Raw genomic sequence first — 46,496 nt, forward strand, 5'->3', positions numbered from 1 at the left:
TACTAGTACGGCGTCGCCCAGCGGGTCTCGGGTGTCGCATCGATGCGGCGGTGCCGCGCCTTGATCGTGTCGACCGGCACGGCGCTGACGAAGGCGTAGAAGGGTCCTGTTGCGGATCACATCGACCAGCCGCTCGCCAACCAGCTTTGGGTCGATGCCGGTCCGCGCCAGACGCTCCGCCATGACCGCGTCCGCGGTCGGACGCAGCTGCTGCGCCGCCTTGAGGATGGTCGCTTTCGTCCGCAACGTCGGCCACAAGGGCCCTCTTTCTCGGTCTCGGCGCACTTGGGTGCTCCTTTAGAGAGTGAAGCCATGCCTCAGTCTCTCAGCAGGCCGGCCTCGATCAGGATTGCCCGGCACTCCTCTACGTCCGTCGCGTCAGGATTGCTGAGCGGCGGCCGCACGCCGCCCGTCTTCATGCCGAGCAGTCCGGCAATCGTCTTAAACAGCGCCACATTGTGGAAGCCACGCGAGAAGTAGCGGCTCTGCAAACGCTCAGCGATCGCCACGATCTTGCGATTGTGGCGTGCCGCCTCGGCAAAGTCTCGCCGGAGGGCGGCCTCCAGAAAGGTGCCGCAATACGGCCTGGCCTCGGTCTGACACAGCACCGGCCGCGACGAACCGATCATGAATTTCGAAGCCCGATCGGGGAACGCCATCAGGCCGTAAAGGAAATACTCTTCCAGCGAGGTCGAGACAGCGATGCGGTCGCCGACACGCTCCAGCATCGCCGCAAAGCTCGCGAAGTTGAGCGTCGTGTCCTGCACGCCACAGAGCTGCGGCAGGTGCAACAGCCCCTCGACCTGGTCAGGCGCCAGATGGTAGCCCAACTCAGCGAGCGTCGTGCAGTAGACGACCATGCCGATGTCGACAGCATCGGCGACCTGCTCATAGAAGCCGCGTACACCGGCCGGAGTGCGCGGCCCGTAGTACGGCGGCCACACCATGGCGAGGTCGGCGCCGGCACGTTCGGCGTGGCGCGCGAAGGCGATCACGTTGCGTGCAGACGGATCGGAGCAGCCGACGACCACCGGCACGCGGCCAGCCACCGTCTCGAGCACGATGTCGACCAGTCGGCGGCGCTCGTCGTGCGTGAAGGTCCAGAACTCCTGGTGGATCGAGTTCACCGACAGGCCGCCGACGCCCGGGCGGCGCAGTGTCGCTTCGACATTGTGGCGCAGCCCCGCTTCGTCGATCTCGCCCGCGCTTTCGAATGGCGTGTACAGCACCGTCATGTAGCCACGCAGGTTGGCGCGCACCCACGTCCGGGCCTCTCCCCTTCCGTAACGCATGGCGTCAGCCGGCCGTGACCCGCTCGCCGCGCCGCGCCGCGACATCGACCCGCACGCCGTAGATGCGCTCGGCCTCGCTGGCATCGACCAAGCCGCCGCAGACATCCTCGACGATGTGGCCCACGTCGCGCTCCGCCGGATCGCCGAAGCCGCCGCCCCCCGGCACCGTCAGCACCAGGCAATCGTCGCCGCGCAATTCTATCTGCGTGCCCAGCACGACGCGCTTGCCGTTCACCTCGGCGATCGGCTCGGGTACCTCGGCGCCGCCTTCGAGACCGAAGATCGGCACGCCGAAACGGCCGCCGCGGACGCCGGCGAGCACCGGTCCGTCAAGGGCCGCATCGGTCGGGATGCGGATAGCGATGCGCTGGCCGAAGCCACCGCGATGGCGTCCGGCGCCAGCCGAGTTGGGAGCGAACGACTTGTGCTCAAACACGATCGGCGCCTCGCTTTCGATAACCTCAACCGGGATGCTGGCGACGTTGGCCGGATAGGAGATGCAGGAGATGCCGTCCTGGCCGCCGCGCGCGCCCAGGCCGCCGTTGAAGGTCACAACGGCGTAGAACGTGCGGCCGTCCTTGTAGCGGCCCGTGAAGTTGCCATACCACAACGGCGTCGAGCCGCTGCCCGCGATCAGCCGGTCGGGCACGGCCTGCGCCAGGCAGCGCATGATCAGTTCGGGCAGCATGTGGGCGATCACCGTGCGGCCCCAGGTCGCCGCCGGGAAGGTCGCGTTGAGCACCGAGCCCGCCGGCGCGTCGATCTCGATCGGCCGCAGGCAGCCTTCGTTGTTGGGAACCGACGGATCGAGCAGGCACTTCAACGGATAGACCGAATAGGAACGCGTCATGTTCAGCGTGACGTTGATGGCGCGCGGGATCTGGCCGGAAGTGCCGGTGTAGCTCAGCCGGATGGAGCCGTCGCGGATGGTGGCCTTGAGCTTCAGCGTCACCTCGCCGGTGTAACCGGCCACGCCGTTCAGCGTCATGCCGCTCTCGAACTCGCCCTCCGGCAGGGCACGGATGGCGCGCCGCATGCTGGCTTCGGAGCGCTCGACGATCTCGTCACCGAGCGGCTCGAGCGAGGCCAACCCCCCGGTGTCCATGATCTCGACCAACCGGACCGCCGCGGCGTGGCTCGCCGCGACCTGCGCGCGGATGTCGCCGATCACCTTGTCGGGGTCGCGTACGTTGGCGCGCACGAACTCGAACACAGCCGTCTCCGGCTCGCCGCCGCGCACCAGGCGCAGGATCGGGATCTTCAGCCCCTCCTCGTAGACGTCGCGGCTCTCCAAGGTTGCGAGCCGGCCCCCAACATTGAGATGATGCACGACGACCAGCACGTAGCCCACCAGCTCGTCCTTGCGAAAGACGGGCCGTGCAACCGTGATGTCGATCAGGTGGCCGGAAGCCAGCCAGGGATCATTGGTGACGAACACGTCGCCCGGCCGAGCCGCCTTGAACTCGGGGTGGCCAAGGAAGTTGGGAATGGTGAAGGGCAGGATGCCGAGCAGGCCCGGCGTCGAATGCGTCGACTGCGCCAGCATACGGCCATTGCGGTCGAACACCGCGCAGGCGTAGTCGTGGAAATCGCGGATCACGCTGGAGAACGAGGTGCGCACCAGCGTGGTCGCCGCTTCGTCCACCGCTGTGACCAGACGGCGCCACAGCAGCTCGATTTCCAGGGCATTGAGCGAGCTCGTCATCGCGGACTCCTTGGACTTAGGCGACATCGACTACCAGCATGCCGTACTCGTTGACCGAGAAGCCGCCGGCCGGGCCGATCAGGGTGGTGGTCTCGCGCTCCTCGACGAAGGCCGCGCCCTTGTAGACATGGCCGGCGCCCAGGCGATAGCGGTCGAACACGGGGCAGTCATGCATCCCGTCCTTGCCGAAATACGCCCGGCGGCTGCCCTTGCGCGCCTCCAGGACGTCGCTCTTGGCCGGCGGCACGAGCTGCGGCTCGAAGCGGTGCTCGGGCTGCAGCCTCGCCACGACCCGCACATTCACCAGCTCGATCTCGACGTCGGTGTAGACGCGGCCGTACTGCTGGCGATAGTGCGTCTCGAACTGCTCGACCAGCGACGACCGCTCCGGTTTCGGCGGGGCGCTGCCGGTCGGCAGCGCGATGCGGACATTGTAGCCCTGGCCGCGGTAGCGCATCTCGACCACGGTGGCGAACTCGACATTGCCCGCCGGGGCATTGAGCAGGGTGCGCGCCTCCGTGCCGAGTTCCTCTAGCACGCGCGCCAGCCCGTCCATGTCGAGCGTGGCGACAGCGGCCTTGACTGTGCGCGCCCGCTCGATCGCCAGATCCTCGACCAGCATGCCGAGCGCCGACATCACGCCCGCCGCCGGCGGCACGATGAGGCGCTTGATGCCGAGCTTGCGGGCCAGTCCGTAGGCATGGACAGGTCCCGCGCCGCCGTAAGCGATCATGGTCAGCGCACCGACGTCCTCGCCACGCTCGGCCAGATGCAGGCGTGCCGCCGAGGCCATGTCCTCGTTGGCGATCTCGTGGATGCCATGCGCGGCGTCGACCGTCTTCATGCCGGCCAGGCGGTCGGCGACGCCGCTCTTCACGGCAGCCTCTGCCTTGTCGGTGTGCAGCTTCATGCTGCCGCCGAGGAAATAGTCCGGGTCGAGATAGCCGAGGACCAGGTCTGCGTCGGTGACCGTGGGCTCCGTGCCGCCGCGACCGTAGCTCGCCGGGCCGGGCATGGCGCCGGCGCTGTGCGGCCCCACCTTCACCAGGCCGAGATGGTCGATGCGCGCGATGCTGCCGCCGCCGGTGCCGATCTCCAGCAGGTCGAACACCGGCACGCTGATGGCAAAGCCCGAGCCGCGCTTGAAGCGGTAGACGCGGGCGGCCTCGTATTCGTCGGTCACCAGCGCCTCGCCGCGCGCGATGGTGCAGAGCTTGGCCGTAGTGCCGCCCATGTCGAAGCACAGGAGGTCGCGGATGCCCAGGAGGTCACCCCACCAGCGCGCCGCGGCGACGCCGCCGGCCGGCCCGGATTCCAGGATCTTGATCGGAAACTCCTGGGCCACGCCGGTGGCGACCACGCCACCGCCCGACTGCATGACATAGAAATCGCCGCCGAAGCCACGCTCGGCCAGGCCGTCGGTGATGCGCTGCAGGTACTTGGCCACCACCGGCTTCACATAGGCGTTGGCCGTCGTCGTGCTGGTCCGCTCGTACTCCTTGATCTGCGGCAGCACGTCGCTCGACAGCGACACCGCGAGTTCCGGCGCATGCTCCGCCAGCACCCGCGCGACGGCGCGTTCGTTCGTCGCGTTGGCATAGGCGTGCAGGAAGCACACTGCCACCGAGCGCACGCCGGCGGCGCGCAGCATGGCGGCGATGGCCTGGATCTCCGACGGGTCGGGCGCCGTCTGTACGCGGCCGTCGACCAGCGTGCGTTCGGCCACCTCGAAGCGCAGGGCACGCGGCACCAGCGGCTTGGGATAGTCGATCTGCAGGTCGTAGACGTCGTAGCGCAACTCGTTGCGCATCTCGATGACGTCACGGAAACCCACCGTCGTGAGCAGCGCGGTCTTCACACCCTTCTGCTCGATCAGAGCGTTGATCACGAGCGTCGTGCCGTGCACCAGCTTGGCGGCGTCCGGCAGCAGGGTGCCCGTCTGCTCGGCCAGCAGCGCCAGCCCCTCGAAGATCCCCTCCGACGGATCGTGCGGCGTGGTCAGAGTCTTCTCCAGCCGCAGCGAGCGCGTGCGGTCGTCGATGACGACGAAGTCCGTGAAAGTGCCGCCGATATCGGTGCCGATGCGAAACATGCCTGACTATCTCTCCCCGGCCTTGGCGCGTGAGCCTGCGTGGCGTGGCAAGCTGCGCTCGCCGCGATTGGAATTGGAGGCCGCCGCCACCCCCATCTCCTCGAAGAAGCGGGCCGCGCCGGCGTGCAGCGGCGCCGTCAGCCCGTCGATGGCGAACTGGGCGTCGACGCGCCCGTAGGCTGGCGACGCGGTCTGCATCAGCTCGGCGCGATGATGATAAAGCGATCGCGCGACGGCATAGACCTCGTCGTCCGGCGTGTCGGCGCGGCAGGCAAGCACCGTCGGCACGGCCAGCGTCCTGCCGTCTTCGCCGAGCCAGCGCGGATATCGGGCATGAGGGACGCGGCCGCTGCGGTAGCCTGGATTGCCCTCAGTCAGGCGGTCCATGGTCGCCGGGTCAAGGAAGCCCAGCGCCGTGCCGGGCGTCGCGGCAAGCTCCCGCACCAGGGCGTTCGACGGATTGCTAAGCCAGAAGAGCACGTCGACGTTGCCGGCCATGAACTGCCGCCGCCCTTCGGGATAATCGAAGTGCAGCGTCTCGCCGCCCCGCCGCCGGCTAGCATTCTTCGGCAGGACGCCGAGAAGCTGGTCGAAGAGCTGCGCCGCCGAGAAGCCCCGTTCCCCGGGCGAGACGCGCAGACGCGCCAAGGCCTCCGGAACGTCCCTCGCGGCATCTTCGCGGATGATGATGAAGAGCTGCAGATCGGCCAGGTTCATCACCGCCCGCAGGCCATCGTGCCGGCGCTGGAACGGCGCCCTGCCTTCGCGCGCATCGTACAGGCTGGATGCCGTGGTCAGCGCGTAGGCGCCCAGACCGCGATCCAGATCCTCGAGGTTCTGCCCGCCGCCGCCCGAGGCCGGCGTCACCATCAGCCCCGGCGCGTCGCGGCTCAGGAGCTCGCTGATCAAGGTCACCGCGTCGCGCCAGCTTCCGACGCTCGAGCCGCCAAGGATCTTGGCGCCCAGCCGCTGCGACAGCCGCGAGGCGGCACTGCGGACCTGCTCGCCCAGGATGGCGTCGCGGCCCACGCCCAGCCGGCTGAGCGGGACGACCAAGCCGACGCTGCCCACCGGATGACCAGAGGAATCGCGCACCGCCGCCGCGACGGTCGCCATGCCGGCCTCCGTCGAACGCACCAGCGCAACGCCCGTCCGTTCCGCCTCGCCGAGCGCGCCGTGCAACGTCACAACCCCGCGTTCGCCGGTCGCGGCCAGTGCCGCCATCCGCTCTTCGCCGCGCAGGCTCGCCAGGACGGCGACGCCGAAAGCGCTCTCGCCCAGGGTCTCGCGCGTACCGATGGCGGAGCCCTGCCGGGCCGCCGGGGTCGTCTCCTGCTCGGCGATATAGGCGACACGCCAGCTCTCCGGATCGAAGGTCGCGAGCCGGCAGCCTTCGCCGCTGTAGTCAGCAAGCTGCCGCAGCAACGGCAGCGCCGCGTGACGCAGGCCGTCGCGATGGAGCACCGCGGCTGACAGCCGCACGAACTCCGGCCCGGCGCTGTACTTCTGCCGCGTCCGGTCATAGCGCACGAAACCGTCGGCGCGCAGGCTCGCCAGCACGCGATGCATGGTGCTGGGAGGCTCGCCCAACGCCGCCGCCAGCTCGCGCACGCCCCACTGCTCCTGGCCGTCGACGAACGCCTTCAGCGTCGCCAGCGCCTTGGCGACCGACGCGACGGGGGACTCCGCGTTGCGGCGGCTGCCGGCGGCGCTCAGCGACTTTCTTTTTCGAGCCATAGCCCCCTCGCCTGAAGGTAGCTGAGGCAGCGCTCGACCTGTTCATCGCTAAACTGCTCGGGGCCGCAAATTCCCTTCTCGGCGAACTCGCCATGGGCGACAAGCTGGGCAGCGAAGGCCGTCGGCAGCGCGGTCATGCGGCCCTGCGGTGCGGCGTCCCAACCCGGCTTGTGGCCCATCGTCATCTCCAGGCTGCGCGTGCCGTCGCTGACGCGCACGCGCATGATGTAGAGCGCCTGCAGGCCGGCCGGCTTGGGCTTGCCGTCGCCCATCAGCGCCTGGCGCAGGATCGGCTGGAAGTTCTCCTGGCGCCCGTTCACCGTCACCTCGAGGTCGGGATTGAGCAGGCCGAACTGTGACAGCGCCCGCATCAGCGCCATGATGTCCTTGTGATAGGTGCCGCGCACGACGACACGTCGTGCGTTGGGCACGTAGCGCGGCACCGTCAGCGGCTCGGAGTGCGGCGTGTAGGGCAGTACGATCTCCTCGTCGAGCCCCTTGAAGCGCGTATGGATGACACCGCTGAACGGCGGGTGCAGCGTGACCTCGCCGTTCTCGTAGACCGCGACGCGCACGGGATCCCGGAACTGGCGCAGCGCCGTCTCGAGGAGTCCTTCCGTGGGATTGATCGACCGATGCGTGACGTACTCGCAGTCAATGTCGACCGGTCCGGAGAACTGGCGCGCGCCGTAGCCCGCCAGCATGTTGGTGAGGCCGGGACTGACGCCCTCGCCGATCAGCGCGGCGATGCCGGCCGCCTTGGCCGCGTCGTGCCGCTCCAGCCGCTCGGCCATCAGCAGCGTGCCATGCACGTCGATGTAGGGCACCTTGGCCGCGATCGCCGCGTCCAGGATCTCCAGGCAGCGCGCGCCGAACGTGCAATTGATCACCACAGCAGCACCAGCCAGCAGCGGCACGAGGGTCGCGGGATCGGTCGCCTCGGCTCGCTTGGTGGCGACCCGGCCGCCCTTGGCGTCGAGCGCCGCGGCTGCCTTCAGTGCGCCGTCCTCGGAGTCCACGGCCAGGAAGCGGGACTTGGGGTCGGCGTCCAGCACGTCGCGAATCAGCGCCCGCCCGATGCTGCCGGCACCGATCAACACATAAAGCATCTCGTATCCTCTCTATATCTGGCCGTCAGGCGACGGCGCACACACTGCCCTGGCCCGACTGGCAGAGCCGCACCAGGCTTCCCGGATCGTCCAGCGTCTCGATGGTGCACACCGAATCGATCAGCAGCTCCGCGCCGTTCCAGCCCGGCATGCCGAGCGCGGCGCACAGCCGGAATTTCTCGGCGACGTCGTCGTAGCTCATCGGATTCTTCGGATGGCCCTTCACGAACTCGACAGTGCGCTGGACGGTGCGCCCGGCGCGGTCCTTGACCGTCACCACGCCGGGCATCGGGAACACGCCCCGCCCCTCGCCCTGCGCCGCGAGATCGAGCACGGCCTCCACGCGCGGCAACAGGGCGCGCGCCTTGGCATCGGCAAGGCCCGCCGGCTGGAAGGTGTCGAGCCCGACCCCGCGGTTGGCCGCGGCGTAAGCCACGGTGAAGGGCAGGCTGAACTGCGCATCAGTGAGGCTTTGCGGGTTCCATTTGCGCTCGCGCGACAGGCACACCAGGTCGTGCACCTCGCGATTGGTCACCTGGACCTTGATGCTCTCGATGTCCTCGGGAGCGACATCGAGGGAGCGCACGGCCTCGACTGTGGCCTCGATCGGACCGTGCGTGTACTTGCAGCAGGGATAAGGCGGCTTGATCGACGGCTCGAGCATCAGCCAGCGATCGCGACCCAGCCCTTCGACCAGGGCGCTGCGGTCGTACTTGCCGCGATGGTAGACGGGATAGTAGCCGAACCGCCCCTCCAGGATCTCCGCCGAGCCGGTCAGGCCATGCGCCGCCATCAGCGCCGAGAGCACTCCGCCCTCGGCCGCCACGCCCTGCATCAGGCGCACGGTCATGGCGCCGGCGAGGTAGCCCTGCTGGTTGCCGGCAACGCGGGCGTGGGCGATGCCTAGCGCGTGCCGCGTCTGATCCTTCGACAAGCCAAGCAGCCGCGCCGCCGCCAGCGCCGCACCATAGAAGCCGCACTGATAGCTCATCGAGCTGCCGGTTTCGCTGAAGCTGATGCGCGGCGCGCTCGACAGCCGGCACACCATCTCGGCACCGACCGTCACGGCGGTGATGATCTCCTGGCCGCTGACGCCGCCCTTCGCCTCGGCCACCGCCAGCACGGCGGGCACGATGTTCGCGTTGATGTGGCAGGTATTCTGTTCGTGGACATCATCGAGGTCCCAGGCCCGTGCGGCGACACCGTTCAGCAGCGCGGCATGTCCCATCGGCAGCTTCCGGCCGGCCGAAATCGCGGTCGCCTCCGGAGTGCCGCCCCAGCCGGCATAGAGCTCCGTCAGGCCGGTCATCCCCTCGCCGCGCACGCCCGCCGCCATGGCCGCCAGCGTGTCCAGGATCGCAAGCCGGGTCCGCTCGATCACCGGCTCCGGCAAGGTCTCGAAGGAGGCAGTCAGCCCGAACTCCAGCAGGTCCTCGATCGCGTCCACGCCAGCCCCTTCTGTCCCATTGAATGGAACAGCCGCTGTATGTAGCATTCTGGAGGGGAATGCAAGATGATGCTGAGTGGCCCAAAAATTGCGATGAAATCAGCGTTCGAGCCAGACGGTTTGTTCGTGGTACCTGATCGTTTCAATTTTGCTTCCGATGTAATGTACCAGATCACGGAACGAGCACCGTCGGCGACGGCGCTGATCGCCGTCGACCGGGCGGGCCATGCCGAGCGCTGGAGCTTTTCGCGCGTCGCGGAAGCCGCGCAGGGCCTGGCGGCGACCCTCTCCGCGTCGGGCCTCGTCGCCGGCGACCGTGTGCTGATCCTGATGCCGCGCATCGCGCAATGGCAGGTGGCGATGCTTGCCTGCCTGCATCTCGGCGTCATTCCGGTGCCATGCGTCACACAGGTCAGCGCCGCCGAGGTCGACTACCGCGTCGCGCGCAGCGGCGCGGTCGGCGCCATCACCGACCGCCGCTTCCTCGACAAGCTCGCCGGCCCGCAGGATCGCCTGCGCGTCCGCCTCGCCTGCGGCGGCGGCGACGGCTGGCAGGATCTCGATGCGGCGACGCGCTCGACGGCATCCGCTCCGCCGCCCGCCGCGATGCCGGCCGAGGCGCCGGCGCTGATGTACTTCACCTCCGGCTCGTCGGGCCCGCCGAAGCCGGTCCTGCATGCCGCGCGAGGGCTCTATGTGCGCAGCCGCCAGCCCTGGGCGCAGCTCGGCATCGCCGATGGCGACGTCATCTGGACCACGAGCGACACCGGCTGGACACGCGCTGCGAGCTGCCTGCTGTTCGGCGCCTGGATGAACGGCGCGACGGCGGTGATGCATGACGGCGCGACCGATTCACTGGCCAAGCTCGAGGCGTTGGAGAGATTCGCGGTGAGCTGCTTCGGCGCGGTGGCGACGGAGCTGCGCCTGATCATGGCGCAGACGGCGCCGCGTCCCCTGCCCGCTCTGCGCTTCACGCTGTCGGCGGGCGAGGCCATGACGGCCGAGCTGGCGCACGGCTGGCGCGCCTTCTCAGGTGCGCCCTTGCTTGTCGGCTACGGCCAGACCGAGACCCCGACCGCGACCCTCACCGAGCCCAACGCCGAGCCGTTGAACGGCATGATCGGCCGGCCGATGGAGGGCAACCGCGTGACGGTGCTCGACGAGGCCGGCAACGAGGCCGCGCCCGGCGTCCCGGGCCAGATCGCCTTCGACCGCAGCGATGCCGGGCTGATGCTGGGCTACTGGGACGATGGCGCCTGCAGCCTGCCGGTGCGGCACGGTCATTGGTATCTCACCGGCGACACCGGCTCGCGCGACAGCGTGGGCAACATCTTCTTCGTTGGCCGCGACGACGACATCATCAGCTCCGGCGGCTACCGCATCGGCCCGACCGAGGTCGAGAACGCCCTGATGGCGCATCCCGCCGTCGCCGAATGCGCCGTGGCCGCAAGCCCCGACGCGCTGCGCGGGGAGGTGGTGAAGGGCTTCGTCGTTCTGCGGCCAGGCCATGCGCCGTCCGATACGCTGGCCGCCACCCTGCAGCAGCACGTGAGGCAGGCCATCGCGCCCTACAAATATCCGCGGCGCATCGACTTCGTCGACGCCCTGCCGCGCACCGCCTCCGGAAAGCTTTCGCGGCGCCTGCTGCGCGAGTCGGAGTTCAAGTCCCAGTACGTCACCTCCCCGAAAGGAACTCCTCGATGAGACGATTGTTTCTGATCGCCGCCGCCCTGCTCATGGGCGTCCTCGCCTCGACCGCCCACGCCCAGTCTTATCCGAACAAAATGGTGCGCATCATCGTCCCCTATCCCGCGGGCGGCGCCACGGACATCCTTGCGCGCATCCTGGGCGAAAAGCTGACGCCGATGCTGGGCCAGACCTTCATCGTCGAGAACAGGCCCGGCGCTTCAGGCAATCTCGGCTTCGGCTACGTCGCCAAGGCCGATCCCGACGGCTACACGCTGCTGATGGGCACGGCCAACATGACCATCGCACCGGCCTTCTCCGACAACCTGCCCTACAATCCCCTGAAGGACTTCGCGCCGGTGGCGACCGTTGTCTCCTCGCAGAACCTGCTGGTCGTGCGCCCCGACCTGCCGGCCAAGGACGTGAAGGAGCTGATTGCCTACGCCAAGGCCAACCCGGGCAAGCTGAACTTCGGCTCGTCGGGTATCGGCACGCCGCTCCTGTCGATGGAGCTGCTGAAGAGCCTGGCCGGTATCGACATCGTGCACGTTCCCTACAAGGGCGACACGCCGGCCCTGCAGGACCTGATGGCCGGCCAGATCGACCTGTACTGCTCGACGATCACCGCCGAAGTGCCTTATGTGCGGGCCGGCAAGCTGCGCGCGCTGGGCGTCACCTCCAACAAGCGCGCGGCCTCGCTGCCCGATGTCCCAACCATCGCCGAGGCCGGCGTGCCGGGCTACGAACTGGCTTCGTGGTACGGCATCCTCGCTCCGGCCGGCACGCCCAAGGAGATCGTCGACAAGCTGCACGACGCGATCGCCAAGATCGTCGCCATGCCGGATGTCACCGCCAAGATCATCGAAGGCGGCTCCGACCCGATGGTGCTGACGCCGGCCGCCTTCATGGACCGCCTGCGCGCCGACGTCGCCAAGTTCGGCAACCTCGTAAAGAAGGCCGACATCAAGGTCGATCCCTGAACGCGTGACGGCCTCGGACTACTCCGGCTCGACGGCGGCGATCCTCGCGATCGCCGCATAGCGATCGACCTCCATCTTGATGAAGGTCGCGAACTCGGCCGGCGAATCGCTCCTGGGATCAACGCCAAGCGGCGCGAACCGTGCCTTGACCTCCGACTGCGCCCGGATGAACTGAAGGAGACAATCCTCAGCAGAAACTGGGCTGCGCGGCACACCACAAACCGCTGTGCCTACCGCAAACCATATCCGGCAATAATGATATGAAATCCACCGAGGATCGTCTGAGCAGCGAGCTGACCGAGCCACTGGACGGCCCGATGGCTCCGCGCATCAACTAGCCGATCTCGTTGCTCAGGCCAGCCCGAATAGTAAGGACAGCCGCATGTCGTCGCGTTTTGTGCTGGGCGCGCTTTGCGCCGTCCTCACCATCACCATCTGGGCGGGTTGGCTGGTCGTGATGGGTGTGGGCATGGCGAGCAATCTATCCGTTGTCGACCTGATCGCGCTGCGTTTCGCCGTCGCCGGAATCGTCATGGTGCCGGTGGTGATGCGACGCGGCTGGGCGCTCGACAAGCTCGGCTGGACGGGCTTCGCTGTCATTGCCATTGGCGCCGATGCGGCCTACACGCTCGTCGTCGGCGCAGGCCTCGCCTTCGCGCCGGTGGCGTACGCCAGCGCCTTCACCCAGGCATACGGCGACACGATCGTCCCGCCCGAGCATCCGGGGTAGTAAGCGACTGCCGCCTGATGACTGTCCTCCCAGCCCTGCGTGAGGAAGGTATGGCCGCGCAAGAGAGCCCATATCAGCGAATCGTAGGAGGCCAGCCTGTGTCCTTCTGGGAGAGCGGCTACAAGGGGCTCCCGGTAGATGGGGCTGGTGTTTGCGCATCAAGGAAAGCCTTCGTCATCGCGAACGAATCAGCCGCCGCTTCGGCATTGCCGCCAAACATGTAGCCAAGCGGGGAGGGCCTGGGTACGCCGCCGATGTCGAAGGCGTGCACCGCACCGGGATAGACCTTGATGGTGGGCGGACGGGCTTGGTTGGCTCTCGCCGCAACCGTCTTGATGCAGCGGTCGGCCGTAGTCACGGCGCAGTCCAAGCTACGGGAATACGGTTACGCGACCTTCGCGGTCGACAGCTTCGCCACGTGCCGCCTGAAAGAGGCTTGCTCCTTTGCCTCCCCGAGCTGGGCCCGGTGCAACGCGTGCCCGATGTCTACGGCGCGCTCAAGATCCTCGCCACGCATCCCAAACTCCAGGCAGACCGCATCGCCCTTTGATTGTGTGATGAGTCGAAAAATGGTGGTGGCAAAAACTACACTTTGACATCGACCTCGTCGCGGCGCTCGACGCTGAGGGCGCCGACCGCGCACTGCGCGACATCGACGCGGTGACGGCGGCAATCCTCGCGTAACCCTTTGTCGACCGGACTCGCGTCATCGTCGGAGGTCACTCGCGCGGCGGCATCCTCGCCCTGGCCTGGAGCGGCGCACATCCGAACGTGCCTGTTGCCGTTGTCAACTTTGTCGGTGGGTGGTGCTCGGGAACGGCGGAAGCGCGAAGCCGCCCGGCAATAGACTCGTAGTCCTGGCACTGAAGCTCCGTGTCGAGAAAAAGCTGCGACAGCCCGTGCCAGACCGGCGATCGTCGATCGATATCCGATTGGCTCAGCATCCCACAACAATAGCTCATCCATGAGCGCTTAGCACTCCTGCGCAATCGCACCCCTGAACCACCGTATCCCAATCGTCTGTCGCATAGTCCCATCTGGGACATGCGTTGGCTCCGCCTTTAGACCTACACGTGCTGTCGATGATCTAAGCTTGAGCAAGATCGCAGTGGAGGGCGTCACTATGGTGCCGATGCGGATGTTCAGGACAATCGCCTCGGGGCTCGCGATAGGTTTGACTTCGCCGGCAGTGGCGCAAACGCTTGAAGACGCTGCGGCGCGTATCCGTCCCCTTGCCGAGCAAGGGCAGGCACGTTGGCAAAATATGCTGGGGACTTGCTACGAATCCGGCATTGGCGGCGTCTCGCAAGACTACGCCGAGGCGCTGAAGTGGTTCCGCAAGGCCGCAGAACAGGGATACGGGGATGCGTTCGCGAACATGGCCGACTTGTATGCGGGAGGCCATGGCGTGCCGCAGAATTATGTTTTGGCCTACATGTATGTGGAGTTGGCATCGGCGCAGCACGCCGAGACCCAAATTTTAAAAATGACGCGCGCGGTAGTTCTGAAAAAAGTGACGAATGCGCAAATAGTCGAAGCGAAAAGGCTGGCTGCCCAATGTTTGAGCGCGAACTTCAAGGGCTGTGAGAAAATGTGACTGATACCAAACCGGCCAGCGCCCGCGATGTCCGGTTTGGTCATTTGCGACCAGGTCGAGCGAGCAGCAAGTCCGGCCATGTCCGCTGTGTCGCCGAAGCGGAAGTAACTTCAGAGCGACGTCGAACGACAGACCACGCGAGTCGCACGTCTAATACGGGCGACTCGCGCGGTCCGCCAATTCACATGAGAGGAGGCCCAAGAAACGCTGCCTGCTTGGACAGTTGAGTTCGGGTAAATGGCGCGCCCGAAGAGATTCGAACTCCTAACCTTCTGATCCGTAGCTAGAAGGCCAGAAATCGTTAAATCATTGATATTGGGGCATCTTTGAATGCTCATGTCACACGCTTTAGGTCACTTGCTGCGTCAGAATCGGCCCTTTGTCGCACGTCATTCTCTACTGGAACACAAGGATCCGTCCGCCAGCATGGGTCCGAGGCTGCATTTACTGTTGGCAGAGGAACGCGCGCCCGGGCCGAGTGGCGGACGGCGACTGAAGGTCGGAGCTGAGGCGATCACTCCGGCGGCAGTGGCGCGGGCGGCGACCATGGCGTGTCTGGGTAGGGGCAGACTGCAAACTGCTCGGGACAGGTCCCGTCAGCCCAGCCACGCACGGCCCCCTTCGGCGCACCGCTCTCGAGGAGCGGTTTCATGCCCTTCTCCAGCGCGACCTCGACCTGCACCCAGTCGCCGGAACAGGCAATGATGCGGCGCATCTTCACGTGCTGCGGGTCGGTGAGAGGGATCCCTTGTTTGTCGAGAACGCGCAGATCGATGACGTCCGCTGATTGCTCATTTGGGGCTTGCTTGAGCATGTTGCGCAACAGGCCCGCCGTCAGCATGCTCCCCGCGACCCAGCCGCGGCCGCTGTAGGGCTTTGGCCGGTGCGGCGACAGGTTGGTCTCGTCGTAGACGGGCCCGTCCCCCACTTCGATCAGAAACCAGTCCTTGTGGTAGCCAATCACGTGGATTACCGCCAGGACCCGCTCACCGCCAATGTCCACCGGCGGCAGACGGCCGAGGACACGAGCGTTTCGGTCCGGTGCTTCGCGTACATTGAGACCGGCCGGGTCGGGGTCGTTGCTGAGCGCGTTGAACTTGCAGGCTGTCACGCCAGCTGGCAAGGGCGTGGACGGAGCGCCCTGCGCGGACGCACCAATCGGATGGAACGCACCGAGACCAAGCGCAACCAGCATCCAGCGCAGCGATCGGTTGGGCATCACCACCTCAGCGTGTAATTGGCCAACGGTCCCATGCCGACTGCGATGCGTCAACTTTCAGACGGGCGGGGGTGGTCCCTCGGCGCTGCATGTCTGGACTTAAGCGCTGTAGCGAGACGTCGCTTGCCGGTTCAGATGAGGCATGAAAAGGTCCAAATCAGCAAGGGATGCCAGGACTGGGCATGCAGGACGCCAATCCTTCCGCGCCAGACAATGTCACTACCAGCTTCGCTCTGCCAACGTCGAGCACGGGTGGGCATGGTCATGGCATCGTCGTGGAAAGCTGCGCACTCGCCTGGACCGTCGGTTCGCTTGTGCGCCGGCGGACATTCGATGACATCGCCGCGATGGAACTGGAGCTGGAACGGAGTGCTGAAGAGCCGTTCGTGAGATGCGACATCCTGTTCACCGAGGGCGAGTGCCTCGGGATGCTGATTGAGCTGAACAGAGCGAAGGACATTGCGATCTATCGAGCGTTCGTGACGGAACTCTTCGAGCGGCTCGGCCCTGCGCAACGGCAACGCATCATCTTCCGAGAAGGCGCAAGCCCGGCCAGCCGAGTGCTGTCGATCGTACTCTGTGTCGTCCTCCTGCTTACGCTCCTTGGAGTGCTGCTGTTTGGTGTCGCGTCGGGAGCGTTCTTCGAGGAGGAAAACGCGTGGCTGGGAATCCCTCTAGTCCTGCTGTTTGTCTTCGTGCTCTCTGGAATATTGCGGCGAACCTTGAAGAGCGAGCAAAAGACCTACGACCCTGAGACCCTCTCTCAGCGCTGTCTGCCGTAACCACGCGGACAGCGACGGGATTGAGGTCAGTGGACCGCCAACAAATGGTCGAAGTCCCTCTTGAGCAAGTCCTTCGCTGCGCCAACGGTGTCTTTACGTGTCGTGCGGCTTTCCATGTTGATACCCCCGCCGATGATGACGGGTCGCACCGACCAGATCCCCGGCACCATCTCGACGACCCCGGTGATTTGCTGATCCAGGGAGAAGCTCCCAGTATCCTCCGCTTTGAATGAGACCGTCCACTGCAACTCGCTCCCGAGCGGAATGCCGGCCGCATCGCCCTTGGTCCGCTTCGCGCCATCGGTTTCGAATGCAGCGACAAGCGCATAAGGGATCTTCGCAGCTTCGGCCTGACGAATGAATTCCTGGGTGATCTCGGCGCAAGCGTCGCCGGTCCAGCTCACTTTGGACGTGGACGTGCAATGAAAGTAGATGCCGAGAAACTGGTCGATGACACGCTTTGCGTCGGGCGCAAGCGGCGGCGGATGGAGCACAACTGTCGTCGGCCGGTACTCGGCGGGGCTGCGAGGCGGAGGCTGTTCACATGGAACTCCCGTATCCTTCCATAGCCCCTCGCCTCGAGAGTCGGGAAAGCCGGTGCAGACGATCCACGACCGAGGGATACGTGGAAGGCACATGATCGTTCTTGGCTTCATCTTTGAGCCGATGGAACAGTCAACGTCGCCGAAGTCGGCAGCCTGCCCGTAGATCGTAGAACTCAGGAAGATCATCACAGCTACAGCATATGTGTGCGGCGCCATGCGTGACGCTCCCTTTGGAAGGATGTCGTGATTTTGCGGTCGGGAATTGTGTCCGCTGTCTCAAAATCCGCCCGCCTGGATCATTGCTGATAGCAAATCATCGTAGCGCGCAGGTCTGGGCAGGGATAGGGCTCCGGCGCGACCGGGCGTAGCGTCGATTGCAGCACGATTTTGGAGGCTACCAGTGCGAGATGCGGCACATTGGTTGCAGGGCAGGATTTGAACCTACGACCTTCGAGTGATGAAACCGATTCTGCGGCGGGACTAGCTCGCGAAGACATATTGCCTCCGAACGATGCGTGCGGCGATGACCAACCGAATTCTATCCTGGGGTATCCGGCTCTACCGCCGTCCTCGATTTCCTCTTCCATCCCTTACCTGCCGGCGCCAGTGTTGGAGTCAAGCGAGGATGAGCAACCGATCCCGCGGGCTCTACGGGGTTCCGTCATTCGGTTGATTCAAGGGAGCTGACCGTGACTGCATCTGCTTACATCGATCCGGTGCTCGAGCCATCAGGGCCTCCTACGGCGGCCGACATCGAGATCGTCTCCCGCAAGCCTGCTGACCGGCTCGCTCGTGATCGTGTCGGCATGCGCCTCCACGCTGACGCTGCGAACGTCGGCTGTTGGACCATCTCCCCAGCGTCCACGCCGCGTTCGTGGCTAGAGGTCTCGTATCTCAGGCGGCCCTGACGAGACGCTTGCCGATATTGTTGCCCGCCAGAAGTCCGATCAATGCGGCCGGCAGGTTTTCGAATCCGTCGACGATATCTTCGCGCACCTTGAGTTGACCGCTCTCAACCCACCCCCTGAGCTCGGCGATCGCCCGCTCGCGGGCGCCGCCAGCGTAGAAGTCCGACACGATGAAACCTCGCAGCGTGAGACGGCGGGCGGTAAACCACGCCGGTACGCCGCGAACCGCTTGGGGTGCCTTTGACGGATCGGTGTCGTAGGCCGAGACTGCGCCGCAGGCGACGAGCCGTCCGCCTTGCTTCATGTTGAACAGCACGGCTTCGAAGAAGTCGCCGCCGACATTGTCAAAATAGACGTCGACGCCGCCATTCGAGGCAGCCTGAACGGCAGGAAAGAGCGGTCCCGCCTTGTAATCGACGGCAGCGTCGAAGCCGAGATCAACGGTGAGCATGTCGCACTTGGCCTTGCCGCCGGCAATCCCCACGACACGGCAACCCTTGATCTTCGCGATCTGCCCCACAATCGAGCCCACTGCACCAGCTGCGGCCGACACGATCACAGTATCGCCATTCTCCACCTTGCCGACTTCCAGCAAACCGAAGTACGCGGTCAATCCGGCCGTGCCATAGACGTTGAGAAGATATGTTACAGGGTCTGCTTGCGGGAGTTTGGTGAGCTGCTGTGCCGACAACACGGAATATTCCTGCCACCCGGTTTCGCCGAACACGAGATCGCCGACGACAAGGCCGGCAGCCTTGCTGTGCACGACCTCCGCCAGCGCCGTACCTGCCATCATTTGTCCGGCGGTAAGCGCCGCGCGATAAGTCGGCCCAAGCATCCAGGCACGCATGGCGGCGTCTAGCGCGAAGTAGCGAACACGTACCAACACTTGGCCGTCCGACGGCGAGGGAACGCCACTTTCGATCATCCGGAAATGTTCGGGCCCGAGTTTTCCCTTCGGAAGCTCTGCGATCACGAACTGGCGGTTGGTATCGGCCATTGCGATCCTGTCCATGACGGGCGTCCTCCACAATGCACCGGCTCGGTTGCCGCATTGCACATTCTGCCCAGAGAGAATGCTATATACAGGAGTGTAAATTTACACTATTGTATAAATTATGCAAGCGACCCGCACTGAACGATCTCGCGGGCTGATCCTCGACGCCGCCGAGGCCATCTTTCAGGATCGAGACTTCGCATCTACGTCGGTAGAAGAAATCGCGCAGCGGGCCGGGCTGACGCGCAAGACGGTCTACAACTTGTTCTCCTCCAAGGAGGAAATTGTGGCCCAGCTGCGCGCACGCGCTGAGGCGCACTCCTATCCGCCGATCCGCGCGCGAATGGGCAACGACCATCCCGCGCTGACCATTCTCGAGGACACGCTAGTTGGTCATGGACGCTGGTGCGCAGCAAACCAGAACATTGCCGCGCTGGCCTTGTCCGGATCGGCAAACAAGCCGTCCTCGACGGTCGATTCTGGGGACGGCGCATTTATCGCCTTGGTGAGGGACATACTGGTATTGGGCCAGCAACAAGGAAGCATCCGCAAGGATGAAGATGCCGGCATTATGGCACTATTCCTGCTCGGCGCTCATGCCCAGACCATGCGCCATATGCTGGCGACCGGTTCGTTCCATGATGGCAAACTGAAATACGTGCTGCGGTTGCTCATCGAAGGCATGGGTGCCCGAGCGGCTTCGACCAAACCAACAACTCGGCATCGACCGAAAAGACGATCCAAAGTCACGGCGAAACGACGGACGTAGCGACTCAGCTATCGGTGGATTAAAGTCATGAAGTTGAGCGGTCCGTCAGAGATTGGCTCTACGAGTACAGGCGCTAGTACGACGTCGTCCACCGGTTCTCGAGCACCGCCTCGATGCGGCGGTGCCGCGCCTTCATCACGTCGGCTGGCACGGCGCTGACGAAGCCGTAGAAGATCTTGCTGCGGTCGCATCGATCACCCGCTCGCCGACCAGCCTGGGGTCGATGCCGGTCTGCGCCAGGCGCTCCGCCAGGACAGCCTCGTCGGTCGGACGCGTCTGTGGGCCGGGACCTGTGCAACTGGCTCTGTGCTCTTCGAAGCACCGACCATAGACTCTCCAATGACGACACGGCGCCCAAAGACGTAGGTCTACTTGGGTGACGCAAGGGCTCGTCCCCACTTCGATCGTCTGCGATGATGCATGCTTCAGTCCATCTCGCCAAGAAGACGTCAAGCTTTGAGACGCTCTACTACGTCACCTCGATCTCGGGGACCCGCTGCGGCTGCCAACGAAAAAACTGACAATGCGCACGATGCGGCAGGCACATGAGATGCCGACAGCGGTTCGAGGCGCACCACGCGCCCGACGAACTCGCGGCGTTCAGGAAAGGGCCATCAAGGCCTGCTCAGTCGTTGGTGTGCAACGTCGTGTTCAGCCCGCCCCAGCGGGAGGAGTCCGTCGGCAGGACCTCGACCGAGCCGCTCTGGCTGTTGCGCCGAAACAGCAACCCCGGCCGGCCGGACAGTTCTCGTGCTACCACCACCTTGCCGTCCGGCAACTTCACCTTAGTGCCTGCCGTCACATAGAGCCCTGCTTCGACGATGCATTCATCGCCGAGCGAGATCCCTATGCCCGCGTTCGCCCCGAGCAGGCTGCGCTCGCCGATCGAGTTCTTCATCTTCCCTCCACCCGACAGTGTCCCCATGATCGACGAGCCCGCACCGACATCGGAATTCTTGCCGACAATCACGCCCGGTGTGACTCGGCCTTCGACCATCGCCTCGCCCAGCGTGCCGGCGTTGAAGTTGACGAAGCCCTCGTGCATCACAGTCGTTCCCGAACCGAGGTGTGCGCCAAGCCGCACTCGGTCGGCGTCGCCGACGCGCACGCCCGACGGCACCACGAAGTCTACCATGCGCGGAAACTTGTCGACCGAGTAGACAATCAAGTGATGGTAGTCGGCCGCCACCTTCGTGCGCAGATCGTCGACCTTGCCAGGCAGCACCGGTCCGGCGGACGTCCAGGCGACGTTGGTGAGCAAGTTGAAGGCGCCGTCGAGATTAAGGCTGTTCAGCTTGACGCTCCGCTCGGACAGCAGGTGCAAGCGAAGCCAAACGTCCTCGGTCGAAGCCGGACGATCGTCGAGATGCTGGATCGTGACCTCGACATGGTCGCCCTCGACCAAGGCGTGCTTCTCCGCCAAGCAGTGGCGGATCACCGCCGCATCCCGCTGCGGGAATCAGGTGTCGAGCGTGACACCGGTCTCTGCATCCCTATACCGATGTCCCCGCCTGTGAAGCTCCATGGATTCCCCCAATACAACCAGCGCGACTTGACGCCAGGCGCGCGGGCGCCACACTACCAACCCGTTGGATTGAGTGGCAACTCGGTCTCACCGCTGGCGCAACGACCAGAGCGATCCTCCATCGGCTTCAAGATCAAGCAACTGCTCGATCGGCTGGCGCTTGCGGATTACCGAGAGCGCTCCCGCATCAAGCATGACTTCAGGCGCAAGCGGGCGCGTGTTGTAGTTTGAAGACATGGTCGCGCCATAGACCCCGCGCCTCGCAGGATCGCGATGTCGCCAGCCTCCGGTAGCGGGAGTTCGCGGAACTCGACGAAGCCGCCGTCATGTTGGGTGAAGACGTCTCCTGCGTCGCAGAGCGGCCCGGCAACCACAATGGGACGGGTCAGACCGGCAACCGGCCGGATTGGCTGTTCTTCCATGTCATCTAGGAGATCGTGATTCGTCACGTCACAGGGTTGGCCAAGTACTGAGCAACATAGTCTCCGACCAATGGCCGCTCGTGCATCGCGATGTCCGCGCCCTTGCGCGCGTGAGAGCCGTCATGGACACTCTCGTCCAGCTGTTTCATCGAGAGAGAGGAGCAATCGCTGGGTTACGGGCGTTGCGATGATCGAATCGTCAACCCAAGGCCGCGCAGTAGAGGCGTGGAAAAAGAGAAAGCCGCCGGCAAGCGGCGGCTTTTTCGCACTGGTTGCGGGGCAGGACTTGAACCTACGACCTTCGGGTGATGAAACCGCTTCTGCGGCGCGATTAGCTCGCAAAACACTCGTTCTTTGTGGCCTCCGAACGCACCGTGCGGCGGTGGCCAACCGAATTCTATCCCAGGGTATCCGACTCCACCGCTCTCCTCGATTTCCTCTTCCATCACTTACCTCCCGGCGCAATTCTTGTAATTGAGCGAGCATGAGCGACCGATCCCGTAATTCTTGAGCGTGCTCTACGGAGTGTTGTCATTTGGCCGATCGAGGGAGCTGACCGTGGCTGCATCTGCTTACATCGAGCCGGTGGCCGATCCATTGAGGCCGCCTCATACGGCGGCCGACATCGACACGGTCTTCCGTAAGCGCGCTGACTGGTTCGGCTGTGATCGTGTCTGCAAACGCCTCTACGCTAGGGGCTTCCCGCATCGGTGTGAACGTAGCCTGTGTCTGCCAAGGCCGTGGCCGACTGGCCAGCGAGCGCAGGCAGGGCGGAGCGCATGAGTCGCACGTCTCAACGCGTGCGACCGATTCCCTCTGTTTGTTCTCTTTGTGGATCACAGCAGAGCAGCCCGAAAACGTTGGCCAGCTTGAAACAAACGAGGTTGGGTAGTTGGCGCGCCCGAAGAGATTCGAACTCCTAACCTTCTGATCCGTAGCCAGAAGGACATAAATGGCTAAGATGTTGATATGTCGGTCTTCTTCGATATACAGCGTCGCACGTTACCGGCCGCCTTTTGCGCCAATATCGGCCCTTTATTGCACGTCCTTCTCGACCAGAAAGCGCCGCAGCCCCAGCGCTGATCACTTCGACGGTCATCAAGGTTTGGCCGGGGCCGGACCGGGACAGCGCGCCGTCAACGGCGAAACGGGCTTGCGCCAGCAAGCGTCGACACCGACCGACAGCAGTTCCTCGTCCGAGTAGTTGCTCAGTTGCCCCGCCGACCTCAGTTTGGCCAACTCCTCGCGGTCTGGTGGGGGTGCATTGCACAACGCGATCACCCTGCATCCCGGCATCCGGGATTCGAACAATCGAACCCAGTCGTCGAGCCGCAATCTGTTCAGGTAGGCATTCGACCTGACTTGCTGCCCCAACTCCGGCCGAAGATGAGCCCAGAACGGCAATCCTCCCCGCCGCCCGGAGAATATGCGCGTGTCGTGGCCGCCGCTGTCGCAGGTGAAGAGATGAAGGCGCACGAACATTGTCCCTCCGGGCTTGAGCACTCGGGATATCTCGCGGATCGCACCTTCGGGATCCGACAGATGTTCGAAGACGTCCTTGGAGAAAACGACGTCGAAGTGGTCGTCCGGGAACTGCATTCTCGACGCATCCATGCGCAGCACTGGCAGTTCCGGCAGGGCTCCCAGCCCCAGTTGCGCGGTCACTTCCGCCCTTATCCTGGCATCGATTCCCAACAGCTTCCGCCCGACGGTCTTGCAGGTGCGCAACCAGCCGTTCTGCGCCAGCATGTGGACACACCCCCGGAAACTGAGGACCGGCAGGAGGACGTCGAGGTCGATTCCCATGACCTCGTTGTTGCGCCCGAAATAGGCGAGCTGCAGCTGCTGCTGGCCGGGACCGATCTCAAGCATCTTGAGGCCGGCAACAGGTGCGCCGATCAGCCGGCTGATCTTGCTGTCCATGTCACGTGTCTCGTCGAGCAGCGCATGGATCCTGCCCGGGAGGTCGCGCGTATGGGTGCGGTACAAGTGCCAGAACTCGACTGCCCGCTGAACGGGACCGAGCGGCACGCCAATATAGGACGGCATCGGAACCTGATTGCTTGTACGAACCACCCGCTTCTCGAGGTTGGGTCAAGCCGCCCTTCGAGCCCTGAGATATTGACTGTAGGCGCGGCCATAGACCTCGGAGTCGGCGAACTCGTACTTTGCCAGCTGCTTTATGTCGACTTTGGAGACGACGATGCCGGCGATGCGGGCGCCCGCGTCGCCCAACAGCGACAGCGCATGGGCGGCCACCGTCCATCGCGTCTTCTTCCAGCGGGCGATGAAGATGGAGTAGTCCGTCAAAGGCACGAGGATGCGCGCGTCCGAGATCGGCAGGACGGGCGGCGAGTCCACGACGATGAAGTCGTAGGATGCTTTCCAGCATTCCATGGCCTCGGCCAGCCGTTGCGAGCGCAATACGTTCTGCGGCACCGAGGACAGCGATCCTGCCGTCAGGACCGAGATGCGCGTCCTTTCGTCGACGTGGATCGCCTCATTCAGGTCGCACGACGGGTCGAGGCAATCCGCAAGCCCCGGCTTGGGCGACAGGCCGAAAGCGCGATGCAGGCGTGGCGATCGGAGGTCCGCATCTATCAACAGCACGTGCTTGCCCGCGCTGCTGATCTTTGCGGCCAGAGCGATCGCGGTGGTCGTTTTGCCTTCCAAGGGCAGGGCTGATGTCACGAGCAGCACGAGAGAGGACCGCTCGCGCTGCGCCAGCTCCATGACCGACGTGAAGATCGACCCTATCGATTCCGAGAAGGCCGAAGGCTTCTGGTCCGAGGTGAAGCGCAGCAGCCGCGCCAGCGAATCCGCTCGATGGTGCAGGTCCGGGACGATGCCGAGGGCCTTCAGGCCCCTATCGGTGATGTGCTGAGAGCTCAGGATCTTTCCGTTGTCCTTGTGTTCGCTGACCAGGGCGAACGACAGCGCCGCGCCGGCCGCCACGAACAGTATCGCACCAAGCGCCACGAGGACCCTGGGCGAACTGGGCGTCAGGGGCGCCGCGGCCGGCGCGATCACCCATCCCGCCGCCTCGTTGAAGCCGACCTGTTCGGTGCGCTTCAGCCGGTTCAGAAACGCCTCGTAGACGGTGCGTGAGACACCGGCTCGGCGCTCGAGGGCCCGCAGTTCGACCAGTCCGCCGCTCAGCCGGTCGTAATTGACCCTGAAGCCCTGCAGGGCGGCTTCCAGCAACTCGACCTGCTTGCCGGCGACGGTGACGTCGGAGCGTAGTCTGGCGAGCCGGGCCTTTGCCTCGTATTCGACTTCCCGTTTCGCCGCCCCATACTGCTTCTCGACGCGCAGAGCGTTCGGGTGCGCCGCTCCCTGGGCGATCGACGTCCCGGCGAGCTCGGCATGCAGCGACGCTTCCATCTCCCGCAGCTTGTCGTCGAGCCGCGAACTGCCCGACTCCAGGGCGCCCACGAGCCCGAACTGCTTGACCCTGGCTTCGACCGCTTGCAGCTTCGTCTTTGCCACGCCCTCTGCGATACGCGCGCCCGCCAGCTTCTCGTTCGTGGCATCCATCTCGGCCTGCAGCTGGCCGATGTCGCGGCTGTCGCGCAGGATGTTGGCGGCGCGGAAGTCCTCGACCGCCTTCTCCGCGGCTGCGACCTGCTCCAGAAGGTGTTCGGACTGGCCCTTCAGGTACTTCGCCGCAGCCTTGGCCTGGTCCAGTCGAGCCGCTTGACGGGCCTCGATGTAGTTGTCGGCCACCGCATTGGCCACCTTCGCCGCGACGCCCGGATCGGTCGCGGTGAAGGCAATGTCCACGGTCGTCGACCTGCCGATCGTCCAGATCTTGAGCTTCTTGCCGAGCGATTCGGCGATCAGCTCCACCGGGTCGGCCGCCGGATCGACGGCAGCCGCGGCTATTGTTTCCCATCGCTCCGGCAGCGCCGCGAAGACGCCGGGCCAATCGCCATCCGTCAACGAACGCCAGCGCTGGCGGAGCAGGGCGAGGACGCCGGCTCGCCAGTTGTGCACGCTCGCCTGGAAACGGGGGTCCCGGTCGAGCTGCAGATCCTGCACGATCTTCACCAGCGCCGCCTTCGTCTTCATGAGCTGGATGTCGCTTTCGACATCGGGCTCGCGCGGCGGAGGCGGGTAGGCCGGCGGGGCAACCTGATCGGTCGTGGCGAGATCGGGCTGCCGCGAGGCGACGGCCATGATCGTGTGCGCGGTGTATTCGCGAGGAAGCATCAGGAGGATGGCCACGCCCACCAGCGAGACCAGGACGAAGACCATGAGGCACCGCCGCCAGCGGCGGCGCAGGATGCGCCAGAGATTGTCGACGCCCTTGGGATGCCCGGGCGCCGACAACGTTTGGGTAGCGACGGGGAAGGGTCCTTGGAACAGCGCCGGCTCCTGGGGCATTACCTGACCTCGGCTTGGGACGTCGTCGCGATCGCCCGGCGCGCCGGGCGCTCGCGGATGCCGCGCAGACGATCCGGCGGCTCGTCGCGCCGATGTTAAGACAGCGAGCGGGGGCTGCCTAGGAAGCGCAGCAACCGGCCGTGGCGTGGTGTTTTTGCTTACTCCGTTGATTCTGTTTTCTTTTCTTATCTTTTCGTCCGCTTCGACCAGAGCATGTTACGAAAAGGTCACGCCGCCGGCAGGGCGCGCGAAGGCAAGCTGCCCTCATGGTCGAACCAGGTACATCCAGCCGAGTCGACAGTCAGGAAACTCCGCTCGTCAGCGTGATCATCCCGACTTTCAACCGGAAGGATTCTGTGTTGCGCGCCCTCGAGAGCGTGGCGCGGCAGACCTATCCGGCCGTCGAGGTGATCGTTGCCGACGACTGCTCGACGGACGATACCGTCCACGTGATCGCGAGCCGGCCGTTTCCGATCCCGGTCCGCGTCGTGTCGCTGCCTATGAACCAGGGGCCGGCCAGTGCGCGAAACGCCGCGATCCGGCACGCCGCCGGCAAGTACGTGGCGCTGCTCGACAGCGACGATGTCTGGCTGCCGTCCAAGCTGGAGCGGCAGGTCGAGGCGGCCGAACGAAGCGGCGATCCCGAGATGGTGCTCGTCTACTCGCCGGCCGAGGTGCGACGCCGCCAGGAAACGATCGTGCGCCCGCGCCGTGCGATCGGCGCCGACGAGAACGTGGCCGACTATCTTTTCGCCGACGGTGGTTACATCGCCCAGCCCACGGTGCTGTTCTCCGCCAGGATGGCGCGCGAGATCCTTTATCGCCCGGGCATGCGTCAGCATGAGGATTGGGACCTGTACATGCGCCTGCAGCGCCGGGGCGTGCAGTTCATCATGCTGCCCGAGGTCCTTTGTGTCGTTGAGGACCGCGAGACGACGGGTCGCAGCAGCACGCCGCGTCCGCACGATTCGCTGGCCACGCTCGAGACGTGGAAGCCGACCATCTCGCGCCGGGCGTTTCTCGCCTTCCGGGCCAAGATCGCCCCCGAACTGCGGCGTGACGCCCCGCTGCGTGCCTTTGCCATGATTGTCGATGCTTACCTTGGCGGCGCGATCGGCCCCTTTCATCTGGCCGTGTTCCTGGCCCGTCTGGTTCACCCCCGCACCGATGAGGTCGCCTTTCGGCTGCGCGGGTCCTCCGCAGGCACCCTCCGCCGGGCCTTCTCGGCGCGTGCCTATGACAGGCGGGTGAGGACGGGCCAAACCAGCCACGACGGCTGACCGGAAGACCAGGCCGATGAGGGACATGAAAGGCCTCGCCGGTGATCTGGGACGCTACATGCTCGTGACGATCGGCCCGGTGGGTGCCGCCGTCTCGCAGTTCGCACTGTCCCTCGTTCTTCTGCGCTTCGTCGAACCGGCCACCTTCGGCACGTTCTCATTCCTGCTGACGGCGTCGCAGTTCAGCTTGGGCATCTCGAGCGCGTTGTTCGGCGCGGTGCTGCCGATCGTGCTGGCGGATGAGGATCCTACGTCGCGCCGGAAACTGAGCGGCTGCCTGTTCGCGACGAACCTGGCCGCGGTCTGCGTCGCCGCCCCGCTTTTCTTCGCCCTGGCATGCACCCTCGGCGTGTCGCTGACCGAGGCTGGGCTTTTCGCGGCTTATGCCGCGGTCGCCCTGATCCGGTGGTTTGCGCGAGCCCATGCCTACGCGACTGGCCGGGAACTCAAGACCACGGCGTCCGATATCGTCTATTCGGTCATCGTCCTGGTGGGCATCGCAATGGCGCTCCTGGACCGCCACGTCGGCCTCGACATCGCCTGTGCAACGTTGCTGGGGGGCGCGCTCGCCGGCATTCTCCCGTTCGGTCGCGGCTATCTTGCGCAGCAGTTCATCCATGTCCGGGGGCGCCACCTGGCACTCTATGCACGGATCTGGCGCCGGCACGCTGGCTGGGCCTTTCTCGGCGTGCTGACGACCGAGGCCACGGCCAACGCCCACGTCTACATCGTCACACTCATCTACGGGCCGCTGGGCTTCGCGCCGATCGCAGCCACCGCGCTGTTCATTCGGCCGGTTGGGGTCGCCATGAATACGCTCACCGACTACGAGCGGGCCCGCATGGCACGCCAGATCGCCGACGACCGGGTCGACCTGGTCAAGGACTCGCGCCGGTTCCTCCGTCTCATCCTGATTCTGGCATGGCTGGCAACGGCCCTCGCTGTCGCGCTCCTGTTGCTCTATGCGCCCGACGCGCTGTTCTCGTCCCACTACAGCGGACCGGTCGTGGTCACCGGTGCCGCCTTGTGGCTGGCCGTCGCCGCCATCCGCGTGTTGCGCACGCCGGAAGGAACGCTGTTGCAGGCGGCGGGCGCCTTTCGCCCACTCGCCATCGCAAGCATCCTGTCCTCGGGAGTCTCCATCACCACCGTCTTGGTCCTGGTCATCGTCGGCGGCCCGCTGTGGTCGATCGCCGGCATCCTTGCCGGCGAACTGGTGATCGCCGGCTGGATCTGGCGACAGGCCCGTCGCTGGCCGGTCGCCCGGGACCCTCAGGCGGGAACGTCCCAGCCATGGGACGCCGAGTTAACCATCATCGGCCCGTCGGCCGTCGTGCGCGGCGCCTCGCCGAGACAGTGCCATCAGAGCCGAGGCGCTGCTCCGGCACGCGCGACCGCGAAATGACCGTCTCCGTCTATCCGGAAAGCCGTGCCGCCAGCGTACTGACGCGGGTCCTTTTCTTTTTGTTCATTCTCGCCTCTTTCCTTTTCTATTCGCCGGTCATCGTGGGCGGCTACGAGGCGACAGGCGCGCCGGATGACGGCAGCGATACGATACGCCAAGTCGGCTTCTCGGCGATTTTCCTGTCGATCGTTCTCACCCTGGTGACCACCCGGGGGGCGGGGGAGCTGTTCAACGTGCCGATCGCTCTCGTCGCCCTGCTGCTGTGGTGCTGGTTGAGCGTCGCCTGGGCGATCGACCCGGGCGCTTCGTTTCGGCGGATCGCTTTCACGAGCGTCGTCGTCCTCGGCATCGTCTACTCGGTCAGCATGATGGAGGATGGCAGCGTCATATCCATCATCGGCCTGTGCTTCGCGCTTGTCCTGATGGCGGACTGGGCGGCAATGGCAGCTTTGCCGCAGGCTGTCCATCCGCCGGCCGATCTCGAGTTCGAGGCCGCCGGAGGTGCGTGGCGCGGCATTCACATACACCGGAACGCGGCCGGCGCGTTCGGTGCCCTCGCTGCATTGTATTTCCTGCACCTGTTGTTCGCGGGCCGCCGCCGTGCGGTCGCAGCCGTCTTTCTCGCCCTGTCCGTCGGATTCCTGTTCTTCACGGGATCGAAGACCTCGAACGGCGTCGTCGGCGTCGCGGCCGCCGCCGCGCTCCTGTTCGGCTACGGTTACCGATATCCCGTTGTGCGCAAGGTGCTGTCGATCTGGGCGCTCGGGCTCGTCCTCGTCGCCTTCGTCGAGCTCGAGGACTTCCTTCCCGACGTGCTTGCCTTTCTCGAGGACCCGAGGGCGCTGACCGGGCGCACCCAGATCTGGGAAATGCTGGTTGAGTACGCCGAGGACCACCCGCTGCTGGGCTCCGGTTACGGCTCCTTTTGGGCCATCGGCAATGCCAGCCCGGTGAATGCCCTTGGAAAGGCCTGGTATTCGACCTTGAACGTCGGCCACAACGGCTATCTCGACCTCCTGGTGCAGACCGGCGCCGTCGGCCTGGCGATTGCGATGGCGGCTCTGGTCGCCCACCCGATGTACCTTCTTTTCACGCGCGAGATCCACGCGCACATGCGGTGGTTCCTCGGCGCCGTCTTCACCTTCTTCTGGCTGCATAACCTGACGGAAACGTCTCTGCTGGACCGGGCAAACTTCGTCTGGGTCGCGACGCTGAGCGCGATTTGCATCCTCGTCCGTCAATCGAAGGGAAGCCCATGAACGTTCTGCTGGTCGGAGGAAGCCGAAGCGTCCAGGGTGGGGTGGAGCAATTCTGCGTGCGTGCCGAAGAGGCGCTGACCAGCATCGGCAGGCACAGGGTCGAGCACATCTTCTCCGACGCGGCCTACCTGCGGCCGAAGACGCTGCCCAGGCTCGCGGCATGCATGGGAGCGCTGTTCCGCAGGCGGAACGCGGACTGGGATTGTGTCTGGCTTCAGTATTCCAGCTTTCCCGACTTGGTGGTGCTGGTCGTTTGCCGTCTGCTTGGCTACCGCGTCCTGGTGACCCCGCACGTCGGGCGAAGCCTGGCGTCGATCAGGAATCCGGTCCTGCATTTCGTCGGGCTCAGGCTCCTGTCGACAGCGAATGGAATTGCTCTGCTGTCGGACAGCCAGATGGAGGAACTCGTTCTGCCGGCATCGTCCAGCAAGTGCACGATCCTCACCTTCCTGCCGAAGGCGCTGGCCTCGCCGCGCGGCGAGCCGCCCGCAGGCGGTGCCCCTCCCGTCCGGCTCGTCCATGCGGCCCGGCTGTCGCGGGGGAAGGGCTCGTTCCTTTTCATCGAGGTGTGCGCCATCCTCAAGCGGGCGGGATTGCCGTTCTCGGCGCGGCTGATCGGCCCCAGCGACGAGCATACCCGGCAGGAGCTCGAATCGCTGATTTCGGAGAGGGATCTGCAAGGCGACGTGGCCTTTCTCGGCGCGATGCCGGGGCCGGCCCTGCTCGGCGAGCTGTCCCAGGCGGATGTGCTGGTCCATCTCTCGGAGCTCGACGCCCTTCCGCTGATCGTGCTGGAGAGCATCGGCTGCGACGTCTTCCCGATTTGTCTGGACCTGCCCGGTGCCCGGCACATCACGCGATCGTATTGCGGGCATGTGGTCGGCCATCCGGCCGCTGACCGCAAGGCGGCGGATTTCATCCTCAGCCAGGACCGCTCGTCGTTGAAGAGCAGGGCCAGGCTTGCCGGAGCGCGATTGCGCCGCGACTACGACTGGTCGAACTGCGTGTCGGTCTGCGAGCGCGCATTGACTGACATGACAGGACTCCGCAAGGCCGCTCCGGTCGAGGATCTTCCGCGGTGAGTACCCCCGACGCCCCGCCTCAGGCCATTGCCGACCGTTCCGGGAAAGGCGCAACCCGGGTGAAACGAATCCTTGCGGTCGCGTCGGGCGGCGGCCACTGGGCGGATCTGTGTCGCCTCTATCCGATCTTTGCCGGGCTGGATGTCGCCTTCGTCAGCGTTCACAGAAGCTACGCCAGCCAGGTGAGCGGGCATCGTTTCTATGTCATGCGCGACGTCTCCCGGCACGACCGCTGGGCCATCGTCGTGCTGATCCCTCAGCTCGTGCGGGTCGTCCTGAAAGAGCGGCCCGACGTGGTCATCACGACGGGATCGGCGCCGGCCCTGTTTGCGCTGGCGCTGGCGAAGCTGCTCGTCAGGGCCAAGACCATCTGGATCGATCAGATCGCCAACGTCGAGGAATTGTCGATGTCGGGCTCGCTGGCGCGCTACGTCGCCGATGTTTGGTTGACCCAATGGCCCGACTTGAAGAGCCGACGTGGCCCCGACTACTGGGGGGCCGTGCTGTGATCCTTCTGACCATAGGGACCATGCTTCCCTTCGACCGGTTGGTCCGGGTCGTCGACCGGTGGGCCGGCGTCCATCGCGAGGAGGAAGTAATCGCCCAGATCGGCGACAGGGGAGTCTACGAGCCCAAGCACATGCAGTGGATGCGTTTCGTGCCCCCCGACGAATTCGCCGCGATGGTCGATCGGAGCCGGCTTCTGATTGCCCACGCGGGGACCGGCAGTTTCCTGCTCGCAGCCGAACGGGCGCGCCCGATTGTTCTGTTTCCCCGCCTGGCCTGGCTCGGTGAGCACACGTCGGATCACCAGCTCCAGACGGCGCGGTGGCTCCAGCACAAGCGGGGAGTCCATATCGCCATGACAGAGGAGGAACTGCCCTCCGCCATCGCCGCGGCGCTGGCGCAGCCCGAGGTCGTCGTGGAACCCATACCGCCCTACGCGCCAAGCCCGTTCCTGTCGCGCCTGCGCGATGCGTTGCTGAACTAGAATGTGCCGACAGCCTGCTTTTTCTCGCCGGCATCCGGGCGGGACAAGTGCAGCAGCGTTAGCGCAGGCTCAAGATGTAGGCGACCAGCGCGTCGCGCTCTTGGGAGCTGAGCCAGAAGTCGGGCATGAGCGTGTGCCCTGTAGAGAGGTAGCGGTCGAGCGAACGCGCCGTCGTGTCGGGCCGGGCGGCGATTGCCCGGAAGCTCGGCGCGTTATCGGTGGCCATGCTCTGGTTGGGTTCGACAACGTGGCACGCCATGCACCAGCGCACGGCCAGACTGCGTCCGACTGGGGGATTCTGCGCGGCCGCCGGCAATGCCGGCAGTGCCACGGCCAATATCGCCGCCATTGATCTTCGCATCTGTTTCGTCCTCCGGTGGCGATCGTTGATTGCCGCTGTGTCGGCAGCAGTGCCGATCATGACGCTACTCAGCACGACATTGCGGCGTCACAGTGCAGGACATCCTGCGGAGCGGGTCCGAACCGATCGCAAGAGTTAAGGTCTGGACCAACTGGAGCCTGGACCAGCCGGCGCCCGGATGGCGTCAGTTCGCGGCGCCCTTGAGCACGCTGAACGAGATAACCGGTTGCTCCGATAGCGATCGGTCGGTGAGGTTCTCGACCGTGATGGTGAAGCCCCTGTCCTCCACGGCGGTGACCTCCGCTCTGTAGCCGTTCGCCGTGCCGCCACGCGCCACGACGACGACCGGAATGTCCGTCGCCGAGACGGTCGCGTTCGAAACGGCGAAGCTCACCTTCGCTCCCGCGGCCAGAGCCGCATTGTTCATCGTGATGAAGCCGGTGAGCTTGTTCAGCGTCACGCGCGTGGCCTTCGAGGTCGTCTGGACGGCCATGCCGCCAACCCCGGCGCCGGTCGCATAGCCGAGCCCTTCGCCGTTGGCGTTGTTCACGAGCAGACTCCTGAACTTCGTGCTGCCGGCATGGTCCAGCGACCACATCGTTCCGCCGGAAAGGGTGCCGATGTCGGCGACGAGCGATCCGGCGGCCGGCGTATGGGCATGGGCTCCGACGTAGAGGGCGCGGGTGACGAATTCCTTCTCGTACCACGCCGGCATCATCGCACAGCCGAAGCCAACAACGTTCAGCTTCTGCCAGTAGTTCTCCGGCAGCCTGGTGAAGGTCGGCGATACGATCGTCGGGAAGCCGTGTGGGTCCTTGGTGTACTGCTTGCCGAATGTCCAGTCGGTGGCGTGGCTCGACGTCATCGAACCGTAGGAGTCGATGCGCGGGCTGAGGATCGTGACCCCCTCGAAGTATCCATCGAGGACGAAGCCGACGCAGCCCTTCGTGCTGACGTGGCCATAGAATCCGCCGACCTGCTGGAGGACCGAGGACGCCCACGCGCCTTCCAGCTTGAACAGACAGGCGTCGCTGAGCTCAGCCGTCTCGGCGACCAGGTTAGTGAAGACATTGCCCTCGAAGCTCGCCGACTGTTGCGGCACGCCACGTTCCAGCGGCGCCTTGCCGTAAAAGCCGACGAGGTTGCTGGTTGACCACAGGTTCTGCCACGTATTCGTCTCACAGCAAGACAGCGCGGTATCGGTGTTGGTCACCTCGAGCTGATGTCCGGCGCCCCTGGTGAAGCCGCTGCATTGGAAACTTTCGTACCAGCCCTGGACCTGGTCCTGCCAGAGCACGCCACCCTTGCCGGCCGGGCTGCCGAGGACATTGCCGCGACCGCCGTTGATGATGATGTTCTTGCCTTGGCCTCGAACGTTGTTCGGGCCGGCTATGTTCGATTTGATCTGCAGGAACCAGCCGCTGCCCGAGTAGCTGAACCAGTTTCCGTTGAGCTCGACCCGGATCGTTCCTGAGTTGTCGCCCAGCCGTCCCGGGTCGATGGTCCAGGCATTCGCCGTGCCGCCCGGACCGCCGGAGAAGTGGAACGTGCCGGCGCCGCGTCCGAATCTCGACCCACCGATTGGCGGCAGCCAGATCGTGCCCCCCTTCGTCGCGTAGACGCCGCTCATCATGGCGGCGAAGGCGGCGGTGTTGTCGGTCGTGCCGTCGGCCACCGCTCCGTAGTCCAGCGGATTGAAGAGGGGCCCCAGCGGCAGGGGCGCTGGCGGACGCGCCCCGCCGGCGGGCTTGCCGCCGGTCTGCGCGTGGACGGCCTGCGCCGCCAGTCCGAGAACGGTGCCCAATGCCGCGGTGCCGATCACGGCCCTGCGCCGCGCAAAGACTTCACTGGACAGGCGTGTGCTCCGCTTCATGCCAAGCCTCCATTGCAGGGTACGGCAGAGAAAGATCGTCAGGCCGGCGGGGAGGAGATGACCTCTTCGCTCTTCCTGGCGCGTTTCTCGAAGACGATCTGATAGTCGCCGTTCCTTAGATCGTGCCGGCCGAGCGTCAGCGCGTTCATTGCCGCGACGGTTCCGGAGAGCAGCCGTCCCAGCGCGGGCCTTCGTTCCTCCAGGCTGGCATAGACCCAGTGCGGGAATTCGCGGAAGTAGATCGTCGAGAATCCCAGCTGATCGCAGAACGCGATCAACTTCTTCGGATGCACCAGCGGGTGGTAGACGGTGCGGAACGGAGCGTGTCCGGGCTGCCCGGCCGTGGCGCTACCCATGACGTGCCGGTAGAACCAGACATGGAACCAGTGAGGCGAGTACTTGGTCACAAGGCCGGAGAACGAGGCCGGATGGGGGGCTCCGATGAACAGGACGCCGCCGGGCGCGAGCATCTCGCCGAAGAGCCGGATCGCCTGTTCGGGGTGATCCAGATGCTCGATGACCTGGTTGCAGACGACCAGGTCGAAACTGTCCGGGGGGAATGAGTAGGTCTGGATATCGCCCTGGATCTTGATGTCGGCATACGTGTTGTTGTTCAGTTGCACTTTATCGATATCGACCACCGAGATCGTCGAGGCGACGAGCAGCGAAGGCGGCAGGAGGGACAGCGATCCGCCTCCGGCCTCGTAGATGCGGGCATGGCTGCCCCGCAGCCTGGCGGCGATCAGTTCGCCTGCCCGACGCGAGGCTGTCTCGTAGCTCGTCGTTCCCATCACACTGTCCCGGCGCTGAGTGCGCGGCGCTCCTGACTTGCGGCGGGCCAGTACCTGTCCACGAGCTCGCAGGTATGGCGGATGTTGGCGCCGCGCGATGCGCCGAACACGATCGATGCGATGTTGGGCTGGCCGCATACCCATTTGATCGCCTCCTCCGGCGGGATCGCACCCGAGGCGAAAACTGACATGGCTATGGCGCGAAAGCGGCCCGACCGCAGGACCCGCTCATTCGCTTCGAGGCCGCCGGACATGCGAAAGCCGAGCTTGTTGATGTTCGCGCAGATGATCGGATTGTCGATGCCGACCTCCTCGAGCACGGGCAGGAGGCGCGGCATGTTCATTGTTATGAAGCCCGGCTCAGCACGATATCGGTCGCGGACCTGGTCGGCGAATATTCGGAACGCCTGTTTGGCGCCAAGCCCAAGCAGCAGGTCGACGACGATGTTCTGCAGGAAGATGACCGGCGTGCTCAGCCCCCGGAACATCTTCATCTCGGCGTCCATGAGAGGCGCCGCCAGGCCCTCGAGGTCCTTTCGCGCGACGGCCATGCCGCCGCGCAGGATGGCGCTGAGGCGGCCCTCGTCGGGAAGGAATCGCTTGAGGGCGCCAAACATCCCTTCCTCGGTGACGGCATTGGCATATTTGTGCGCGTACGGCATCGAAGGATAGAAGGTGAACTCCTTGTAGCGCTCGGGGTTTGCACGCATGCGATCGCAGATCGCCGAGATCCGGTCGTGAGTCGTGCACATGAAGGTCCGGACGCCTGCATCCAGCGCGGCATCGAGCACTTCCATGACGGCCGCCGCGTCGCGGAAACGCATTGCCTGCGCGCGCGCCTTGTCCTCGGACATGTGGTTCACGCCGAAGAACTGATTGTCGCCGAACAGGAGCCTGTCCAACTTCGCCCTCATGCTTGCCGGGAAAAGAACGGTGCAGATGCCTTTGCGAAGAATCGCGAGACGCCTTTCGCTGCAGTTGCGTCCGGACGCCGATCAGACGAATCGTCCGCCAGCAGCATGGCAATCACGCGATCCGTCTGGCTGGCGCTCTCGAAGCAGCTCTCGCCGCCCGGCCGCCTGCCGGCGACGGCCGCCACGAAGTGGTCGAGTTGGGCTGAATATTCTTCGCCGCGCAGGTAGAACCAGACCGGCGCCGCCAGATGCGTGGTCGAGCGCATGTTCCACCCCTGCTGATAGTCCGGCAGTGGGCCGCATGGCTCCCGGAGATAGGCCTGGACTTCCTGGCGATCGGCGGAAATCCGACCGTTCGTGCCCCACAAGGTCAGCTTGGTCGTCATCTTGCGCTGGGACTCGTCGCACCAGTTGACCGAAAGCTGTGCCGTCAGCCCGGCGGGCCGGTCGTAGTACAGCGTCGAGTAGACTTCGTCGTCGGTATCCCGGGAAAAGACCTTGCCGATCGACGTGCCGCCCACATGCGCCGGCATCCCGAAGTACCAATTCAGCAAGTTTATGGGATGTGCTGCATAGTCGTAGAGGCAGCCACCGCCGGTGCTGCGCCGGCTGCGCCACGTCGAGCCTTTCGGCCGGAGCACGACGGGGCCGTAGGCTTCCGCCAAGGCGTGTGTGATCTGTCCGATGGCGTCCGCCTCGATCAGCCGCTTCACTTCCCTGAAGGTGCTGGTGAAGCGATAGTGATAACCGACCTGATGCACCACGTCCCGGCTCTGGGCCAGGGCGGCCAGTTCCGCCGACTGGTCGGGAGCGAGGGTCAGGGGCTTTTCGCAGAACACGCTGATGCCGCGGTCGAGCGCCGTTCTTGCCATTTCGTAGTGGTGTGCCGAGGGCGTCGCGAGAACCAGCGCGGCGGGCGAGGCCTCATCCAGCATCCTCGAGAAATCGGAATGCACGTTGACGCCGGTGTTCTTGTTCAGGATGTCGAGCAGGTATTGCGCCGTGTCGCATACAGCTACCACGTCGACATCCATGTGAGCCTTCAGGATGGACAGATGGGAGATGCCCATCTTCCCGAGGCCGGCGACGGCGATGCGAACCATGCTGATCCTGCAGATGTAGGGTCTCGCCCGATCGTTTTCTTATCGTTGTTAACGATATGCAGTCTGACGAATGGGCGCCGGCTGAAAGTGTGTCAAAGTTGGGACTACGGTTGCCGACTGATAAGAAAAACGTAAAGTGGCTGCGGGGACTATTTTTCGTCCAGCGGCGGGACCAGCTATGCGGTATCTCGTTACGGGTGGCTGCGGTTTCATCGGGTCCCATCTCGTCGACGCGCTGATCGAGCGGGGCGACGAGGTCGTCGTTCTCGACGACCTGTCATCGGGCCGGTTGCAGAATTTGAACAAGCGGGCGTCGCTTCTGCCGGGCTCTGTCCTCGACCCCGCCCTCGTGCGACGTGGAGTTCGCGACATTCAGGCGTGCATCCATCTGGCGGCCATTGCTTCTGTTACGCGGTCGGCCGAAGACTGGGTCGGCAGCCATAATGTCAACCAGACGGGCCTGATCGCGGTGCTGGACGCGTTGCGTCAGGCGAAGCTGTCGGTCCCGGTCGTCTATGCATCATCAGCGGCGGTCTACGGCGACCAGCGGCATGTGCCGATCGCCGAGACCGCGAGTCCGATGCCGCTGTCGGCATACGGCGCGGACAAACTGTGCTGCGAGGTGCAGGCCCGCACAGCGGCACGCTCATGCGGACTTCCGAGCCTCGGGTTGCGCTTTTTCAACGTATACGGTCCGCGGCAGGACCCTGCTTCGCCGTACTCGGGCGTAATTTCGATCTTCGCGCGATCGTTGCTGGAGGGCTTGCCCTTGACGATCTTCGGCGACGGATTGCAGACGAGGGATTTCGTCTTTGTCGGCGACGTCGTCGCCTGTGTGCTGGCGGCGGTCGGCAAGGCTTCCCTGAAGGCCGATGTTCTCAACGTCTGTACCGGGACGGCAACGACCGTGGCGCAGCTCGCTGCGGCGGTCATGAGCGCCGGGCGCGCGTCCGTTCCGGTGATGTACAGGGAGGCCAGGGCGGGCGACATCAGGCATTCCGTGGGATCGCCATTTCGCGCGGTCGCGGAGCTCGGTCGCGAGAATCGCACGCCATTGGATGTCGGCCTGGGCCGAACGCTGGGCTGGCTCTGCGAGCTGGATCACGACCGGTCGTCAAAGCCGGGTGTGAGTGGCCACACCAGCCGCCGATTGGCGTGAGTCTCATTCTTAATTTTTTCTTTTCTTTTCTTATGGTCGGGTTTATGCAGGTTCGGCCATGCCCCTCATGCCGCGGACCGGCGAGCAGGATTCGAAAAGCAAGGATCGGAGAAGGGCGGCAACGGTAGCTGTTCGTGGTTGAGTGCCGGTCGAGCGGAGCGCTTGACGACTTGCGACAGCAGGAGAAGCGATGCCCAGCGATGGCAGCTTGATGCGTCGTGGCACGGTCGGCGTTTTCGGGGTGTTCCGAGCGGCGCCCTTCGCCTCATCGCCGGCATCCTACGTCGATCTCGAGACGCGCCTGCCGGGTCTGCTGCGCGTTTCTGACTGGTTCGGCATCGCAATCCTGGGATTGACGATCGGCGCGCTCTTCTCGTCACGCGGTACCGGTTCGTTGACCCATTCGCTTGGGGTCGTTCTCGGTGCGACGGCCACCGTGAACTTCTTGCATCTCGCGCATGCCTACTCGATGGAGAGTGCCGCCCGGCTGGCGGTTCAATTGACCAAGGTTGCGGTCGCCTGGACCGGCGCGTTTTTTGCGGTGGCGCTCATAACCGTCGTTTCGGGGCACTCCTGGGAATTTTGGGGCGGTTGGACCTTCCTGTGGTTTGCCGGCGCCCTGTCGTTCCTGGCTGCCACCAGATACCTCGCGAGTGGACGAATCCGGCGATGGAGGAGAGAAGGCCGGTTGGTTCGCAGGCTTGCGGTGTTCGGGGCGGGGCGGGAGGCTGTCGATCTCGCGCAGCGGTTGAGGCAGGGCGGCGAGGAGGCGCATCTCGTCGGCGTGTTCATCGATGGTGACATTGCGCCGACCATCGGCAGCGTCGCGGGCGACGGCGATTGCCTGGTGGCGCTGGCCGATGCGGGGAGCGTGGATGAAATCGTCGTCGCCATGCCCTGGCGGTCTCCCGGCGCTTTGAACCACGCGCTGTCGAAGTTCGCGGCGTGTCAGGTCGAAGTCAGGGTTGATGCCGGCATTCCTGAAATTGACTATCCGCCGACGGAGTTCAGCCTGCTGGCCGGAATACCGACGTTGAAGGTGCAGCGGCGGCCTCTGACGGGATGGGGCGCTCCCTTGAAGCGCTTCGAGGACCTCGCCCTGACGCTGATCCTGCTAGTCGGGCTCTTGCCTGTTCTGCTCATCATCGCACTACTGGTCAAAATCGACAGCCGCGGTCCTGTGCTGTTTCGCCAGGAGCGCTATGGCGTCAACAACCAGCGCATCTGGATCTTCAAGTTCCGGAGCATGCATCGCGATCCGGATCCGGATCCGGACGTTCCTCCGGCCCGCCGCAAGGATCCTCGGGTCACGCGCGTCGGCGGCTTCCTGCGGCGGACCAGCCTCGACGAGCTGCCGCAACTGTTCAACGTGCTGCGCGGTGAAATGTCGTTGGTCGGACCCAGGCCGCATGCCGCGGTTCACAACGAAAAGTACGCCCGCCTCATCGAAGGCTATCTCGGGCGCCACCGCATGAAACCCGGCATCACCGGTTGGGCGCAGGTCAACGGGCTGCGAGGTGCAATCGGAAGGATCGAGGAGATGAAGCGACGGCTCGAGTACGATCGCTACTACATGGCCAACTGGTCGCTGCTGCTGGACATCAAGATTCTGCTGATGACCATCCCCGCCGTCTTCCGGGGTACCAACGCCTACTGAAATGGCCGCGAGTCAGCCTGACAGGCGGCGGACGGCCTGGCTTCGTTTCGCATTGCCGAGGAGGCGCTCCAGTTCCAGACGCGTCCGGGCGCTTCCCCACAGTAGGCGATCGGTTGCGTCCAGCAAGGCCTGGTAGTTCTCCTCGCTGTCATCCGCTGACAGAGACTCCATTGCGGTCAGGAAGGTCGCAATGTCGATGTTGATGCGGCCCCAGACGTCCTTGACCGGAGAGTCGGCCGAGAAATTGCCCCGAGACGGCTTGGCTTGAGAGCGGACATTGGCGTTCGCAGGCCGGGTGGACCGACGGCTCGTCGCGATTGGCGTGACCAACGCGATCTTGCCCTGAGTATCGCGCTCCATCTTTCTCCGACCCTCACGGTTGGAAACGCGATTGACAATGTACCGTATCGCAGGAGCGGTACAGTGATAACTCCGGGCGATCTGCGTGAAGCTCTCTCCGCTGTGGAAACGGGCGGCGATCTTCGGCCATTCGTCTTTTGCGATCTTCCCGCGAATCCTCACATTGCGCAAAGGCGATAGTCCTTCATCTTGAGTTATAAGGTTAGACGTTCTCCAGCTGCGCAGCAACATACGTGACAAAGCAGTGATCCGGGGGTGACGAATAGAGCACCGGTCGTGCGCTGCCGCCGCAGACACTTTCGAGTCGGGCAGGACACCGAAAGATCGTTCCCATGCCGCCCCAAAGTGGGCTGTATCTCTTTCGGATCAAAGAGTTTTTCTTGCACATCATGACGCTTGCGCCGCGTTGCCCCGGCTAGCCGGGAAAAGAACGAGGCTCGACCGGGGGATGTCCAAGGTTTTACTTTTCGTGCTGCACTTTCTTTTCACCGGCTGCATCGTCGTTCTCGCAGCTGCGTGGTTGCCGGCAGATGCGATGAGGCGAACTGCGCTGGGCGGTCATGCCGAGCGCCTGGGTGCCTATCTTGGGACAATGATCGTCATGGGTCTGGCGGTCCGAAAGGACCGTCCCTCCCGGTCAATGCAATCTCCTTGGCGCCTGGGCAGCGATCCTGAAAGCGGGACAAGCAGTGGCTCCACGACGTCACGCATGCATTGAGGATCTGGCCTTCAGCTGCCTGGGCATTGGCGTCGGCGGCTTCATTCTCTGGCGCGGCCGGCTTCGGATGCCGGTTTGGTTTGGGGTGTAGCGCAAGATTTCGCCTCTCTGCTGCAGTTGTCTGGCCCCGGGCCGCCCCAAGCGCACGCTATGCGTTCTCACAGCGCATATATATGCACTCATATTGCGAAAATCCGGTAGCCGATGCTAAAGTGCTGCCAAGGTTGGGAAAAAATGGCTTTTCTCGGCTCTGCAGAAAAGGCCGCGCAGGACAGCGAGCGCGCAGACACGCGGCCCCGGAGCGAGCCTAATCTTTCGGCCTTCGACCGGGTTTCGACACCCGTTGCGCTCGTCGACGACGATCCGCTTTATGCAGAGGCACTCGCCGGGGACCTGCGCGATCGTGGCTTCACTGTCCAGGCGTTCTGGGACGGCGAATCGCTGCTGGCGGCGTTGCAGGAAGGCCTTCGCACAGAACTGGTGCTCTTGGACTGGACCCTCCCAGGAATGTCGGGGATTGCCGTCCTGCAGGCGCTGCGTGGGGGCGGCTGGGAGGTGCCGGTTGTCCTGCTGACGGGACAATCTCCTGTCGAGCGCGAGCTCGAGGCCCTGCGCCATGGTGCCATCGACTTTGTCGACAAGGTCCGCGGCATCGACGTGCTCACGTCGCGTCTGCGCTTGTTGGTCGGCGCCAGGCCCCGGCCGCCGGAGGCGGTGCGGTGCGGTGACCTCGTGCTGCACCCCGGCACCGCCCGCGCCGAGTGGCGGGGTCACGACATCGGCCTCACCCTCAGCGAATACAAGGTCGTGTCCACGCTCGTGGCAGCCGCTGGCACGCCGGTGAGCTTCCGCAGCATCCACGACAGGGTGCACTACGAGGGCTTCATCAGCGGATCGGGCGAGAGAGGCTACGAGGTCAATGTTCGTGGCATGATGAAGCGCATTCGTCGCAAGTTCTCGTCCGTCGATCAATCATTCGATGCGATCGGAACCGTGATCGCGAGCGGGTATTGCTGGGGACCGATGCCGCGGCACGATCGGACGTCCAGCGACGCAGAGCATCCTCTCGACCATCGGCACTGAGTACTGCTCCGCCGGAGCGAACAGGGGCTAGCTGGGAGACGCGCGTGAGGCGCTACCATCTAAGCTGGTATCGCCTTAAAACACTCAACCTTATCGAGCCTCAGCGAGGCTCTTGGGACCTGACGCCGCCCCCCCGAACTCGGGCTGCACAGCAATATCGGGTAGGTTGCGTCTTCGGCTCGATATGGTGGAACGCGTCGGGATCAGCGGAATTGCGCAGAGCCATAGTGTCGGGCCTCTTGGCCCTCGCCGGCGGGTAGATATGAATCTTCCCGACCGCGTTGTGAACTCGTGGACCTCGGGATGGCGGAATCTGTTGGCGATGCGACCGTATCCTCTTCAGAAGAAAGGGCCTGCGTTGCGACGGGTCTCTCGATCTTGCAGTTCTCTATCGATGGCCAAGACCGCTAGGCCGACGTTCTCAGCCTTGCTACTGCACAAGCGCCAGGCGTCGGCGGCTGGCATTTTCGGCCGTGGCAATCGGGTGACCGATCACGGCCGCGACGATTTTGCGGACAAAAGCCTTTCCGATCACATGCGAACTGCGGGCAACAAATGCCGATCTGCTGCCACTAATACGGCGCCGCCGGGGTACGCGTGTCGCGTCCAGTTGCTTGCGGTGGGGAAGGACGTTTCAAGCGAGCTCGCTAATCTCAAGGGACTGAGAAAGCGCCTCCGCGCCGAGCTGAGCGAAAGCAACGACATCGAAGAAGGCCAGGCGGCCGATGGTTTCGCACAGATGGAAGCAGAGATCGAGGCGATGATCGCTTCGTACTGGCGGCCCAACCGAAGCCGAGGGGCGGAGCGCCCGAGTCGCACGTCTGAACGCGTGCGACTCGCACGTGCGACCGATTCCCCCTGTTCGTTCTCTGTGTTGATCAGACCAGAGCAACCCGAAAACGCTGGCCAGCTTGAAACATACGAGCTCAGGTAAATGGCGCGCCCGAAGAGATTCGAACTCCTAACCTTCTGATCCGTAGCTAGAAGGCCAGAAATGACTAAGTCATTGATCTGTCGGCTTTTTTGAATATAGATCGTCGCACGTTTCAGGCCACTTTTTGTGCCGGAATCGGCCCTTTGTTGCACGTCAATCGCCTCGCCGGGCCGTTGGGAATTCGATGGGAGTTTCCAACACCGTTCCTGACCGCGATCAGCCCTCGCCTTGAGCCCGGAGGATGTCAGGGTATGTAGTAGAACGGATTGGGCAGCTTGAAGGTTCGTTCGGCGTAGCCGCCGTCGAGATCGGACATCTGGTCGCCCATGTTGGCGATGATGGTGTAACCCATCGCCGCGATCGTGCGGCGGGTCGGTGCCTTGAAGTCAACCAGCGTCGCGAACCGTGCGCCATCGGGCGTGAAGTACGCCCGCTCGTAGCCGGCATAGCCTGCGGCCTGGAGATTGCGTTCGGTCGCGGCCCGCTCGCTTTCGGGGCGACCAGAGATGAAGAAGACCGCCACGCCCAGCGAGCGCGCGGTCCGAAATACCTGCAAGGTCGGCTCGATCGCTTGGTCCTCGCCGCGGAGGTCCCACGCGTGCCAGCCGCACGGTCCTTCGGGCAGTAGGCATGGGCCGGTCGCGAAGCGACCGAAGTCATTGGCGAGAATGACCGGCCAGTTGGTGAGCGCGGTGTCGTCGATGTCGAGCACCAAGGCCGCTCGCGCCACCTGGGTTGCCCGCTGCCGGAGCCAATCGTTGGCCGGCGCGGCGGCGCGTGCCAGGTCACGCATATAGTCACCCGAGTCGTGGTATCTGGTCGCCGCGAGCTTCGCCAGTCCGACGTTGGCCGGCTGCGATGCCGCCTCGGATGGCGGCGATGATGCCGGGGCGCACGCCGCCAGCAGGGTCGCCACGCTCAGTGCCCCAAGGCCGGCGGCACGCACTGTCCTCATGGATGGGTCGGGTTGGGCTTCGCGGTCACTGCGCTGATCTTTGCAGCTTCAACGACGCTTTTCCACCTCGGCACTTCGGCCACGATCATCGCGAGCGACGCGGACTCGCACGTACGGCGTTCACCTGTCGAATGGAGCTGAGGCGATCACTCTGGCGGCAGCGACGCGGGCGGCGACCACGGCGTGTCTGGATTGGGGCAGACCGCAAACTGTTCGGCGCAGGTCCCGTCAGCCCAGCCACGCACGGTGCCCTTCGGCGCACCACTCTCAAGCAGCGGCTTCATGCCCTTCTCCAGCGCGACCTCCACCTGCACCCAATCGCCGGAACAGGCAATGATGCGGCGCATCTTGACGTGCTGAGGGTCGGTGAGAGGGATTCCGTCCTTGTCGAGAACGCGCAGATCGATGACGTCCGCAGATCGCTCGCTTGGCGCTTGCTTCAGCGTGTTGCGCAAGAGTCCCGCCGTCAGCATGCTCCCCGCGACCCAGCCGCGGCCGCTGTAGGGTTTTAGCCGGTGCGGCGGAAGGTTGGTGTCGTCGTAGGCGGGTCCGTCCCCCACCTCGATGAGAAACCAGCCTTTGCGGTAACCAATCACATGGATCACCGCCAGGACGGACTCACCGCCAATCTCCACGGGCGGCAGACGGCCGAGGACACGGGCGTTTCGGTCCGGCGCTTCACGCACATTGAGACCGGCCGGATCCGGGTCGTTGCTGAGCGCGCTGAACTTGCAGGCGGTCACGCCAGCCGGCAAGGGCGTGGACGGCGCGCCTTGCGCGGAGACACCGATCGGAGGGAAGGCACTGAGACCAAGCGCAACGAGCATCCAGCGCAGTGAGCGGTTGAGCATCACCACCTCAGCGTGTGACCGGCCAACGGTCCCATGCCGCCTGCCGTGCGTCAACTTTCCGACGGGCGGGAGCAGCCCCCTACGGCGCTGCATGTCTGGACTCTAGTGCTGAGGCGCGACGTCGCTTGCCAGCGCAGGTCGAGCATGAAAAGGTCCAAATCAGTAAGAGGATGCCAGGACTGGCCATGCAGGATGCCAATCCTTCCGCGCCGGACAATGTCGCTACCAGCTTTGTTCTGCCCACATCGAGCACAGGCGGGCATGGTCATGGCGTCGTCGTGGAAAGCTGCGCACTTGCCTGGACCGTCGTGCGCCGGCGGACATTCGACGACATCGTCGCGATCGAACTGTAATTGGAACGGAGTGCTGAAGAGCCGTTCGTCAGATGCGACATCCTGTTCACCGACGGCGAGTGCCTCGGGATGCTGATTGAGCTGGGCAGAGTGAAGGACGTCGCGATCTATCGAGCTTTCGTGACGGACCTCTTCGAGCGGCTCCCCCTCCACAACGGCAAAGCATCATCTTGCGAGAAGGCGAAGGCCCGGCCAGCCGAATTCTGTCGATCGTGCTCTGCGGCGCCCTCCTGCTTACGCTCCTTGGCGTGCTGCTGTTCGGTGTCGTGTCCGGAGCGTTCTTTCAGGAGGAAAACGCGTGGCTGGGAATCCCTCTCGTCCTGCTGTTTGTGGTCGTGCTTTCTGGAATATTGCGGCGAACCTTGAAGAGCGAGCAAAAGTCCTACGATCCTCAGACCCTCTCTCAGCGTTGTCTGCCGTAGCAACACAGACAGCGACGAGATTAAGGTCAGTGGACCGCCAACAAATAGTTGAAGTCCTCTTTGAGCAAGTCCTTCGCCCCGCCAACGGCGTCTTTACGTGTCGTGCGGCTTTCCATGTTGATACCCCCGCCGATGATGATGGGCCGTACTGACCAGATCCCCGCCACCATCTCGACGACGCCGGTGATTTCCTGATTCAGGGAGAAGCTCCCGGTATCCCCCGCTTTGAACGAGACCGTCCACTGCAGCTCGCTCCCGAGAGGGATGCCAACTGCGTCGCCCCTGGTCCGCTTCGCGACATCGTTTTCGAAGGCAGCGACAAGCGCATAACGGACATTGGCAGCTTCGGCCTGACGAATGAATTCCTGGGTGATCTCCGCGCAGGCGTCACCAGTCCAGCCCACCTTGGACGTCGACGTGCAATGAAAGTAGATGCCGAGAAACTGGTCGATGACACGCTTTGCGTCGGGCGCAAGCGGTGGAGGATGGAGCACAACTGTCGTCGGCCGGTACTCGGCAGGGCTGCGAGGCGGGGGCTGATCACAGGGAACTCCCGTATCCTTCCATAGCCCCTCGCCTCGGGAATCGGGAAAGCCGGTACAGACAATCCACGACCTCGGAACACGGGGAAGGCACATGATCGTTGTTTGCTTCATCTTTGAGCCGATGGAACAGTCTACGTCGCCGAAGTCGGCAGCCTGCCCGTAGATCGTGAAACTCAGGAAGATCATCACAGCTGCAGCATATGTGCGCGGCGCCATGCGTGACGCTCCCTTTGGAAGGATGTCGTGATTCTGCGGCCAGGCAATCCGCTTGCGTGGATCATTGCGGATTGCAAACCATCGTAGCGCGCAAGTCGGGGTAGGGGTAGGGCTCCGGCGCGACGGGCCCATGTCGTCGATTGCAGCGGAGCAGTCGCCCAAAAACGCCGTCCAGCTTGAAACACACACGTTCAGGTAAATGCCGCGCCCAAAGAGGTTCGAACTCCTCACCTTGTGATCCCTAGAGCGTTTTCCG

Annotated in this window: 45 protein-coding genes; 18 read left to right on the forward strand and 27 right to left on the reverse strand. The window is 64.5% G+C overall.

What is annotated here, in order from left to right; all coding sequences use genetic code 11:
• The 7 genes from RSO01_RS48495 to RSO01_RS30335 form a co-directional block, all read right to left on the reverse strand.
• A partial coding sequence (locus RSO01_RS48495; protein ID WP_218037504.1) for a hypothetical protein occupies nucleotides 1-258 on the reverse strand: 258 nt, incomplete at its 3' end.
• Nucleotides 259-317: 59 nt separating this feature from the next.
• Complete coding sequence (locus RSO01_RS30310; protein WP_170303464.1) at nucleotides 318-1,292, reverse strand: dihydrodipicolinate synthase family protein; 975 nt, start codon at nucleotides 1,290-1,292, stop codon at nucleotides 318-320.
• A gap of 4 nt (nucleotides 1,293-1,296) precedes the next feature.
• Complete coding sequence (locus tag RSO01_RS30315) at nucleotides 1,297-2,997, reverse strand: hydantoinase B/oxoprolinase family protein (RefSeq protein ID WP_170303465.1); 1,701 nt, start codon at nucleotides 2,995-2,997, stop codon at nucleotides 1,297-1,299.
• Between the two features lie 16 nt (nucleotides 2,998-3,013).
• Nucleotides 3,014-5,089: a hydantoinase/oxoprolinase family protein gene (locus RSO01_RS30320; RefSeq protein WP_147154307.1), complete on the reverse strand. Its 2,076-nt coding sequence runs from the start codon at nucleotides 5,087-5,089 to the stop codon at nucleotides 3,014-3,016.
• A gap of 6 nt (nucleotides 5,090-5,095) precedes the next feature.
• Nucleotides 5,096-6,826 carry a TAXI family TRAP transporter solute-binding subunit gene (locus tag RSO01_RS30325; protein WP_147154308.1) on the reverse strand — a complete coding sequence of 577 codons (1,731 nt, stop codon included), beginning with the start codon at nucleotides 6,824-6,826 and terminating at the stop codon, nucleotides 5,096-5,098.
• Nucleotides 6,802-7,935 (reverse strand): saccharopine dehydrogenase family protein, encoded by a 1,134-nt coding sequence (locus RSO01_RS30330; RefSeq protein WP_147154309.1) that lies wholly within the window; start codon nucleotides 7,933-7,935, stop codon nucleotides 6,802-6,804. Before RSO01_RS30330 ends, RSO01_RS30325 begins: the two co-directional genes overlap by 25 nt.
• Before the next feature lie 25 nt (nucleotides 7,936-7,960).
• Nucleotides 7,961-9,382 carry an MmgE/PrpD family protein gene (locus RSO01_RS30335; RefSeq protein WP_170303466.1) on the reverse strand — a complete coding sequence of 474 codons (1,422 nt, stop codon included), beginning with the start codon at nucleotides 9,380-9,382 and terminating at the stop codon, nucleotides 7,961-7,963.
• Between the two features lie 162 nt (nucleotides 9,383-9,544).
• Here RSO01_RS30335 and RSO01_RS30340 point away from each other — a divergent pair, with 162 nt between their 5' ends.
• Together RSO01_RS30340 and RSO01_RS30345 are read left to right on the forward strand one after the other, a co-directional pair.
• Nucleotides 9,545-11,086, forward strand: a complete 1,542-nt coding sequence (locus tag RSO01_RS30340) for an acetate--CoA ligase (RefSeq protein ID WP_170303467.1) — start codon at nucleotides 9,545-9,547, stop codon at nucleotides 11,084-11,086.
• Nucleotides 11,083-12,048 (forward strand): Bug family tripartite tricarboxylate transporter substrate binding protein, encoded by a 966-nt coding sequence (locus RSO01_RS30345; protein WP_147154312.1) that lies wholly within the window; start codon nucleotides 11,083-11,085, stop codon nucleotides 12,046-12,048. The genes RSO01_RS30340 and RSO01_RS30345 overlap by 4 nt, the downstream gene beginning before the upstream one ends.
• Nucleotides 12,049-12,066: 18 nt before the next feature.
• Here the strand turns inward: RSO01_RS30345 and RSO01_RS30350 are convergent, their stop codons facing one another.
• Nucleotides 12,067-12,261, reverse strand: coding sequence for a hypothetical protein (locus RSO01_RS30350; RefSeq protein WP_147154313.1), 195 nt, complete (start codon nucleotides 12,259-12,261; stop codon nucleotides 12,067-12,069).
• A 169-nt stretch (nucleotides 12,262-12,430) separates the two neighbouring features.
• Here RSO01_RS30350 and RSO01_RS30355 point away from each other — a divergent pair, with 169 nt between their 5' ends.
• Complete coding sequence (locus RSO01_RS30355; RefSeq protein ID WP_147154314.1) at nucleotides 12,431-12,778, forward strand: hypothetical protein; 348 nt, start codon at nucleotides 12,431-12,433, stop codon at nucleotides 12,776-12,778.
• Between the two features lie 118 nt (nucleotides 12,779-12,896).
• Here the strand turns inward: RSO01_RS30355 and RSO01_RS30360 are convergent, their stop codons facing one another.
• The 3 genes from RSO01_RS30360 to RSO01_RS50270 all read right to left on the reverse strand — a co-directional run bounded on the left by RSO01_RS30360 (nucleotide 12,897) and on the right by RSO01_RS50270 (nucleotide 13,824).
• Nucleotides 12,897-13,136, reverse strand: coding sequence for a dienelactone hydrolase family protein (locus tag RSO01_RS30360; RefSeq protein WP_147154315.1), 240 nt, complete (start codon nucleotides 13,134-13,136; stop codon nucleotides 12,897-12,899).
• 227 nt (nucleotides 13,137-13,363) lie between these two features.
• Nucleotides 13,364-13,501, reverse strand: a complete 138-nt coding sequence (locus RSO01_RS47630; RefSeq protein ID WP_170303468.1) for a hypothetical protein — start codon at nucleotides 13,499-13,501, stop codon at nucleotides 13,364-13,366.
• Nucleotides 13,498-13,824: a DUF7079 family protein gene (locus RSO01_RS50270; protein WP_445009153.1), complete on the reverse strand. Its 327-nt coding sequence runs from the start codon at nucleotides 13,822-13,824 to the stop codon at nucleotides 13,498-13,500. Before RSO01_RS50270 ends, RSO01_RS47630 begins: the two co-directional genes overlap by 4 nt.
• A gap of 47 nt (nucleotides 13,825-13,871) precedes the next feature.
• Between RSO01_RS50270 and RSO01_RS30365 the strand changes: the two genes are divergently transcribed.
• Entirely contained in the window at nucleotides 13,872-14,375 is a 504-nt protein-coding gene (locus tag RSO01_RS30365) for a tetratricopeptide repeat protein (RefSeq protein ID WP_147154316.1), read from the forward strand.
• 514 nt (nucleotides 14,376-14,889) lie between these two features.
• Here the strand turns inward: RSO01_RS30365 and RSO01_RS30370 are convergent.
• On the reverse strand, nucleotides 14,890-15,594 hold the full coding sequence (locus RSO01_RS30370; RefSeq protein WP_147154317.1) for an SH3 domain-containing protein: 705 nt from the start codon (nucleotides 15,592-15,594) through the stop codon (nucleotides 14,890-14,892).
• A 182-nt stretch (nucleotides 15,595-15,776) separates the two neighbouring features.
• Here RSO01_RS30370 and RSO01_RS30375 point away from each other — a divergent pair, with 182 nt between their 5' ends.
• Complete coding sequence (locus tag RSO01_RS30375) at nucleotides 15,777-16,376, forward strand: hypothetical protein (RefSeq protein WP_147154318.1); 600 nt, start codon at nucleotides 15,777-15,779, stop codon at nucleotides 16,374-16,376.
• A 26-nt stretch (nucleotides 16,377-16,402) separates the two neighbouring features.
• Here the strand turns inward: RSO01_RS30375 and RSO01_RS30380 are convergent, their stop codons facing one another.
• Nucleotides 16,403-17,137 carry a hypothetical protein gene (locus RSO01_RS30380; RefSeq protein ID WP_147154319.1) on the reverse strand — a complete coding sequence of 245 codons (735 nt, stop codon included), beginning with the start codon at nucleotides 17,135-17,137 and terminating at the stop codon, nucleotides 16,403-16,405.
• Between the two features lie 678 nt (nucleotides 17,138-17,815).
• Nucleotides 17,816-18,829, reverse strand: a complete 1,014-nt coding sequence (locus RSO01_RS30385) for an NADP-dependent oxidoreductase (protein ID WP_147154341.1) — start codon at nucleotides 18,827-18,829, stop codon at nucleotides 17,816-17,818.
• Between the two features lie 118 nt (nucleotides 18,830-18,947).
• On the opposite strand from RSO01_RS30385, the gene RSO01_RS30390 reads away from it, so the two are divergent.
• Nucleotides 18,948-19,595 carry a TetR/AcrR family transcriptional regulator gene (locus RSO01_RS30390; RefSeq protein ID WP_147154320.1) on the forward strand — a complete coding sequence of 216 codons (648 nt, stop codon included), beginning with the start codon at nucleotides 18,948-18,950 and terminating at the stop codon, nucleotides 19,593-19,595.
• 625 nt (nucleotides 19,596-20,220) lie between these two features.
• On the opposite strand, the gene RSO01_RS30395 is transcribed toward RSO01_RS30390, so the two are convergent.
• The 4 genes from RSO01_RS30395 to RSO01_RS30410 form a co-directional block, all read right to left on the reverse strand.
• Nucleotides 20,221-21,000: a DapH/DapD/GlmU-related protein gene (locus RSO01_RS30395; RefSeq protein WP_281291538.1), complete on the reverse strand. Its 780-nt coding sequence runs from the start codon at nucleotides 20,998-21,000 to the stop codon at nucleotides 20,221-20,223.
• 207 nt (nucleotides 21,001-21,207) lie between these two features.
• Nucleotides 21,208-21,357, reverse strand: a complete 150-nt coding sequence (locus tag RSO01_RS48500) for a hypothetical protein (protein ID WP_218037509.1) — start codon at nucleotides 21,355-21,357, stop codon at nucleotides 21,208-21,210.
• Between the two features lie 1,283 nt (nucleotides 21,358-22,640).
• On the reverse strand, nucleotides 22,641-23,591 hold the full coding sequence (locus tag RSO01_RS30405) for a class I SAM-dependent methyltransferase (protein WP_147154322.1): 951 nt from the start codon (nucleotides 23,589-23,591) through the stop codon (nucleotides 22,641-22,643).
• 45 nt (nucleotides 23,592-23,636) lie between these two features.
• Nucleotides 23,637-25,928, reverse strand: coding sequence for a polysaccharide biosynthesis tyrosine autokinase (locus RSO01_RS30410; RefSeq protein WP_147154323.1), 2,292 nt, complete (start codon nucleotides 25,926-25,928; stop codon nucleotides 23,637-23,639).
• A gap of 323 nt (nucleotides 25,929-26,251) precedes the next feature.
• On the opposite strand from RSO01_RS30410, the gene RSO01_RS30415 reads away from it, so the two are divergent.
• Genes RSO01_RS30415 through RSO01_RS30435 form a run of 6 tightly spaced genes read left to right on the forward strand, consistent with a single transcriptional unit; the run spans nucleotide 26,252 to nucleotide 31,945 of the window.
• The gene (locus RSO01_RS30415) at nucleotides 26,252-27,208 is read left to right on the forward strand and encodes a glycosyltransferase family 2 protein (RefSeq protein WP_170303469.1); all 957 of its coding nucleotides are present in this window, start codon (nucleotides 26,252-26,254) and stop codon (nucleotides 27,206-27,208) included.
• Between the two features lie 25 nt (nucleotides 27,209-27,233).
• Nucleotides 27,234-28,613, forward strand: a complete 1,380-nt coding sequence (locus RSO01_RS47635; protein WP_170303470.1) for an MATE family efflux transporter — start codon at nucleotides 27,234-27,236, stop codon at nucleotides 28,611-28,613.
• Entirely contained in the window at nucleotides 28,610-29,872 is a 1,263-nt protein-coding gene (locus RSO01_RS47640; protein ID WP_170303471.1) for an O-antigen ligase family protein, read from the forward strand. The genes RSO01_RS47635 and RSO01_RS47640 overlap by 4 nt, the downstream gene beginning before the upstream one ends.
• Entirely contained in the window at nucleotides 29,869-30,954 is a 1,086-nt protein-coding gene (locus RSO01_RS30425) for a glycosyltransferase family 4 protein (RefSeq protein WP_147154325.1), read from the forward strand. Before RSO01_RS47640 ends, RSO01_RS30425 begins: the two co-directional genes overlap by 4 nt.
• Before the next feature lie 59 nt (nucleotides 30,955-31,013).
• The gene (locus RSO01_RS30430) at nucleotides 31,014-31,463 is read left to right on the forward strand and encodes a glycosyltransferase family protein (protein WP_218037506.1); all 450 of its coding nucleotides are present in this window, start codon (nucleotides 31,014-31,016) and stop codon (nucleotides 31,461-31,463) included.
• A complete protein-coding gene (locus RSO01_RS30435) occupies nucleotides 31,409-31,945 on the forward strand; it encodes a glycosyltransferase (RefSeq protein WP_147154326.1) in 537 nt (178 codons plus the stop codon). The genes RSO01_RS30430 and RSO01_RS30435 overlap by 55 nt, the downstream gene beginning before the upstream one ends.
• A gap of 58 nt (nucleotides 31,946-32,003) precedes the next feature.
• On the opposite strand, the gene RSO01_RS30440 is transcribed toward RSO01_RS30435, so the two are convergent.
• The 5 genes from RSO01_RS30440 to RSO01_RS30460 form a co-directional block, all read right to left on the reverse strand.
• Nucleotides 32,004-32,366 carry a c-type cytochrome gene (locus tag RSO01_RS30440; protein WP_147154327.1) on the reverse strand — a complete coding sequence of 121 codons (363 nt, stop codon included), beginning with the start codon at nucleotides 32,364-32,366 and terminating at the stop codon, nucleotides 32,004-32,006.
• 124 nt (nucleotides 32,367-32,490) lie between these two features.
• Nucleotides 32,491-34,179, reverse strand: coding sequence for a hypothetical protein (locus RSO01_RS30445; protein ID WP_147154328.1), 1,689 nt, complete (start codon nucleotides 34,177-34,179; stop codon nucleotides 32,491-32,493).
• A 38-nt stretch (nucleotides 34,180-34,217) separates the two neighbouring features.
• Nucleotides 34,218-34,970 (reverse strand): class I SAM-dependent methyltransferase, encoded by a 753-nt coding sequence (locus RSO01_RS30450; protein WP_147154329.1) that lies wholly within the window; start codon nucleotides 34,968-34,970, stop codon nucleotides 34,218-34,220.
• Nucleotides 34,970-35,884 (reverse strand): hypothetical protein, encoded by a 915-nt coding sequence (locus RSO01_RS30455; RefSeq protein ID WP_147154330.1) that lies wholly within the window; start codon nucleotides 35,882-35,884, stop codon nucleotides 34,970-34,972. The genes RSO01_RS30450 and RSO01_RS30455 overlap by 1 nt, the downstream gene beginning before the upstream one ends.
• Nucleotides 35,881-36,987 (reverse strand): Gfo/Idh/MocA family protein, encoded by a 1,107-nt coding sequence (locus tag RSO01_RS30460; RefSeq protein WP_147154331.1) that lies wholly within the window; start codon nucleotides 36,985-36,987, stop codon nucleotides 35,881-35,883. Before RSO01_RS30460 ends, RSO01_RS30455 begins: the two co-directional genes overlap by 4 nt.
• Nucleotides 36,988-37,165: 178 nt before the next feature.
• Here RSO01_RS30460 and RSO01_RS30465 point away from each other — a divergent pair, with 178 nt between their 5' ends.
• Both RSO01_RS30465 and RSO01_RS30470 read left to right on the forward strand, forming a co-directional pair.
• Nucleotides 37,166-38,146, forward strand: a complete 981-nt coding sequence (locus RSO01_RS30465) for an NAD-dependent epimerase/dehydratase family protein (protein WP_147154332.1) — start codon at nucleotides 37,166-37,168, stop codon at nucleotides 38,144-38,146.
• A gap of 190 nt (nucleotides 38,147-38,336) precedes the next feature.
• Nucleotides 38,337-39,803 (forward strand): undecaprenyl-phosphate glucose phosphotransferase, encoded by a 1,467-nt coding sequence (locus RSO01_RS30470; RefSeq protein WP_147154333.1) that lies wholly within the window; start codon nucleotides 38,337-38,339, stop codon nucleotides 39,801-39,803.
• 12 nt (nucleotides 39,804-39,815) lie between these two features.
• On the opposite strand, the gene RSO01_RS47645 is transcribed toward RSO01_RS30470, so the two are convergent.
• A complete protein-coding gene (locus tag RSO01_RS47645; protein ID WP_170303473.1) occupies nucleotides 39,816-40,394 on the reverse strand; it encodes a hypothetical protein in 579 nt (192 codons plus the stop codon).
• 721 nt (nucleotides 40,395-41,115) lie between these two features.
• On the opposite strand from RSO01_RS47645, the gene RSO01_RS30480 reads away from it, so the two are divergent.
• Nucleotides 41,116-41,964, forward strand: coding sequence for a response regulator transcription factor (locus tag RSO01_RS30480; protein ID WP_170303474.1), 849 nt, complete (start codon nucleotides 41,116-41,118; stop codon nucleotides 41,962-41,964).
• A gap of 394 nt (nucleotides 41,965-42,358) precedes the next feature.
• Nucleotides 42,359-42,898, forward strand: coding sequence for a hypothetical protein (locus RSO01_RS30485; RefSeq protein ID WP_147154336.1), 540 nt, complete (start codon nucleotides 42,359-42,361; stop codon nucleotides 42,896-42,898).
• Between the two features lie 244 nt (nucleotides 42,899-43,142).
• On the opposite strand, the gene RSO01_RS30490 is transcribed toward RSO01_RS30485, so the two are convergent.
• A complete protein-coding gene (locus RSO01_RS30490) occupies nucleotides 43,143-43,814 on the reverse strand; it encodes an HAD family acid phosphatase (protein WP_246158931.1) in 672 nt (223 codons plus the stop codon).
• Between the two features lie 185 nt (nucleotides 43,815-43,999).
• Nucleotides 44,000-44,704 (reverse strand): SH3 domain-containing protein, encoded by a 705-nt coding sequence (locus RSO01_RS30495; RefSeq protein WP_147154338.1) that lies wholly within the window; start codon nucleotides 44,702-44,704, stop codon nucleotides 44,000-44,002.
• Nucleotides 44,705-44,889: 185 nt separating this feature from the next.
• Here RSO01_RS30495 and RSO01_RS47650 point away from each other — a divergent pair, with 185 nt between their 5' ends.
• Nucleotides 44,890-45,057: a hypothetical protein gene (locus tag RSO01_RS47650; RefSeq protein WP_170303475.1), complete on the forward strand. Its 168-nt coding sequence runs from the start codon at nucleotides 44,890-44,892 to the stop codon at nucleotides 45,055-45,057.
• 170 nt (nucleotides 45,058-45,227) lie between these two features.
• Nucleotides 45,228-45,479, forward strand: coding sequence for a hypothetical protein (locus RSO01_RS30500; RefSeq protein WP_147154339.1), 252 nt, complete (start codon nucleotides 45,228-45,230; stop codon nucleotides 45,477-45,479).
• Between the two features lie 26 nt (nucleotides 45,480-45,505).
• Here the strand turns inward: RSO01_RS30500 and RSO01_RS30505 are convergent.
• Nucleotides 45,506-46,496, reverse strand: a 991-nt coding sequence (locus RSO01_RS30505; protein WP_218037507.1) for a hypothetical protein, incomplete at its 5' end; no start/stop codon positions are given.

This window comes from Reyranella soli (assembly GCF_007992495.1).
Taxonomy (GTDB): domain Bacteria; phylum Pseudomonadota; class Alphaproteobacteria; order Reyranellales; family Reyranellaceae; genus Reyranella; species Reyranella soli.

Excerpts from the sequence above, each read along its gene's own strand:
- RSO01_RS30315 (WP_170303465.1), bottom strand. The coding sequence starts at position 2,997 with ATGACGAGCTCGCTCAATGCCCTGGAAATCGAGCTGCTGTGGCGCCGT.
- RSO01_RS30410 (WP_147154323.1), bottom strand. The coding sequence starts at position 25,928 with ATGCCCCAGGAGCCGGCGCTGTTCCAAGGACCCTTCCCCGTCGCTACC.
- RSO01_RS30385 (WP_147154341.1), bottom strand. The coding sequence starts at position 18,829 with ATGGCCGATACCAACCGCCAGTTCGTGATCGCAGAGCTTCCGAAGGGA.
- RSO01_RS30440 (WP_147154327.1), bottom strand. The coding sequence starts at position 32,366 with ATGATCGGCACTGCTGCCGACACAGCGGCAATCAACGATCGCCACCGG.
- RSO01_RS30460 (WP_147154331.1), bottom strand. The coding sequence starts at position 36,987 with ATGGTTCGCATCGCCGTCGCCGGCCTCGGGAAGATGGGCATCTCCCAT.
- RSO01_RS30435 (WP_147154326.1), top strand. The coding sequence starts at position 31,409 with ATGGCCCGACTTGAAGAGCCGACGTGGCCCCGACTACTGGGGGGCCGT.
- RSO01_RS30355 (WP_147154314.1), top strand. The coding sequence starts at position 12,431 with ATGTCGTCGCGTTTTGTGCTGGGCGCGCTTTGCGCCGTCCTCACCATC.
- RSO01_RS30330 (WP_147154309.1), bottom strand. The coding sequence starts at position 7,935 with ATGCTTTATGTGTTGATCGGTGCCGGCAGCATCGGGCGGGCGCTGATT.
- RSO01_RS30425 (WP_147154325.1), top strand. The coding sequence starts at position 29,869 with ATGAACGTTCTGCTGGTCGGAGGAAGCCGAAGCGTCCAGGGTGGGGTG.
- RSO01_RS47645 (WP_170303473.1), bottom strand. The coding sequence starts at position 40,394 with ATGTTGCTGCGCAGCTGGAGAACGTCTAACCTTATAACTCAAGATGAA.
- RSO01_RS30340 (WP_170303467.1), top strand. The coding sequence starts at position 9,545 with ATGTACCAGATCACGGAACGAGCACCGTCGGCGACGGCGCTGATCGCC.
- RSO01_RS30485 (WP_147154336.1), top strand. The coding sequence starts at position 42,359 with ATGGCCAAGACCGCTAGGCCGACGTTCTCAGCCTTGCTACTGCACAAG.
- RSO01_RS30465 (WP_147154332.1), top strand. The coding sequence starts at position 37,166 with ATGCGGTATCTCGTTACGGGTGGCTGCGGTTTCATCGGGTCCCATCTC.
- RSO01_RS30495 (WP_147154338.1), bottom strand. The coding sequence starts at position 44,704 with ATGCTCAACCGCTCACTGCGCTGGATGCTCGTTGCGCTTGGTCTCAGT.
- RSO01_RS30310 (WP_170303464.1), bottom strand. The coding sequence starts at position 1,292 with ATGCGTTACGGAAGGGGAGAGGCCCGGACGTGGGTGCGCGCCAACCTG.
- RSO01_RS30445 (WP_147154328.1), bottom strand. The coding sequence starts at position 34,179 with ATGAAGCGGAGCACACGCCTGTCCAGTGAAGTCTTTGCGCGGCGCAGG.
- RSO01_RS50270 (WP_445009153.1), bottom strand. The coding sequence starts at position 13,824 with ATGTCCCAGATGGGACTATGCGACAGACGATTGGGATACGGTGGTTCA.
- RSO01_RS30405 (WP_147154322.1), bottom strand. The coding sequence starts at position 23,591 with ATGCCGTCCTATATTGGCGTGCCGCTCGGTCCCGTTCAGCGGGCAGTC.
- RSO01_RS30380 (WP_147154319.1), bottom strand. The coding sequence starts at position 17,137 with ATGGCGCCGCACACATATGCTGTAGCTGTGATGATCTTCCTGAGTTCT.
- RSO01_RS30345 (WP_147154312.1), top strand. The coding sequence starts at position 11,083 with ATGAGACGATTGTTTCTGATCGCCGCCGCCCTGCTCATGGGCGTCCTC.
- RSO01_RS47650 (WP_170303475.1), top strand. The coding sequence starts at position 44,890 with ATGCAGGATGCCAATCCTTCCGCGCCGGACAATGTCGCTACCAGCTTT.
- RSO01_RS30325 (WP_147154308.1), bottom strand. The coding sequence starts at position 6,826 with ATGGCTCGAAAAAGAAAGTCGCTGAGCGCCGCCGGCAGCCGCCGCAAC.
- RSO01_RS30370 (WP_147154317.1), bottom strand. The coding sequence starts at position 15,594 with ATGCCCAACCGATCGCTGCGCTGGATGCTGGTTGCGCTTGGTCTCGGT.
- RSO01_RS30320 (WP_147154307.1), bottom strand. The coding sequence starts at position 5,089 with ATGTTTCGCATCGGCACCGATATCGGCGGCACTTTCACGGACTTCGTC.
- RSO01_RS47635 (WP_170303470.1), top strand. The coding sequence starts at position 27,234 with ATGAAAGGCCTCGCCGGTGATCTGGGACGCTACATGCTCGTGACGATC.
- RSO01_RS30470 (WP_147154333.1), top strand. The coding sequence starts at position 38,337 with ATGCCCAGCGATGGCAGCTTGATGCGTCGTGGCACGGTCGGCGTTTTC.
- RSO01_RS30455 (WP_147154330.1), bottom strand. The coding sequence starts at position 35,884 with ATGAGGGCGAAGTTGGACAGGCTCCTGTTCGGCGACAATCAGTTCTTC.
- RSO01_RS30450 (WP_147154329.1), bottom strand. The coding sequence starts at position 34,970 with ATGGGAACGACGAGCTACGAGACAGCCTCGCGTCGGGCAGGCGAACTG.
- RSO01_RS30480 (WP_170303474.1), top strand. The coding sequence starts at position 41,116 with ATGGCTTTTCTCGGCTCTGCAGAAAAGGCCGCGCAGGACAGCGAGCGC.
- RSO01_RS47640 (WP_170303471.1), top strand. The coding sequence starts at position 28,610 with ATGACCGTCTCCGTCTATCCGGAAAGCCGTGCCGCCAGCGTACTGACG.
- RSO01_RS30375 (WP_147154318.1), top strand. The coding sequence starts at position 15,777 with ATGCAGGACGCCAATCCTTCCGCGCCAGACAATGTCACTACCAGCTTC.
- RSO01_RS30390 (WP_147154320.1), top strand. The coding sequence starts at position 18,948 with ATGCAAGCGACCCGCACTGAACGATCTCGCGGGCTGATCCTCGACGCC.
- RSO01_RS48500 (WP_218037509.1), bottom strand. The coding sequence starts at position 21,357 with ATGTCTTCAAACTACAACACGCGCCCGCTTGCGCCTGAAGTCATGCTT.